Origin of the sequence: Agrococcus phoenicis (assembly GCF_047302415.1) — a bacterium.
GTDB lineage: Bacteria > Actinomycetota > Actinomycetes > Actinomycetales > Microbacteriaceae > Agrococcus.
In genome coordinates this window covers 2,746,244-2,802,148 of the sequence record NZ_CP154854.1, presented here as the reverse complement: position 1 = coordinate 2,802,148, position 55,905 = coordinate 2,746,244, and the positions used below count along the sequence as shown (strand labels likewise).

The window sequence follows — 55,905 nt, the reverse complement described above, 5'->3', positions numbered from 1 at the left end:
GCCAGCCGAGCAGCCAGTGGAAGACGGCCACGACGGCCTTGACCACGCTGCTGCCGGCGTTGCCGTGGTGGTGCTGGTCGACATCCACCGTCACCGTCGCGGTGTCGGTGACGTCGCCCGAGCCGACGACGTACTGGATCGACGTCTCGCCCTTCTGGCGCGAGTGCGCGTCGAAGTGGATGCGGCCGTCGACGACCGTCCAGGTGCCGGCGCGCGTCGTCAGCCGCTCGACGAGCTCGCCGCCCTCGCCGACGATGCGCAGCGTGCTCGCGTCGAGCTCGCCGCCCTCGACGCGGTCGTTCGCGAGCACGTCGATCGTCACCTCGCCCTTCCGCGGGATCTCGACCGCGTCGTCCTGGGCGTCGACCGCGACCTCGACGGCACGCGTCACGTTCGCCGCGACCACCGCTGCGCCGTCGAAGCCGACGTTGTTCTCGAACCGGTAGTAGACCGAGGCCATGCCCTCGAAGCCCGCCGCGGGGGTGAACTCCACCTGCTGGTCGACGACGCGCCACGTGCCCTCGGCGGTCGTGCGCTCGGCCACCGGCCGCCCGTCGTGGTCCGAGATCGCGAGCGTCGACGGCACGATGACCGAGTTCCCCTCGGTGCTGTCGTTCGCGAGCACGTCGATGCGCACACTCGGCGACTGGCTGCTGAACTCGTGATCGATGAGCTCGCCGCGCGAGAGCACGCGCGGCGTCTGCACGCGGATCGAGGCGGTCGAGGTCGCCGCGGCGCCCTCGGTCGTCGCCACCGAGTACGTCACCAGGTCGGTGCCGTACGCGCCCTCCTCCGGCGCGAAGGCCAGCTGGCCGTCGACGACGCTCCACGTGCCGCGCTCGGACGCGAGCTCCGTGACGAGCGCGCCGGAGGCATCCACGAGTCGCAGCGATGCCGCGTCGAGCTCGGTGCCGGATGCGGCCACGTCGTTCGCGAGCACGTCGACCGTCGTGTCGGTGAAGTAGGGCGTCTCTGCCGCGTCGGCCGTCAGCGTCGGCGCGACGGCGGGCGCCTCGACCGTGACCGTGATGGTCGCGGTGTCGCTGGCGTAGCGGGAGTTGATGGAGAGGTAGTCGACCGTCGCGGTGCCGGTGAAGCCGGCTGCGGGCGTGAAGACGGCGCGGCCCTCGGCATCGCGCGTCCAGACGCCGACCCCGGGCTGCTCGACCGTGGCGACGCGGATGCCGGGCGTCACGGTGAAGCCCCAGGTGTCGAAGGTGGTGCCCGCGGGCGTCGCGTCGTTCGCGAGCACGTCGATCGCCACCGCGGCGCCGGGCTCGGTGGTCGCGGCGTCGTCGACCGCGTCGGGCGTGGGCGAGACGACGAGGTTGAGCGCGGTGGCTCGGGTCGACTGCCGCACCGAGTCCTGCACGACGTAGCGGATCGGGCCGTTGCCCCAGGAGCCGGCTGTCGGCTGGAACGAGATCTGCCCGTCGACGACCGCGAAGGTGCCCATCTCGTTGACGACCTCGGTCTGCGGCGAGCCCGCGGCGTCGAGGATGCGCAGCGTCCCGGGCTGCAGCGGGAACCGCTCGCCGGTGGTGCGGGAGGAGCCGGAGAGGTCGTTGGCGAGCACGTCGACCGTGATGGGCTGGTCGAGCGCGACCGTGGCGAAGTCTTGGAACGCGAGCGGTGCGTTGATGGTGCTGACCTGCACGCGCAGCGTCGCGGTCGCGGTGTCGCCGTCGGGGTCGGTGATGCGGTAGCTGATCGTGCGGGGGCCCGCGCGGCCGTCCGGCGGCGTGTGCGTGACGACGGCGCCGTCGGTCGACCACGAGCCGGAGAGGTCGTCGAACGCGCTCGTCGGGCGGCCGTTGGCGTCGAGCAGCTCGACGACCGTGCCGGCGGGAGCGGTGTCGTTGGCGAGCACGTCGACCGTGATCGAGTGGTTGGCGTCGACGGTCGCCGTGTCGTCGACGGCGGCCGTCGACTCGGCGGCGCTCGCCGGCAGTGCCGTGGCGACGGACAGCGTCGCGGCGAGCGCGACGGCGGTGACGCCCGCCGGGATGGCGCGGGCAGGTCGGAAGGTCATGGTCTCTCCTGAGGTGGTGCTCGGGGACGGCGCGGGCGCAGAGCCGCGCCCTCTGCCACCGAACCGCGCAGCGGTGAACGGGGCGTGAACCCGACGTGTCGGTCGCCTGCCCGTGTGCTGGCGGTCCGAGGCGCCCTGCCCGGGTGACCGGCGCATCCGCCGCCTCGGTAGGATCGAGGGCATCGAGCAGAGCTCTGAGGAGAGTCGTGACCGCAACCCCCACGCCCCGCGACACCGTCGAGGTCGCCGCCGCCAGCCCGGAGCGGGAGCAGCCCTACGCCGCGCTCGGGCTGAAGACCGACGAGTACGAGCGGATCCGCGAGATCCTCGGCCGTCGGCCCACGAGCGCCGAGCTCGCGATGTACTCGGTGATGTGGAGCGAGCACTGCTCCTACAAGTCCTCGAAGCGGCACCTGCGACGGTTCGGCGAGAAGGTCACGCCCGAGATGCAGGAGCGCCTCATGGTGGGCATGGGCCAGAACGCGGGCGTCATCGACGCCGGCGAGGGCTGGGCCGTGACCTTCAAGATCGAGTCGCACAACCACCCCTCCTTCGTCGAGCCCTTCCAGGGCGCCGCCACCGGCGTCGGCGGCATCGTGCGCGACATCATCTCGATGGGCGCGCGCCCGGTCGCGGTGATGGATGCGCTGCGCTTCGGCGACATCGACCACCCCGACACCGCGCGGGTCGTGCACGGCGTCGTGGGCGGCATCTCGTTCTACGGCAACTGCCTCGGCCTGCCGAACATCGGCGGCGAGACCGTCTTCGACGCGGTCTACCAGGGCAACCCGCTCGTCAACGCGCTGGCCGTGGGCGTGCTGCGCCACGAGGACCTGCACCTCGCCAACGCCACGGGCGTCGGCAACAAGGTCGTGCTCTTCGGCGCCCGAACGGGCGGCGACGGCATCGGCGGCGCGTCGATCCTCGCCTCCGAGTCGTTCGACGACGAGGGCCCCGCCAAGCGGCCGGCCGTGCAGGTGGGCGACCCCTTCGCCGAGAAGGTGCTCATCGAGTGCTGCCTCGAGCTCTACGCCGCCGGCGTCGTCGAGGGCATCCAGGATCTCGGCGCTGCCGGCATCTCGTGCGCGACGAGCGAGCTGGCCGCGAACGGCGACTCGGGCATGCAGGTCGAGCTCGACCACGTGCTGCTGCGCGACCCGACGCTCACGGCGGAGGAGATCCTCATGTCGGAGTCGCAGGAGCGCATGATGGCCGTCGTGACGCCCGCGAAGCTCGACGAGTTCCTCGCCATCACCGAGAAGTGGGATGTCGAGACGAGCGTGCTCGGCGAGGTCACCGGCGACGGCCGGCTCGTGATCACGCACTCGGGCGAGACGATCGTCGACGTCGACCCGAAGACGGTCGCGATCGACTCCCCCGTCTACGACCGCCCGCTCGAGCGCCCCATGTGGCAGGACGCGCTGCAGGCCGACACGGCCACCGCGCTCCCCCGCGTCACCGGCGCCGCGCTCGGCGACCAGCTGCGCGCGCTCGTCGGCAGCCCCAACCTGGCCGACGCATCCTGGATCACCGAGCAGTACGACGACTACGTGCTCGGCAACACGGCGCTCTCGATGCCCGATGACGCGGGCATGGTGCGCATCGACGAGGAGTCGGGGCTCGGCTTCGCCGTCTCGGTCGACGCGAACGGCCGCTACTGCCAGCTCGACCCGCGCGAGGGCGCGAAGGCGGCGCTCGCCGAGTCGTACCGCAACGTCGCCGTCTCGGGCGCGACGCCGGTGGGCGTGAGCGACTGCCTCAACTTCGGCAACCCCGAGATCCCCGCCGTGATGTGGCAGTTCTCCGAGGCCGTGGACGGCATCGCCGACGGCTGCGCAGAGCTCGGCATCCCCGTCACCGGCGGCAACGTCTCGTTCTACAACCAGACCGGCGAGACGCAGATCCACCCGACGCCCGTCGTCGGCGTGCTCGGCATCATCGACGACGTCGACCGCCGACTGCCCTCCGGCTGGCAGGACGACGGCCAGGCGCTGTTCCTGCTGGGCACCACGCGCGACGAGCTGGACGGCTCGGCGTGGGCAGGCGCCATCCACGACCACCTCGGCGGCCGCCCGCCGCTCGTCGACCTCGCAGCCGAGAAGCGGCTCGGCGGCCTCATGCAGGGCATCGCCTTCGAGGGGCTCGCCACCGCGGCGCACGACCTCTCCGAGGGCGGTCTCGCGATGGCCGTCGTGGAGGGTTCGCTGCGCTTCGGCATCGGCGCGCGCCTGTGGCTCTCGGGCCTGATGGAGCGCGACGGCATCGACGAGACGGCGGCGCTGTTCTCCGAGTCCGGGGCGCGCGCGCTCGTCGCGGTCGCCCGTGAGGACGAGGTGAAGTTCACCGGCATGTGCGAGGCGCGCGGCGTGCCCGTGCTGCGCATCGGCGTCACCGACGCGACGAGCGGCACCATCGAGGTGCAGGACGTCACGACGCTGGCGCTCGACGAGCTGCGCGCCACGAACCGTGCGACCCTCCGCTCGCGCTTCGCCTGACCCCGCCCCTGCGTCGACGCGCTCGACGCTCAACCGGCCTCACGGTCGCCCGACCGCCCACGCGGCTCGGCTGACCGAGGGGCCGGTTGAGAACGGGCGGCGCGAGCCTATGCTGCAGGCATGGATGTCCCTGCGATCAATCTCTGGGCCGTGCTGCTCGCGACCTTCGCCGCGATGGTGATCGGCTTCGTCTACTACCACCCGAAGGTGCTCGGCGCCTCGTGGATGCGCGCCATCGGCCACACGACCGAGTCGGTCGCCCGCGGCCCGAAGCCCTGGGTCTACCCGCTGATCGTCGTCTGCGCGTTCGTCACCGCGTGGGTGCTGGCGGGTGCCGCGTGGCTCTCGCACGAGTTCTACGGCGGCAGCTTCCTGCTCAACGCGCTCATCACGGCCTGGATCCTCTTCGTCGGCTTCACGCTCTCGCGCGTGGTCGTGCACGACGCGTTCGACCCGCGCGGGTTCCGCGTCACCCCGCACACCGGTCTCAACGAGCTGCTCATCATCACCGCGATGGCGCTCATCATCGGCGTCTGGCCGCCCGCGTGAGCGACCTGGTGCTGACGCTCGAGCGGCACGTCGATGCGTCGACGGATGCGGTGTGGCGCGTGCTCACGGATGTCGAGGGCAGCGCGGCGGTGCTGTCGGGGGTCACGCGCATCGAGCGGCTCGCGGGCGTCGGCTACGCGATCGGCGCCCGCTGGCGCGAGACCCGCAGGGCGATGGGCCGGGAGGCGACGGAGGAGATGGAGGTCGTCGGCATCGACGAGGGTCGGTCGACGATGATCGCCGCCGAAGCGCACGGCATGCGCTATCGCACCGAGTTCACGCTCGAGCCCGACGGCGACGGCACGCTGCTGCGCATGCGCTTCAGCGGCGACCTCGTCTCGCCCTCGTGGCTGCAGCGGGCGGTGGCGAAGCTGACCGCGGGCATCGGCATGCGGATGACGCGCACGATGATGCAGCAGGATCTCGACGACATTGCCGCGGCCGCCGAGCGCGCCTGAGCGCGCGCATCCGCCCACCGACGCTCGTAGAGTTGAGGGCGTGACCGACGAGCAGCCTGCAGCCCCCGGCTGGCGCGACGATCCGGACGGCAGGCGCCGCTGGTGGGATGGGCAGCGCTGGGGTGCGTACGCACCCTGGGACGCGCCGGACGACGGTTCGACGCCCGAGTCGCGCGCCTCGCTCGCGCGACTCGATCCCTCGCTGACGTTCGACCCGACCGCGACGGGTCGGGCGCAGCGCGCCGCGCACGGCGACGAGCGGGATGCGCCCCTGCAGGTGTCGCGCGCGTTCCTCGGCAACGGCCCCGGCGAGCCGCTCGACGCGGCCACGCCCGCACCGCGCGGTGCCGCGCCGTCGAGGCGCCTGCGCATCGCCTACGCGCTGCTGCTGACGCTCGGGCTGCTCGGCGGCCACCGGTTCTTCCTCGGCCGCGTCCGATCCGCGACGGCGCAGATGCTGCTGTCGTTCGCGGCCGCCGGGACGGTCGTGGTGGTGCAGGGCAGCGACGAGCCGCTGCTGCTCGCGCTCGTCGTGCCGGCCGCCGCGCTGATCTGGTGGATCGCCGACCTCTTCCGCACCGCGGGCATGGCGCGCGAGGCTGAGCGCCGCGACCCCGGTCAGCGCTGACCAGCGCTGACCGCAGCCGCTACTCGGCGCCGGCGATCCGCTCGTGGTGGTGGATCACCTCGGCGATCACGAAGGTGATGAACTTCTCGGCGAACTCGGGATCGAGCTCCGCATCCTCGGCGAGGCGCCGCAGCCGCGCGATCTGCCGCTGCTCGCGGCCCGGGTCGCTCGGCGGCATGCCGTGCTCGGCCTTCAGCTCGCCCACCGACTGCGTGAGCTTGAAGCGCTCGGCGAGCGTGTGGATCAGGATCGCGTCGACGTTGTCGATGGAGCGCCGGTAGCGCTGCAGCTGCTCCTCGGGCGTGCTCATGGACCCAGCCTAATTCTCGCCGGATGCTGCCCGCGCCCGCGCATCCAGCCGGGCCACGAGGCCGGCGCGCACGTCGGGCCACTCGGCCGCGAGGATCGAGGAGACGACGGTGTCGCGCAGCACCCCGCGGTGCAGCACGTGGCTGCGGAGGATCCCGTCCTGGTGCGCGCCCAGCCGCTCGATCGCCGCGCGCGACTGCTCGTTGCGGGCGTGCGTGCGCAGCTCGACCGCGACGCATCCGAGCCTGTCGAAGGCGCGCTCCAGCAGCAGCAGCTTCATGGCGGCGTTGACCCCCGTGCCCTGGTGCGCGATCGCGATCCACGTCGAGCCGATCTCGAGCCGCGGGGTCGCCGCGTCGATGTGCATGTAGGTCGTCATGCCGACCGCGCGACCGCCGACGACGACCGCCCACGGCACCATCGAGGCGGCAGCGTGCAGCCCGCGGCGCCGATCGATCTCGGCGCGCATCGCCGCGACCTCGGGGGGCGGCACGGTGGTGAATCGAGCGCGCTGCCAGAGCTCGCCCTCGGCGGCCGCCTGCACGAGGGCATCGGCGTGCGCGTGCCCGAGCGGCTCGAGGGTGACGAGCGGATGCGCGAGCACGGGCACGTCGAGGATCTCGGGTCGGTCGCTGCTCACCACGGCACCCATCCTGCCCGCCGCGGCCGGCAGCGCTGCGCGCGCACCGCTCGACGACACCGCCCGCGATACGCTCGACAGGTTGTCTGACACCCCCGAGGAGCCACCGCGATGACGCCGCTGCACCCCCACCTCGAGCCCGTCTTCGACGACGTGCTGCGGCGCAACCCCGGCGACGCGGAGTTCCACCAGGCCGTCCGCGAGGTCTTCGAGAGCCTGGGGCCGGTCGTCGCGAAGCGGCCCGACTACGTCGACGCGCAGATCCTGCACCGCATCGTCGAGCCCGAGCGGCAGATCATCTTCCGGGTGCCGTGGGTCGACGACAGCGGCGTCGTGCGGATCAACCGCGGGTTCCGGGTGCAGTTCAACTCGGCGCTCGGCCCCTACAAGGGCGGCCTGCGGTTCCACCCGAGCGTCTCCCTCGGCATCATCGCGTTCCTCGGCTTCGAGCAGGTCTTCAAGAACTCCCTCACCGGCCTGCCCCTCGGCGGCGGCAAGGGCGGCAGCGACTTCGACCCCAAGGGGCGCTCGGATGCCGAGGTCATGCGCTTCTGCCAGTCGTTCATGACCGAGCTCTCGAGCCACATCGGCCAGTTCACCGACGTGCCCGCCGGTGACATCGGCGTGGGCGCGCGCGAGCTCGGCTACATGTTCGGGCAGTACAAGCGGCTGACGAACGCCTACGAGTCGGGTGCGCTGACCGGCAAGGGGCTCACCTGGGGCGGCTCGCAGGTGCGCAAGGAGGCGACCGGCTACGGCACGATCTACTTCCTCGATCAGGTGCTGCACTCGAGGGGCGAGAGCCTCGAGGGCAAGCGGGTCGTCGTGTCGGGCTCCGGCAACGTGGCGATCTACGCGATCGAGAAGGTGCAGCAGCTCGGCGGAACGGTGGTCGCCGCCAGCGACTCCGGCGGCTTCGTCGTCGACGATCGCGGCATCGACCTCGAGCTGCTCAAGGAGGTCAAGGAGGTGCGTCGCGGCCGCATCTCGGAGTACGTCGACGCGCGCCCGCACGCCTCCTTCTCCTCGAAGGGCAGCGTCTGGTCCGTGCCGTGCGACATCGCCGTGCCCTGCGCGACGCAGAACGAGCTCGACGAGCAGGATGCGGTGACGCTCGTCGAGCACGGCGTGACCGTCGTCGGCGAGGGCGCGAACATGCCCGCGACGCAGGCAGCAGCGCGCGTCTTCGCGAGCGCGGGCGTGGCCTTCGTGCCCGGCAAGGCCGCCAACGCCGGCGGCGTCGCCACGAGCGCGCTCGAGATGCAGCAGAACGCCTCGCGCGACAGCTGGTCGTTCGAGCACACGGATGCGCGACTGCACGAGATCATGCAGGGCATCCACGACCGCTGCGCCGAGACGGCGGAGGAGTACGGGCGACCCGGCGACTACGTGGCGGGCGCGAACATCGCCGGCTTCAACCGCGTCGCCGACGCGATGCTCGCGCTCGGCGTCATCTGAGTCGCCTCCCCGGTCCGCTCGGCAGGATCGCGGCCTCGGCGTGACGCGGGGTGGCGCTGCGATGTGCACGGTGTCAACATGGTGCCGTGCTGCGCGCCGACGCGATGCTCGTCGGGGCGTTCTCGCAGCGCCACCGACCGCATCCCCACCGCCGGCGCCCGCGCCGGTCGACGAGAGGCACGACCATGACCGACATGGCCATCTACATCTGGTTCCCCGGCAACGCACGAGAGGCGCTCACGTTCTACCAGGGCGTCTTCGGCGGCGAGCTCGCGCTCCACACCCTCGCCGACATGGGGCGCACCGACGGCCCGGCGGATGCGATCGGGCACGGCATGCTGGTCGGCCCGGTCACCTTCTACGGCACCGACGCGGTCGGTGACGACGAGACGCTCGACATGCGCGGCGCGAGCGTCGCGCTGCTGGGCACCGCAGACCCCGCGACGCTCACGCGGTGGTACGAGGCACTCGCCGAGGAGGGCACGGTGCTGGATGCGCTGCAGGAGCGCCCGTGGGGAGCCAGCGACGGGCAGGTGGTCGACCGGTTCGGCCTCCGCTGGCTCATCGGCTTCGAGCACGCGGCATCCTGACACCCGCCCACGCCGGGGTACAACGCTCAGTCTCGCGCAGTAGCGTGCCAGCATGCGGTCCATGCCGGCGACGTGCGAGAGGACACCGCGATGACGACGAGAGACCCGATCGACGCGACGCTCGACGCTGCCGACGCGCCAGCACCCGACCACGGAGCGAAGCCGGACGACCCGCCCAAGCTGGAGGGCGCCAGCTGGAAGTACGCGTTCAAGCGCGCCATCAAGGAGTTCAGCAGCGACGGCGGCACCGATCTCGCCGCCATGCTGACCTACTACATGGTGCTGTCGCTCGCGCCCGGCCTGCTCGCCGTCTTCTCGATCATCACGCTGGTGTTCGCGAACAACGCGCAGACGGTCACGACGCTCGTCGATGACGTGGTGCAGCAGGTGCCCGAGGACTCCCGCGACCTCGTCGCCAACCTCGTCGAGACGATGACGAACTCGGCCACCGGCGGTGTCATCGCCCTCATCATCGGCATCGCGACAGCCGTGTGGTCGGCATCCGCCTACGTCAAGGCCTTCTCGCGCTGCATGAACATCGTGTACGGCATCGAGGAGGGCCGCGGCTTCATCAAGCAGACCGCCACGATGCTGCTGATCACCGTCTCGGTGCTCGTCGGGATCGTGCTGATCCTGGTGTCGATCGCGGTCAACGACGCGCTGGTGACCGGCATCCTCGGCCCCATCGCCGAGCCGCTGGGGCTCGGCGACTTCCTCGCCTTCATGACGCAGACCTTCCTGCCCGTCTGGGCGTGGGTGAAGTGGCCCGTCATCCTCGGCCTCGTCATCGTCATGATCGCGCTGCTCTACTACCTGGCCCCCAACCTGCAGCAGCCGAAGTTCACCTGGGTGAGCATCGGCTCGGTCGTCGCGATCGTGGGCATCGCGATCGCCGCGGTGGCCCTGACGATCTACTTCGCGCTCTCCTCCGGCTACGGGGCGTACGGCGCGATCGGCGGCGTCATGGCGCTGCTGTTCGCCCTGTGGGTCTTCAACATCGTCCTGCTGCTGGGCGCCGAGGTCGACGCCGAGGTCGAGCGCGCCCGCGAGCTGCAGGCCGGCATCGCCGCGGAGTCCGCGATCCAGCTGCCGCCGCGCGGCACGAAGAAGGTCGAGAAGATGGCCGAGGCACGCGACCAGCTCGAGGCCGAGGGTCGCGCGCTGCGCGAGCAGCACGCAGGGGACGAGCCGGCGCAGGGTGCAGACGAGCGCGGCCGCGATCGTGACGGCGGCCGCCGGCGGAGCGCCAGCGGTGACGAGCGCGCGTCGCGCCGCTCGAAGGCCGACCGCAAGGCGGCCGATCTCGCCGTCCGCGCGCAGCGCCTCAACGTCACCGCGGCTGCGCGCCAGCACGCCGACCTCAGTGCCGCCACCCAGCCCGCGAAGCGCTCCCGCCGCTGGCCCTGGCAGCGCAGGCGGGGCTGAGCCGCATCCGGCACATGCCCGCGCTGCGCGGGCGACGGGCTGAGGCGGACCGCGGCGGACCGCGGCGGCGTCAGCCGATCAGGTCGTGCACCTGCACGATGGCCTCGCGGTCGGCCCCCACGCCGATCGCCGAGATGCGTGAGCCCGAGCGCTCCTCGAGGAAGCGCACGTAGGCCTGCGCGTTCGCCGGCAGGTCGGAGAGCTCGCGGGCGCCCGTGATGTCCTCGCTCCAGCCCGGCAGCGTCTCGTAGATCGGCGTCGCGTGGTGGAAGTCGGACTGCGAGATCGGCATCTCGTCGAAGCGCTGGCCGTCGACCTCGTAGGCGACGCAGACCGGGATCTGCTCGATGCCCGTCAGCACGTCGAGCTTCGTCAGCACGATGTCGGTGAGTCCGTTGATGCGCGAGGCGTAGCGCGTGATGACGGTGTCGTTCCAGCCGCAGCGGCGCGGCCGGCCGGTGGTGGTGCCGAACTCGAAGCCGTTCTTGCGCAGCAGCTCGCCCCACTCGTCGAACAGCTCGGTCGGGAACGGGCCGGCGCCGACGCGCGTCGTGTAGGCCTTCACGATGCCGATGACCCGGTCGAGGCGGCCCGGCGCGACGCCCGAGCCGAGCGCCGCCCCCGCAGCCGTGGCCGTCGAGGACGTCACGAACGGGTAGGTGCCGTGGTCGATGTCGAGCATGGTGGCCTGGCCGGCCTCGAACACGACGGTCTTGCCCGCATCCATCGCCTGCGACAGCTCGAGCCCCGTGTCGGCGACCATCGGCCGGAGCCGGTCGACGTAGGAGACGAGGTCGTCGAAGATCTCCTCGCACGTGACGGCGCGACGGTTGTAGACCTTCGAGAGCATGTGGTTCTTGACGTCGAGCGCGCCGTCGATCTTCTGGCGGAGGATCGACTCGTCGAACAGATCCTGCACCCGGATGCCGACGCGATTGATCTTGTCGGCGTACGTCGGGCCGATGCCACGGCCGGTGGTGCCGATCGAGCGCTTGCCGAGGAAGCGCTCCGTCACCTTGTCGAGGGTGCGGTGGTAGTCGGTGATGATGTGCGCGTTCGCCGAGACGCGCAGCTTCGAGACGTCGACGCCGCGCGCGGAGAGCGCCTCGAGCTCGTCGAAGAGCACCTCGAGGTCGATGACGACGCCGTTGCCGATCACGGGCGTGACGCCCGGCGTCAGGATGCCGGAGGGCAGCAAGTGCAGCGCGTACTTCTCATCGCCGACCACGACGGTGTGGCCCGCGTTGTTGCCGCCGTTGAACTTGACGACGTAATCGGTGCGGCTGCCGAGCAGATCGGTGGCCTTGCCCTTGCCCTCGTCGCCCCACTGGGCTCCAACGATGACGATTCCTGGCATGGGAGCTTCCCTTCGACGGGTTCGCGTACACCCCACCCTATCGAGCCGAGCCCGTGCCGAGCTCGCGACCGGGGGCGTACGATGGCGCCGTGAGCTTCGCAGCAGCGACGCCCTCGAGGCGTGAGGAGGTCGTCGGCGGCACCCCCGCCGGCGGCAGGTAGTCGCCGCGCCCGGTCAGCCCGCGCGGCAGACCGGCACGCGGCACCGCGGCGGCCCGATCGGGCCCGCATCGCCGTGCCCTCATCCATCGACCGTCACCGGCCGAGCCTCGGCCGGCTCTCGAGAGGCGATCCCTCATGCTGCCCATCACTACCACCGACCTCCGCGCTGCCTTCGTGAACGCGAGCCGCAAGGAGGTGTCCTCCATCACCCTGCCCGACTGGTTCGACGACGCCGACTGGGACGCGCTCGACTACCTGGGATGGCGCGACCCGAAGATCGCGCGACGCGCCTATGTCGTCGCCCCCACCCTCGACGGCGAGCCCGTCGGCATCCTGCTGCGTCGCGCCGACGCCGCACCGCGCGCCAGGGCCCAGTGCTCCTGGTGCCAGGACGTGCGGCTGCCGAACGATGTCGCGTTCTACAGCGCGAAGCTCGCAGGCGCTGCGGGTCGCAACGGGAACACCGTCGGCACGCTCCTGTGCGAGGAGTTCGAGTGCTCGCGCAACGTGCGCACGCTGCCGCCCCTCGCCTACGAGGGCTACGACCGAGAGGCAGCGCGGCTGCGCCGCATCGATGAGCTGCGCATGCGTGCGGCGGGCTTCGCGGACGCGGTCGTGCGGCCGCGCTGACGCCTGCGGACGCCGCTCCGCTCGCACCGGCGGCGCACGGGTCGCTGACCCTCGTGCGCGCTGCACCCTCGGCACCGAGCGGCGCCTCCCGCGTTCCAGTGGCGCCTCCCGGGATTGAGTGGCGCCTCTCAGCGTCCAGTGGCGCAGTCGCAGGCCAGAACGCCAGTCGACGCTGGTGGGCGCCACTCGAATGCGGGAGGCGCCACTCGACGGCGGGAGGCGCCACTCGACGGCGGGAGGCGTCACTCGACGGCGGGAGGCGCCACTCGACGGCGGGAGGCGCCACTCAGCGGCGGGAGGCGCCACTCAGCGGCGGGAGGCGCCACTCAGCGGCGGGAGGCGCCACTCAGCGGCGGGAGGCGCCACTCAGCGGCGGGAGGCGCCACTCAGCGGCGGGAGGCGCCACTCAGCGGCGGGAGGCGCCACTCAACGTCGGGAGGCGCCACTCAGCGGGGGGAGGCGCGGCTCAGCGGGGGGAAGCGCGGCTCGACGTTGCGGGGGAGCGTTGCTGGATGGCGGAGGGGGGTGACCGAGGCGTGGGGGCGGGGGAGGCGGGTCAGCGCTGGACGGGGTCGCCGCCGTCGAGCAGCCGCGCGATCGCCTCGCGGTCGGGCGCAGCCTCCCAGTCGCCCGGCGCCGTGCAGGCGATGGCGCCGCACGCGGCCGCCGTGCGCAAGCGCTCGGCGAGGCCGGCCCCTGTCAGCAGCTCTGCGAGGTATCCGGCCACGAACGCGTCTCCGGCGCCGACCGAGTCGACCGCGTCGACCGCGAAGGCGAGCCGCTCGACCCGCTCGCCGCCCTCGAAGCCGATCGCGCCATCGGCGCCCAGCTTGATGACCACCTGGTCCGGGCCGAGCGCCGCGATCGCGTCGGCCTGCCGCTGCGGCTCGCGCTCACCGGTGAGCAGCTCGGCCTCGTCGCCGCCGGCGAAGAGCACATCGGCGCGCGCCGCGATCGAGCGATAGGCGGCAGCGGCCTCCTCCGCGCCCCAGAGCCGCGAGCGGTGGTTGACGTCGAAGGACACCGCGACGCCTGCGGTGCGCGCGGTGTCGATCGCCGCATCCAGCGCCGCGCGCGAGGAGTCGCTGAGCGCCGCGCTGATGCCCGTGACGTGCAGCAGACGGGCCCCGCGGATGCGCTCGAGGTCGAGGTGCTCCGGCGCCAGCCGCGAACCGGCGCTGCCCGCCCGGTAGTAGCTCACCGAGCTCGCGCCCGCCGCTGGCCGCTCCTTGAGCATCAGCGCGGTCGGCGCGTGCGCATCGATCGTGACCGAGGGCGTCACGCCCTCTGCTCGCAGCTGGCGCACGATGAGCCTGCCGAGCGCGTCGTCGCCCAGCCGGCCCATCCACGTGACGGGGGTGCCGAGCCGGGCGAGGCCGACGGCGACGTTGCTCTCGGCGCCGCCGAAGCCGAGATCCATGCTCGGCACCAGCTCGAGCCTGCCGATGCGACTGGCGACGAGCAGCCCGAGGGACTCCCCGATGGTGACGACGCTCACTGCGAGCCCTCCACGATCGCGACCGCCTCGCGGGCCGCTGCGGCGACTGCCGCGGGCCCCGCGGCGACGCGGTCGGCCGAGGCGATCCACGAGCCGCTGGCCGCGAAGACCGACGGATGCGCGAGGTAGTCGGCCAGGTTGGCCGGCTTGACGCCACCGGAGGGCATGAAGCGCACCCCCGGGAACACGGGGGCGAAGGCGTCGATCAGGCTGAGGCCGCCGACGGCTGCAGCGGGGAAGAGCTTCAGCCGGTCGAGGCCGAGCCGCAGGCCGCGCTGCACCTCGCTCGCCGTCTGCACGCCCGGCAGCACGGGCACGCCCGCGGCGAGCGCGGCCTCGACGACCTCCTCGTCGAGGCCCGGCGAGACGATGAAGCGCGCCCCGGCGTCGAGGCTGCGCTGCAGCTGCTCGAGCGTCAGCACGGTGCCCGCGCCGACCACGACGTCGCCTCGGGCCGCGATCCGGGCGATGCCCGCCAGCCCGAACTCGTTGCGCAGCGCCACCTCGATGACGGGCAGGCCGCCGTCGACGAGGCCCTGGGCGATCACGTCGGCGGCCGCCTCGTCCTCGACGGTCGCGAGCGGCACGACACCGCTCAGGTGGATGGCCTCGGCGCTCATCGCGCCATCCAACCACCGTCGACCGGCAGCGTCACGCCCGTGACGTAGGCCGCAGCGGGGCTCGCGAGGAACACCGTGGCGCCCTGCAGGTCCTCGGGTCGGCCCCAGCGCCCTGCAGGGATGCGCTCGAGGATCGCCCTCGATCGGCCCTCGTCCTCGCGCAGCGCCGCGGTGTTGTCGGTGGCGATGTAGCCGGGCGCGATGGCGTTGACCGTGACGCCCCGCGCTGACCACTCGTTGCTGAGCGCCTTGACCAGCCCCGCGATGCCGGACTTCGCAGCGGTGTAGCCGGGCACGTTGATGCCGCCTTGGAAGCTCAGCAGGCTGGCGGTGAAGATGACGCGGCCGTGACCGCGCTCGAGCATGCCGGCGCCGACGGCCTGCGTCAGCACGAACTGGTTGCGCAGGTTGACGTCGAGCACCTCGTCCCACCACTCGAGCGGATGCTCGGCGGCCGGCGAGCGGCGGATGGTCCCGGCGTTGTTCACGAGGATGTCGGCGCGATCTCGCACCGCCGCGCCGAAGGCGAGCACGGCGTCGCGGTCGGTGAAGTCGACGCGGTGGCCCTCGAACGCGCTACCGAGCTCGCGCACGCGCGCGCCGATGGCCCCGCCGTCGGCTTCCTGGCTCGCGGACGCGGCGATGATGTCGGCGCCTGCCGCCGCGAGGCCCTCGGCCATCGCGAAGCCGATGCCCCGGCGGGCGCCGGTCACGACGGCGGTGAGGCCGGCGAGGTCGAAGGTGGTGGTCATCGGTCTGCTCCCTGCACGTCGACGAGGATCTTCATGGCTGCCGCCGAGAGCAGCGCGTCGAACGCCGCCATCGTGTCGTCGAGCTGCACGACGCGGCTGATGAGGGCGGCCGCAGGCACGGCGCCCTGGTCGAGCAGCGCGATCGCGCGCTCGAAGTCCTCCCGCTCGTAGACGCGCGCCCCCAGCACCTCGAGCTCGCGCCAGAAGATGCGGTGGAGGTCGACGGGCACGGGCTCCGGATGGATCGCGACGAAGACGACGCGGCCTCGGGTGCGGGCGTGCCGGGTGGCGTCGAGCGCGGTGCCCTTCGTGCCCGCGACCTCGAAGACGACGTCGGCGCCGGCCCCGGCGGTGCGCGCCTCGACGACCGCGGCGAGATCCTCGGTGATCGGGTCGACGGCGATGGAGCCCTGCGCTGCGGCGAAGGCACGGCGCTCGGCGTCGGGCTCGGCGACGATGACGGTCGCCCCTGCAGCGCGCGCGACCACGGCGATCAGCTGGCCGATGGGGCCGCCGCCGATCACCACGGCCGTCTCGCCGGCCGCCAGTCGCGAGCGCCGCACGTCGTGCACGGCGACGGCGAGCGGTTCGACGAGCGCGGCGTGCTGGAGGGAGAGGCCCTCCGGCAGCGGCACGACGATCGAGGCGGGCACCGTCCACCGCTCCTGCAGCGCGCCGGGCGAGTCGATGCCGACGAAGTCGAGGCGCTGGCAGATGTGGGTGTGCCCGGCGGCGCACGAGGCGCACTCGCCGCACCAGCGCAGCGGCATCACCGTGACCGGCTGGCCGATCGAGAGCCGATCGACGCCATCGCCGACCGCGTCGATCACGCCGCTCATCTCGTGGCCGATGACGGCGGGCACGGCGACCCGCGCATCCATGTGGCCCTGCACGATGTGCAGGTCGGTGCCGCAGATGCCGTTGTAGGCGACGCGGATGGTCACCTCGTCCTGCGCGGGGGTGCGGGGCTCGGCGACGCCGACCTCCATGCGCCCGCTGCCGGTGTATCTCGCTGCTCGCAACGCCATCTCCTCTTCGAGCTCGTGCAGTCGGCTGATGAAACTTGCTTCCATTTGAAGTTCCATCTGGCGCAACTGAGTTCTATCTGGTTAGAGTAGCCCCCGACCCCGCCACGGGCGCAAGCCCGAATGCCACATGGCTCTCAACGAGGAGGAACTCATGCAGGGACGACGAATGCTGGGCGCGATGAGCGCCGCAGCGGTCATGACGATCGGCTTGGCCTCGTGCTCGGCCGGTGGCGCAGGCGGCGACGGCGAGCAGCCGGCGACGACCTTCCGCGTCGCGTTCAACCAGGACGCGAACCACCCCCAGGCGCAGGCGCTCGCGCAGCTCTCGGAAGAGCTCGAGGCCCGCACCGACGGCCAGTACTCGCTGGAGCTCTACACCGACGAGACGCTCGGCGACCAGGCCGAGACGATCGAGCAGGTGCAGTCGGGCACGATCGACTTCGCGATCGTCGCCGGCAGCCTGCTCGAGAACTTCGAGGCTGACATGTCGGTCGTGAACCTGCCGTACCTGTACGAGTCGCCCGAGCACCAGATGAGCGTGCTCAACGACCGGGAGATCGTCGGCGAGCTCTACGACGCGCTGCTCGACGACAACATCCAGGTCATGACCGCCTACCACGGCGGCGTGCGCAACGTGTACTCGAGCGTGGGCCCCGTGCAGACGCCCGCCGACCTCAGCGGCCAGAAGATCCGCGTCATCGGCTCCGACACGAACGTCCGGATGATGGAGCTCATGGGCGGCGTCGGCACGCCGATGGCGCAGGGCGAGGTCTACACCGCCATCCAGTCGGGCGTGCTCGACGGCGCGGAGAACAACGAGCTGATCTTCTCGACGCTGACGCACGACGAGATCGCGCCCTACTACTCGCGCACCCAGCACCTCATGATGCCCGACTACCTGATCGCGAGCCCCGCCGTCTGGAGCGGCCTCGACGAGGAGGCGCAGGGCATCTTCGAGGAGCTGCTCGCCGCATCCACCGAGACCGAGCTCGAGCTCTTCAGCGCCGCGGTCGACGAGGCCGTCACCGCCGCGGAGGAGGCCGGTGCCGAGTTCAACGACGTCGACATCGAGGCGTTCCGCGAGGCCGTGCTGCCGCTCCACGAGGAGCGCGTCACGACCGACGTGACGCAGGCGGTCTACGACGCCATCGAGGCGGCGCGCGGCTGATGGCTGCCGGGAAGCTCATGACGACGGCCAGGAGCTGGTTGGACACGACGCTGCGCGCGCTGTGCGTCGGCCTGTTCGCCCTGCTGGTGGTGCTGGTCGCCTGGCAGGTCTTCACCCGCCTCGTGCTCGGTGCGCCGAGCGCGTGGTCGGAGGAGGCCGCGCGGTTCACCTTCGTGTGGGTCAGCCTGATCGGGATCGCGATCGCGGTCGGCGAGAAGGCCGACGTCGTCATGGACTTCCTCGTCGAGAAGCTCCCCCTCCCCCTGCAGCGGGTCGCCGACATCCTCGCCTCCCTCGCGACGCTCGCGTTCGTGCAGTACGTGATGGTGTTCGGCGGCCTGCAGCAGGTGGCACTGGCATGGACCCAGCGGAACCCGCTGCTGCCGCTGACGCAGGGGCAGCTGTACCTCGCGCTCCCGATCTCCGGGGCGCTGCTCACCATCTACCTGCTCATCCACATCGTCACGACGCTCTCGAGCCGCTACACCGGCCACCTGGGCACCCCTGACGAGGACCTCGAGGCGGCTGCGCTGTGATCGACCCCGGCATGATCAGCGCCATCCTCATCGGCGGGCTCGTCCTGCTGCTGGCGATCGGCGCGCCCGTCTCGATCTCGATCGGCCTGCCGAGCGCGCTCTGCATGCTGCTGATCGTCGACTTCGACAGGGGCGCCATCACCACGGCCCAGCAGATGCTCGGAGGAGCGAACTCCTTCGCGCTGCTCGCCATCCCCTTCTTCATCCTCGCCGGCGTCATCATGAACAGCGGCGGCATCGCGCAGCGGCTCATCGACCTCGCGCGCGTGCTGGTCGGGCGCACCCCGGCCCCCCTCATCCAGACGAACGTCATGGCCAACACGATCTTCGGCGCCGTCTCGGGATCGGCCGTCGCGACCGCCGCCGCGATGGGCACCACCATGGCGCCGATGCAGCGCAAGGCCGGCTACGACAAGGCCTTCAGCACGGCCGCCAACGTGGCGTCGGCCCCTGCCGGCATGCTGATCCCGCCGAGCAACACCCTCATCGTCTACTCGCTCGCCGCCGGCGGCACCTCGGTCGGAGCGCTCTTCGTCGCCGGCTACGTCCCCGGCATCCTCTGGGCCCTCGCCTGCGCGGCGGTCGTCTTCGTCTACGCCCGCCGGCACCCCGAGCTCAAGGGCGAGCCGTGGCCCGCCGCCTCGGTGATGCTGCGCACCCTGTGGCGAGCCGTGCCGTCGCTCGGTCTCATCGTCGTCGCCATCGGCGGCATCGTCGCGGGCTTCTTCACCCCCACCGAGGGCTCGGCCGTCGCCGTGCTGTACGCGCTCGCGCTCTCCTTCATCTACCGGACCATCGCGATCAAGGACCTGCCTCGGATCCTCTTCGACGCCTGCCGCACGAGCGCGATCGTCATCTTCCTGATCGCCGTGGCGACGATCATGAGCTACGTCATGACCTATGCGCGACTGCCGCAGCTCATCGCGGAGTCGCTCTTCGGCTGGACCGACTCGAAGGTGGTGGTGCTGCTGATCATGATGGTGGTGCTGCTGCTCATCGGCATCCCGCTCGACCCGACGCCGGCCATCCTCATCTTCACGCCGATCTTCCTCCCCATCGCCGTCTCCTTCGGCATCGACCCCGTGCACTTCGGCATCATGATGGTGTTCAACCTGTCGATCGGCGTCATCTCGCCGCCGTCCGCACCCGTGCTGTTCGTGGGCGCGCAGGTGGCGAAGGCCCGCCTGGAGCCCGTGATCGTGAAGCTGCTGCCCTTCATGGCGGTGCTGATCCTGATGCTGCTGATCGTCGCCTTCGTCCCCGAGCTCTCGCTGACGCTGCCGCGCCTGCTCGGCCTCCTCTGACCCACCACCGGAAGGAAGCACCATGACCGCCATCTTCGGACCCACCTCGCCCGAGCAGGTTCCCGGCGCCACCCAGCAGCAGCTGCGCGACCGCTACCTCGTCGAGGACCTCTTCACGCCGGGCGCCGTGCGCACCGTCGTCACCCACTACGACCGGGTGGTGGCCGTCGGTGCCGTGCCGACGGAGGCGCCGCTCGCGCTCGAGGCGGTGCCGGAGATCCGCTCGGAGCGGTTCCTCGACCACCGCGAGATCGGCATCGTCAACATCGGGGCGGCCGGCACCGTGGTCGCCGACGGGGAGCGGTTCGCGATGGCGAGCGGCGCGTGCCTCTACCTCGGCCGGGGTGTCGGCGACGTGACCTTCGAGAGCGACGACGCCGCGAACCCGGCCCGGTTCTACGGCTTCTCGGCGCCCGCGCACACCACCTACCCGACCGCGCTCGTCGAGCCGGGGCAGGGGACGGTGCGGGAGCTCGGCGATCCGCTGACCTCGAACCGCCGCACGCTCAACCAGTACATCCACGAGAACGGCGTGCGCTCCTGCCAGGTCGTCATGGGCGTCACGCAGCTGCACCCGGGCAGCATGTGGAACACGATGCCGGCGCACACGCACGACCGTCGGACCGAGCTCTACGTCTACTTCGACGTCGCTGAGGACGCGCGCGTCGTGCACCTGATGGGCGAGCCGAAGGAGACGCGGCACCTGCTCGTCGGCGACGGCGGCCTCGTGCTCTCGCCCTCATGGTCGATCCACTCGGGCGTGGGAACATCGAACTACTCGTTCGTGTGGGCGATGGCCGGTGAGAACCAGTCCTTCGACGACATGGACGGTGTCGCGATCGTCGACATGAGATGAGGCAGACCATGACTGCTGAGGCGAGGGTGCTCGACACGAGCGCCGCCCCCTCGGGGGGTGCGAGCGAGAAGACGCTGCGCGTGCTCGAGGCCGCGATCCTGCACGATCGGTTCACCGACATCGTGGCGGAGTCGGGGCTCGCGAAGGCCACTGTGCACCGGATCCTCGCGACCCTCGTCGAGCAGGAGTTCATCACCGGCGACGCCGAGCGCGGCTACCAGCCCGGGGCTCGCTTCCTGCGGGTCGCCGGGCGAGCCGTCTCGACCATCGACATCTCGGCGATCGCCGGGCCGATCGTCGATCGCCTCGTGGCCGAGGTCGACTGCACCATCCACGTCGGCATCGCCAACGGGTTCGAGATGGTCTACGTGGTGCGCAAGGACTCCACGAAGCCCTACCGGATGGCGTCGCGCGTCGGCCTCTCCATGCCGATGCACTGCTCGGGCATGGGCAAGGCGGTGCTCGCCGGCTGGTCGGCCGAGCGCGTCGACGCGCTGATCGACGCGGTCGGCCTGCCCGCCCGCACCGAGGCCACGATCACCGACCCTGCCCTGCTGCACGAAGAGCTCGCGCGCGTTCGCGAGCGCGGCTACGCCCTCGACCTCGGGGAGAACGAGCGCGGCACCGTCTGCGTGTCGGCGCCGATCCGCGACCACCTGGGTCGCACGACCTACGGCATCTCGATCTCCTCGATCGCGCTCGAGCACCCCGGCTCCAGCATCGAGCAGCTCGCGCCGCAGGCGATCGCGGCAGCGGACGCGATCTCTCGAGCGCTCGGGGCGCCGAGCGACTGAGCGCCCCGCGGCACCGCGCGGCGGCGCGCTACCTGCCGGCTTCGCGCTGCCGGCCCAGCTGGTGCCGCAGGGCATCCTCCAGCCTCGGCCGACGGAAGCGGTGGCCGAGGCTCGCCAGTGCCGCCGGCACGACGTGCTGGTTGGCGAGCGCGAGCTCCTGCATGCCCTGCTGCCCGAGCAGGATGCGGGGCCCGATCGCGGGCGTCGGCAGCAGTGCCGGGCGGTGCAGGACGGATGCGAGCACCGACGCGAACTCCTCCTGCCGCACCGCCTCCGGCGCGACGCCGTTGACGGGGCCGTCGATGTGGTCGTCCACGATCGCGCGCACGTAGATGTCGACCAGGTCGTCGAGGTCGATCCACGACTGCCAGTGGGATCCGCCGGCGAGCGGACCCCCGAGGCCCGCCTGGTAGATCGGGCGCAGCACCTGCAGGATGCCGCCGCGCGGCGAGAGCACGAGCCCGGTGCGCACCTGCACGCTGCGCATGCCGTGCCCCGCGCGCGACTCCGCCTCCCAGTCGGCGACGACCTCGGCGAGGAACCCTCGGCCCCCGCCGCTCGTCTCGGCGAGCGTCGACTCGCCGCGATCGCTGCCGTACCAACCGATCCCGGAGGCGCTGACGAAGGCCTCCACGCCGCTGGAAGCGGCGAGCTCCGCGAGGCGACGGGTGGGCCCCACGCGACTGCTGCGGATGCTGTGCCGGTGCCCGGCGTCGAAGCGGCCGAAGATCGACGCGCCGGCCAGGTGCACGACCGCGTCGACGCCGTCGAGCAGGTCGGCGGCCGGCGCCGCGGGATCCCAGCGGCGCTCGCCCGGCCCGGCGTCCCGGCGCACCAGGCGGATGACCGTGTGGCCGCCCGTCGTGAGGAACGCGCGGAGCGCGGTGCCGATGAGCCCCCCGCCGCCCGTGACGGCCACGGTGAGCGGCGCGGCGCCGAGCTCGCGATGGCGGCGGATGTCGTCGGCGAGCTGGCGATGGCGGTAGACGAACATGGGGCGCAGCGCCTGCGAGCCGACCGGGGTGTCGACGATGTCGTGCACGCGGGTACCCGTGCCCGTCGGCAGGCCGACCGGCTCGAAGCGGTGCTCGTGTTGCCAGCGCACGGGTGCGAGCGCGAGCGAGCTCACGCCGTCGTCGACGCGCTCGTCGACGAACGCGCGACCGGCGACGTAGCCCTCGGGGTCGTGCTGGGCCGCCCAGATCTGCCCGCCGGGCAGCGCGAGCTCCGCGCGGCCGTCGACGAGCGAGGTCGCCTCACGACGGACCCGCCCCGGCAGCCACGGCGGCATCAGCCGCTGCAGCGCACCGGGGCGGGTGTGCCAGTCGAAGACCTCGTCGAGCGGTGCCGCTATCGTGCTCCAGTGCTGGATCCCCATGGCGGCACCGTACTCTCTGCGCCTCTGCGCTCGCCCGGTCGGCGAGGCGTCGGTGCGATCAGTGGCCGGTGCTGTCGGCAGGGCGATCGATGTCGCCCTCCCAGCCGGAGTTCGCAGCGTGCTCGGCGGGCGCCTGCTCGGCGATCTCCTTGAAGGTCCGCAGGTCCTTGCCGATCTGCAGGTCGTCGATCTGCAGGAGCGCGCCGGCCTGCTCGATGATGCCCTGCGGCTTCCAGTCGAGCTGCAGCGAGACGCGCGTCTGGTCGTCGTCGAGGCGGTGGAACGTCACGACGCCGGCGTGGGTCTCCCCGTCGGTCGACGTCCAGGCGACCCGCTCATCCAGGTGCTGCTCGGTGATCTCGGCGTCGAACTCGCGCTCGACCCCCGCGATCGAGACGACCCAGTGGAGGCGCTTGTCGTCCAGCTGGGTGATGGACTCCACGCCACCCATGAACTTCGGGAAGTCCTCGAACTGCGTCCACAGCGCGTAGACGGCGCTGATGGGGGCGTTGACATCGATGGAGTCGGTGAGCTTCGGCATGTCTGCATTCCTCTCGGTCGGACGGTGGGTCTGGTGCGGGCAGCGCGATCGGGGGCGACCGCTCCGCCTGGGTCTCAGGCTGCCTCGGCGGGCACTGCTGCCGCCGCGCGCGCCTCGGCGAGCGCGCGGAAGCGCTGCAGGTCGCAGCGGATGGTGAGCTCGTCGAGCTCCGGCGCTCCGGCGGGCGCGCGGTCGTCGCCGCGGGGCGACCAGATGACCCGGACGGTCACGGCAGTGCTGCCCTGGCCGGCATCGGCGAGCTCGACCCACCACCCCATGGTGGACTGGTCGACGCTCTGCCAGGCGATGCGCTCGTCGGGGACGTGCTCGGTGATCACGGCGTAGAACGACGGCTCGACGCCCGCGACAGAGACTCGCCAGCGCAGGCGCACTGCGGTCTCGGCGAAGACCGACTCGACGCCGGTCATGAAGCGCGGGAACGCGTCGAACGCGCTCCAGAGGCGGAACACCTCCGCTCTCGGGGCCGCCACCACGAACCGCTCGTCGACCTGCATCGCCCGTCTCCCCTTGCGCCTTGCCTCTGCCGCCGGGCTCGCGCCCCGCATCCGAGGTGCGAAATTTGTACCCCGTTACCTCAGCGTGACAGACCGCTCCGCGCGCATCACTGGGCTGGCTCCCAGGTTGCCCGCAGGCCGCTCCGCTCGCCGACGTCGGCAGCGCGCATCCCGAATAGGATTGGGGCATGTCCAAGGTCCTCTCCTCACTCCCCGTCGGCGAGCGCGTCGGCATCGCCTTCTCGGGCGGGCTCGACACCTCGTGCGCCGTCGCGTGGATGCGGCACAACGGCGCCGTGCCCTTCACCTACACCGCCGACATCGGGCAGTACGACGAGCCCGACATCGACGCGGTGCCGGGGCGCGCCACCGAGTACGGCGCCGAGGGCTCGCGCCTCGTGGACGCCAAGTCGGCGCTCGTCGAGGAGGGCCTCGTGGCGCTGGCGACCGGAGCCTTCCACATCCGCTCCGGGGGCCGCACGTACTTCAACACCACGCCGCTCGGGCGGGCCGTGACCGGCATGCTGCTCGTGCGCGCCATGAAGGAGGACGGCGTCGAGATCTGGGGCGACGGCTCCACCTACAAGGGCAACGACATCGAGCGGTTCTACCGCTACGGCCTGATGGCGAACCCCGGCCTGCGCATCTACAAGCCCTGGCTCGACGCGCGCTTCGTGAGCGAGCTCGGCGGGCGCAAGGAGATGTCGGAGTGGCTCGTCGAGCACGGCTACCCCTACCGCGACGCGACGGAGAAGGCCTACTCCACCGACGCCAACATCTGGGGCGCGACGCACGAGGCGAAGACGCTCGAGCACCTGGACGAGTCGATGGAGGTCGTCGAGCCCATCATGGGCGTGAAGTTCTGGGACGAGTCGGTCGCGATCCCGACGGAGGACGTCGCGATCCGGTTCGAGGCCGGTCGCCCCGTGGCGATCAACGGCACCGAGATGCCGGATGCGGTGGCGCTGGTCATGGAGGCGAACACGATCGGCGGTCGCCACGGCCTGGGCATGAGCGACCAGATCGAGAACCGGATCATCGAGGCGAAGAGCCGCGGCATCTACGAGGCGCCGGGCATGGCGCTGCTGCACATCGCCTACGAGCGCCTGCTGAACGCGATCCACAACGAGGACACCATCGCGACGTACCACGAGCAGGGCCGCCGACTCGGGCGGCTGATGTACGAGGGCCGCTGGCTCGACCCGCAGTCGCTCATGCTGCGCGAGTCGATCCAGCGCTGGGTGGGTTCGTCGGTCAGCGGCGAGGTCGTGCTGCGACTGCGCCGCGGCGAGGACTACTCGATCATCGACACCCGCGGCGAGGGCTTCTCGTACCACCCCGACAAGCTCTCGATGGAGCGCGTCGGCGACGCCGCCTTCGGGCCGGAGGATCGCATCGGGCAGCTCACGATGCGCAACCTCGACATCGCCGACTCGCGCTCGCGCCTGGAGGGCTACGCGGCCGCCGGGCTCGTCGAGGGCGAGACGGCGAAGCTGCTCGGCGCGCTCGAGGCGGGTCGCGCGGCCGAGATCATGGTCTCGCCCGACGCCGACCCCGAGGCGCTCGAGCAGTGGAACGACCGCGCGGCGATGGATCTCGGCACCGACTGAGCGGGCGGAGCCCGGGCTCATGAGGCTGCTGCTCGCCACGGCAGGCTCGCGCGGCGACGTCGAGCCCTTCGTCGCGCTCGCCACTGCTGCCGTCGCTCGCGGACACGAGGTGCTGCTCGTCGGGCCCGCGGGCACCGCGGCGCTGGCAGCAGCCTCGGCCGGCGTCGAGGTGCGCGAGCTCGGGGTCGACTACCGGCGCCTGCTCGAGGAGCAGGGAGGTTCGCCGCTGCGCGCGATGCGATCCTTCGGCCGCGTCGTGCGCCCCGCGATGCGCGAGGTGATCGTGGAGAGCGCGCGGATCGCGCTCGAGCACGCGCCCGACGCGCTCGTGCACCACCCGAAGGTGCTCTCGGCGGCGATGGCCGCGAGCCGGGTGGGTGCCGCGAGCGTGCTCGCAGAGCTGGTGCCGACGGTCACCCCGACCGCAGCGTTCCCCGCCGCGGGGACCATCCCGGCGGGACCGGGGCTGCTGAACCGGGCCAGCTACCGGCTGGGCGGGGCCGCTGCGGCGATGTTCCGCAGGGAGCTCGGCGAGGCGGCGACGCTGCTCGGCCACCCCGCGCCCGCCGCCACCGCCGCCGCGCTCATCCCCGTCAGCCCGACGCTGCTGCAGCGGCCCGGCGACTGGCCCGCATCCGCCCGCCTCACCGGCGCCTGGAGCGCCGCGGGGCAGGCCGAGCGCCTGGATCCCGAGCTCGAGCGCTTCCTGCAGCGCGGCGACGTGCTCGCAGTGGGGTTCGGCTCGATGTCCTCCGGCGATCCCCTGCGGCGTGGAGCCGCCTTCGTGGAGGCGGCCCGCGCGCTCGGGCTCCGCACGCTGGTCATCCGCGGCTGGGGCGGCGCGGACGTGCCCGAGCGCCTGCGCGGCGACGATGTGCTGGTGGTGGATGCCGCGCCGCACGCGACGGTGCTGCCGCGCGTGCTCGTCGCGGCGCATCACGGCGGCGCCGGCACCGCGCACGCCGCGGTGCGGGCGGGCGTCCCGTCGGTCGTCATGCCGTTCCTCGCCGACCAGCCCTTCTGGGCCGCTGCCCTGCGTCGCCGCGGGCTCGCCCCGGCACCGCTCCGACGCGGCGCGGGTGCGCGGAGCATCGGCGCCGCCGTCGAGCAGGCGCTGCGCTGCGGCGCACGCGCCCGGGTCGCTGCCGAGCGCATGGCTCGGGAGGACGGCACCGGCACCGCGCTCGACGTGCTCGAGTCGCTCAGCGGCTGAGCCGCTGCGCGACTAGGAGGCGCTGAGCGCCGCGAGGTAGGAGGCGAAGCCGCCCTCCACTCGGCCGCGCAGGCGCGCCGAGGTGCGCACGGGCGGCCGCAGCCGGTCGTCGACGACCGCACCGGATGCGCGCAGCCGCGCGACCACGTCGACGTCCTCGTGCAGGCGCATCGGCGCGATCCCGCCCACGGCCTCGAGCGCCGAGGCGCGCACCCCGAGGTTGGCGCCGTGCACCGAGGCGCCGGGCGGGAGCCGCTCGTGCGCAGCGTGCCACGCCGCGAGGATGGGCGCGGGCAGCGGGCCATCCGGCACCACGCGCCCGACGTGCAGATCGCATCCGTCGTCCGCCGCAGCCAGGTGGTCGAGCAGCCACGAGGCTGGCACCACGCTGTCGCCGTCGGTGGTCGCCACCCAGGTCGTCGCGAGCGTGCCGGCCGCCCGGCGTGCAGCGAGGCCCTCCGCGATGCCCGCGCGCCGGGCCGCGCCCACCGATGCGGCCTCGATCTCGAGCACCTCCGCACCCGCGCGGCGCGCGACCCTCGCCGTGTCGTCGATGCAGGCGTCCGCGACGACCAGCAGGCGCGCCTGCACGTGCGGGGAGCGCGCAGCGAGCCGCGCGAGCGCTGCGGTGACGCTCTCGACGCACGCGCCGACGCTCGCCGCCTCGTCGCGGGCAGGCACGACCACGAGCAGCTGGGCGATCGGCATCCGGCTGCCGTCGGCTGCGCTCATGCCGGCACCAGCACATCGAGCAGGAAGTCCTGATCCCGGTGCTCGACGACGCGGCGCATCCCCCGGGTGCCGGCCGCGAGCGCATGCACCTGCTCGGCGGAGGCGCGCAGATCCTCGCCATCGCCGCGCCAGTGGCACAGCACGACCTGCGCACCCGCGTCGCGCGCCTCGTGCAGGATCCCGCGGAGCGCATCGGCCTCGACGTAGGAGCCGATCTCGCTGAGCACGAGCAGGTCGACGTCGGCTCGCGGGAGGCCGTCGTCGATGGCGCGATGCTCGGCCCAGGCGTTCGCGTGCTCGGCGAGCGTTCGCCGCGCCTCGTCGAGCGCCGGCACCGAGGCGTCGACGCCGAGCGCGGCGTCGCAGCGCGAGGCGAGCTCGGCCGTGAGCATCGCGGTGCCGCAGCCCACCTCGACCGCCAGCCGGTAGCGCTGCTCGGGCAGGGCGGCGAGCACGAGCGCGCGCTTGCGACGCTCGTACCAGGTGGTGCGGGTCGCCCACGGATCGCCCTCGAGGGCGTAGCGCTCGTCGAAGGGCATCGGCCGAGCGGGCGGCGCGAGCAGCAGCCACTCGTCGCCGGAGAAGCGCGCGAGCATCGACGGCGTGAGCACCGCGCGATCGGCGGGATGCGGCGACAGCGCAGCGACCTGCGAGCGGTGCGCGGCGATCGCGCGCGCCTTCGCCCGGCGGGCATCCGCGTCCAGCGGCACGCGGCGCAGGGAGCCGCCGTCGAGCAGGCCGGGCTCGCCCCAGAGCCACGCCCAGATCGGTGCCCAGGCGCACTCGCGGCGAGCCTCGCGCGCGAGTGCGGCCACCGCGTCGCCGACGGCCTCGTGATCGGGGTGCCCGTCGAGCGCCCAGGGCGCGATGACGCGCGCATCGCCCGGCAGCGCCCGGATGAGCGGTCCGACCGCCGCCACCAGCTCGCGGCGGTGGTGCCGCAGCGCCCCGTCGGGCAGCCCGAGCCGGATGATGCGCGCACCCGTGCCCGCGAGCGCCGCCTCCTGCTCGGCGCGACGCCGCTCGGCCAGCATCGCCGGCGACAGCGTGGGCGAGCCGACGTGCGAGCCCTCCCCGTCGCTCGCGACCACCACGGTGACGGGGGTGCCGCGCCTCGCGGCCGCGTGGATCGAGCCGAAGGCGCCGAGCACCTCGTCGTCGGGATGCGCGGCGACGACGAGCAGCGCGCTCGGAGCACGGCCGAGCACCGGCGCATCGCGCAGCGCCGAGCTCGCGAGCCAGGCCTCGTGCGGCGTGCCCTCATCGGCGCCCTCGAAGCGGGGAGCGCTCACCACGACGGGGCGCCTGCCGCCGCTCGCGCGGCCATCGCGGCACCGAGGGAGGCCTGGTCGCGCTCGGCGTGGTGCTGGCGCACGTAGAGCTGCAGGTCGGCGACGCGGCGAGCGTGCGCTGCCTCGAGCGCGAGCGGCGCGGGTCCGAGCGCTCGGCCGACGCGCTCGATCACCTCGTCCACCGCGCGGGCGACGATGCCGCGCGTGCGCAGGGCGAGGGTGGCGGACTCCACGGAGGCGTCGCCCGCGTCGATGCGCCGGGCGGCGTCCGCGAGCGCGAGGCGCGAGGCGGTGAGCGCCTCGTCGATCGCACCCAGGTGCGCCAAACGCAGCGGCGCATCCGCCGTCGCGCGCAGCAGCCGTCGCGCGACCGAGACGGCACCGCCGTGCCAGCAGGCCGCGACGCCGACGCCGCCCCACGCGAAGCCGGGGCGGCGCAGGTACCAGCCGGCCTCGCCGACCGGGTCTGCCGCGACGCCGTCGAAGCGCACCGGGCCGGACGGGATGCCTGCGAGGCCGCGGGCGTGCCAGGCATCCGTCGCCACCTCGACGCCCGGGCGGCGCAGGTCGACATCGACGAGCACGCGCTGCTCGCCCGACCAGGCGGAGACGAGCGCGCGGTCGAGCCGATCCGCGAGCGAGCACCACGGCTTCTCCCCCACCAGCCGTCCCGCGCGCAGCTCGAGTCGGGCGCCAGGCCCCTCTGCGGCGAAGACGCCGTAGGCGCCGGCGCCGGGCGGGAGCGCCGCCTCGGACAGGATCGCCATCGCATCGAGATGCGGCTCGATCGCCCGCGCGACCTCGAGGTCGTGCGCACCGAGGGACGCGAGCGCCTCGAGCCGCGCTGCGGTGCGCCCGCCGGCCGGGAGGGGCACGGCCGCGGCGATCGCGGGGGCCGCGACGAGCGCATCCTCCACCGTCTCGGGCAGCGCACCGAGCGCCTGCAGCAGCACCCGCGCGCCGTCGCCGCCCTCGATGGTCACGGTCGGGGGCGGGGTCGCAGGCATCGCACCATTCTCCACCGGCTGTCCCCCAAGTCTGCTGTGCTGTACTGAGCGGGTGAGCGACGCGCTCGAGCAGTTCTCCCCCGCGACCCGAGCGTGGTTCGCGGGAGCCTTCCCTGCCCCGACGACCGCGCAGGCCCAGGCGTGGGCAGCGATCTCGCGAGGCGAGCACACGCTCGTGGTGGCGCCGACGGGCTCCGGCAAGACCCTCGCGGCGTTCCTCTGGTCCCTGGACAAGCTGCAGCGCGAGGATGCGCAGCCGCACGCGGAGCGCGAGCCCGGCGTGCGCGTGCTGTACGTGTCGCCGCTCAAGGCGCTCGCCGTCGACGTCGACCGCAACCTGCGAGCGCCGCTCGCCGGGATCGCCGCCCGCGGCCGCGCCGACGGAGCCGAGCCGCCGCAGATCAGGATCGGGCTGCGCACCGGCGACACGCCCCAGGAGGAGCGGCGCGCGCAGGCGAAGCACCCGCCGGACATCCTCATCACGACCCCCGAATCGCTGTTCCTGCTGCTGACGAGCAAGGCGCGGGAGACGCTGCGCACGGTCGAGACGGTCATCGTGGACGAGGTGCACGCGGTCGTCCCCACGAAGCGCGGCTCGCACCTGGCCCTCAGCCTCGAGCGGCTCGACGCGCAGCTGCCGCGCCCTGCCCAGCGCATCGGGCTGTCGGCCACGGTGCGGCCGGCGGAGGAGGTCGCGGCGTTCCTCGGCGGGCCGGCGCCCGTGACCGTGGTGGCGCCGCCGAGCGAGAAGCGCATCGAGCTGACGATCACCGTGCCGGTCGACGACATGACCGACCTGCGCGGGCCCGCGCGCGAGGAGGCCGCGCCGACCGGCAGCGCGTTCGGGTCGACGAAGCCCGAGCAGCCGTCGATCTGGCCGCACATCGAGCGCGAGCTGCTCGAGCTCGTCGATCGGCATCGCTCGACCATCGTGTTCGTGAACGCGAGGCGGGCGGCCGAGCGGCTCACGGCGCGCCTCAACGAGCTCGATCAGGAGCGGTTGGATGCGCTGGAGGGGTCTCGTGACGCGAGCGCCTCCGGCAGCAGCAGCGACAGCGGCGGCCGCGTGATCCTGCGCGACGTGTCGGAGCACATCCGCCTGCGCCTCGCGGAGCGCGCCGCGGCGCGGGACGCGGCGGGCAGCGACGATGCCGAGGCGCCGCCGCTGGCGCGCACGCACCACGGCTCGGTGTCGAAGGAGCAGCGCGCCGAGATCGAGGACCAGCTGAAGTCGGGCCGGCTGCGCTGCGTGGTCGCGACCTCGAGCCTGGAGCTCGGCATCGACATGGGCGAGGTCGACCTGGTCGTGCAGGTCGAGGCGCCGCCGAGCACCGCGAGCGGCCTGCAGCGCGTGGGTCGCGCCGGCCACTCGGTCGGCGACGCATCGCGCGGCGTCATCATCCCGAAGCACCGCGCCGACCTGCTGCACGCGACAGTGGTCGCCGATCGCATGGCGCGCGGCGAGCTCGAGCCGATCCGGATGCCCAGGCATCCCCTCGACGTGCTCGCCCAGCAGACCGTCGCGGCGGCGGCGATGGACGAGCTGGTCGTCGACGACTGGTTCCAGACGGTGCGACGCGCCGCGCCCTTCGCGCAGCTCTCCCGCGGCGCGTTCGACGCCACCCTCGACCTCGTCGCCGGCGTCTACCCGAGCGACGAGTTCGCCGAGCTGCGGCCCCGCGTCATCTGGGATCGGGACGCCGGCACCATCGCCGGGCGCCCGAGCGCGCAGCGCATCGCGGTCTCGAGCGGCGGCACGATCCCCGACCGCGGGCTGTTCGGCGTCTTCCTCTCCGGCCAGGAGGGCAAGCCCGGCGCCCGGGTCGGCGAGCTCGACGAGGAGATGGTCTACGAGACGCGCAACGGCGACGTCTTCGCGCTCGGAGCCACCAGCTGGCGCGTGGTCGACATCACCCACGACCGCGTGCTCGTCGTGCCCGCCTTCGGCGAGGTGGGCAAGCTGCCCTTCTGGCACGGGGACAACGAGGGCCGGCCCGCCGACCTCGGCGCCTCGATCGGCCGCGCGACGGCCGCGCTCGCGGCCGGGCTCGGCAACGGGAAGGGCGTCGACCTCCCGCACTCCGACGAGCGGGCCCGGCGCAACCTCGAGGCCTACGTGCGCGATCAGCTGACCGCCACGGGGGCCGTGCCCACCGATCAGCAGCTGGTCGTCGAGCGCTCGCGCGACGAGCTCGGCGACTGGCGCCTCATCGTCCACTCCCCCTTCGGCCGGCGCGTGCACGCGCCCTGGGCGCTCGCCATCGACCGGCGGCTGCGCGAGGACAAGGACATGGGCGCCGCCGCGATGGCCTCCGACGACGGCATCGTCATCCGCATCCCCGACTCCGACGCGGACCCGCCCGGCGCCGACCTCATCCGCTTCGAGCCCGAGGAGCTCGAGCGCATCGTCGAGACCGAGGCGGGAGGCACCGCGCTGTTCGCGAGCAGGTTCCGCGAGTGCGCCGCGCGCGCCCTGCTGCTGCCCAAGCGCGACCCCGCCCGGCGCGCGCCGCTCTGGCAGCAGCGCCAGCGCGCCGCGCAGCTGCTCGACGTCGCGAAGCGCTACCCCGACTTCCCGATCGTGCTCGAGGCGCTGCGCGAGGTGCTGCAGGATGCCTACGACCTCCCGGCGCTGCGCTCCATCGCCGAGCGGCTGCAGCACGGCGACATCCGCGTCGTCGAGGTCGAGACGCCGAGCCCCTCGCCCTTCGCCCACCACCTGCTCTTCGGCTACGTCGGCGCCTTCCTCTACGAGGGCGATGCCCCGCTCGCCGAGCGACGGGCCGCGGCGCTCACGCTCGATCCGACGCTCCTCGCCGAGGTGCTCGGCACGACGGCGCTGCGCGAGCTGCTCGACCCGCTCATCGTCGATCGGATCGAGCTGGAGCTGCAGCGGCTCGCGCCGGATCGTCGCGCCCGCGGCGTCGAGGGCGCCGCCGACCTGCTGCGCCTGCTGGGGCCGCTGACGGTCGACGAGCTGGCCGCCCGCATCGAGGGCGCCGACGACGCGCCGCTCGATCACGACGGCGCAGCCGCGATCGCCGCCTCGCTCGTCGATGCCCGGCGCGCGGTGCGGGTGCGCGTCGCCGACGAGGAGCGGATCGCCGCGATCGAGGACGTCGCCCGGCTGCGCGATGCGCTCGGCGTGCCCCCGCCGCCCGGCGTGCCGTCGGCGCTGCTCGACACCGTGCTCGACCCGATCGGCGACGTGGTCGCCCGGCACGCCAGGACCCACGGGCCCTTCACCGTCGACGATGTCGGCACGCGCTTGGGGCTCGCGCCGGCGGTGGCGCGCTCGGCGCTGCGCGCCCTCGAAGCGCAGGGGCGGGTGCTCTCCGGCGCCTACCGCCCGGGCGGCTCGGGCGAGGAGTGGATCGACGCGCAGGTGCTGACGAAGCTCAAGCGCCGCAGTCTGCAGGCGCTGCGCAGCGACGTCGAGCCGGTGGACCACGCGGTCTTCGCCGATCACCTGCTCGCCCACCAGCACGTCACCAGGCCGCTGACCGGCGTCGACGGCCTGCTCGAGGCGCTCGACGGCCTCGACGGGCTGCCGCTGCCGCTCAGCGCGCTCGAGACGCTCATCCTGCCCTCGCGCGTGCAGGGCTACCGCCCCGCGATGCTCGACGAGCTCACGGCGAGCGGCCTGATCACCTGGGTCGGAGCCGGTGCGCTCGCCGGGAAGGACGGCCGCATCGTGCTGCGCGCGGCAGACACCGTCGCGCAGCGGCGCGACCTCGAGCACGACGACCCGGAGGCGGCGGCGATCCTCGCCGCGCTCGGCGAGGGCGGCGCGCTCTTCGCCCGGCAGCTGGGCGACATGGTCGCGCTCGATCCCGCTCGGCTCGCGGATGTGCTGTGGCCGCTGGTCTGGGCCGGTCGCGTCACGAACGACACCATCGCGCCGATGCGCGCCCACCTGCTGGGCGTGCGGGCGCGCTCCGCGCCGACGCCGAGCAGGCGATCCGCGCCGGCGAGCCGCCGTCGCATCGGCCTCGCGCGGCCGTCGCGCACCGACGCGATGCCGCTGCTCGCCGGGCGCTGGCTGCTCGCGTCGAGGCCGGCGGGCGCGCCGACCGAGCTCGCTGCCGCCACCGCCGATGCCCTGCTGGCCCGCTACGGCGTCGTGACGCGCGGGAGCGTCGTCGCCGAGGACGTGCCGGGCGGGTTCCACGGCGTCTACCAGGTGCTGAAGGCCTTCGAGGAGGCCGGGCACACCCGCCGCGGCTACTTCGTCGACGGGCTGGGCGCCGCCCAGTTCGCGGACGCGCCGGTGGTGGACGCCCTGCGCGCCAGGCAGTCGAGCGGACCCAGCGACGCGATCGCCACCGTCGCGGCGGTCGACCCCGCGAACCCCTTCGGGGCGGCGCTGCCGTGGCCCGAGGCGCGCGGCGACCAGCGGCCGACGCGGCGGGTCGGTTCCCTGACGACGATCGCGGCCGGGCGGCCGGTGCTGCACCTCGAGCGCGGCGGCAAGTCGCTGCTGACCTTCGTCGAGGACGACGAGCTGCTCGTGCGCGCGCTCGAGAGCCTGGCTGACGCGGTCGCGCGGCTCGGCGGGCGCCGACGGGTGCTCGAGCAGGTCGACGGGCACTCGTCGCTCGAGGCCGAGCTGACGCCGGTGTTCGAGCGGGCCGGCCTGCGCCGCACGCCCCGCGGCTACCGGATCGGGCCATGACGGGCCGCACGCCCCGGCCCGGGGCACGGGTCCCGGGGAGCGTCGGCTGATGCCCGAGGGCGACACGATCTTCCGCGCCGCAGTGCGGCTGGGCGCCGCCATGGCCGGGCACGAGCTGCTGCGGAGCGACTTCCGGGTGCCGTCGCTCGCCACCGTCGACCTCGCGGGCGAGCGCATCGAGGAGGTCAGGGCTGTCGGGAAGCACCTGCTCATGCGCGGCGAGCGCTTCACCATCCACTCGCACGCGGGCATGGACGGCCTCTGGCACGTGCTCGAGCCGGGTCGCCGCGCGCCCGTCGCGACCCACACCATCCGCGTCGTGCTCGCCACCGAGCAGCACGAGATCGTCGGCTCGAGCCTGCCGGTGCTTGAGCTGCTGCCGCGCGCGGGCGATCTCGAGGCGCTCGCCTACCTCGGCCCCGATCTGCTCGACGAGGGCTGGGACGACGCGATGGCGGCGGAGGCCGCGCGCAGGCTGCGGGCGACCGGCGCGCCGGTGGGCGTCGCGCTGCTGGATCAGCACGCCGTGGCCGGGCTCGGCAACGTCTACCGGGGCGAGCTGTGCTTCCTGCGCGGCGTGCATCCCGCGACGCCGATCGGCGAGGTCGACGTCGAGCGGCTGGTCGCGCTCGGGCGGCGGCTGATGGTGGCCAACAAGGAACGCACCGAGCGCACCTTCACTGGCGACACGCGCAGCGGTCGTCGCACGTGGGTCTACGGCCGCGGCGGGCAGCCGTGCCGCCGCTGCGGCACGCGCATCCGGGATGCGCAGCTCGGCCTCGAGGACGGGATGCTGCGGCAGGTGCAGTGGTGCCCGAGGTGCCAGCCGGAGCCAGCCCCCGAGTAGCGGCGCGCCGCCGCGCCCTCCGACGGCCCGTGCGCACAACGCAAGCCCGGCGACCAGGAACAGCGGTCTGCGCGTGCCAGCAGCAGCGTTCGCCCCGAGGTCGGGCCGTGGGGCTCGCGTTGTGCGCCGAGGGGGGCGGAGAGGGGCGGGGGCGGGGGTGCTCAGCCGGCGGGAGGGGCGGCGGGGGCGTGGGCGCGGATCCACTCGTGCATGACGATGGCGGCGGCCGCCGCGGCGTTGATCGAGCGGGTCGAGCCGAACTGGCGGATCGCCACGTGCGCATCCGCCGCCGCGATCGCCGCGTCCGTCAGGCCCGGCCCCTCCTGCCCGAAGAGCAGCACGCAGCGCTCGGGCAGCGGCGCAGCATCGACGGGCACGCTGCCCTCCGTGTTGTCGACGGCCACGACCACGAGGCCCGCCTCGCGCGCCCACGCGGTGAACGCATCCGTCGTCTCGTGGTGGAGCACGTGCTGGTAGCGGTCGGTGACCATCGCGCCCCTGCGGTTCCAGCGGCGCTTGCCGATGATGTGCACGGCGGATGCGCCGAAGGCGTTGGCGGTGCGCACGATCGACCCGATGTTGAGGTCGTGCTGCCAGTTCTCGATCGCCACGTGGAAGGCGTGGCGCCGCGCGTCGAGGTCGGCGACGATCGCCTCGTGCCGCCAGTAGCGGTAGCGGTCGACGACGTTGCGGCGATCGCCGTGCTCGAGCAGCTCGGGGTCGTAGCGCTCCTCGCTCGGCCACTCGCCCGGGAACGGCCCGACGCCGACGGCCAGCTGGGGCTCGTCGGCGTCGGGGCCGGTCACCGGTGGCTGCATGCCTCCAGGCTAGGGGCGCCGCACCGCGCTGCGCGTGCGATCGCGCGTCACACTTCGGTCACGCGCGCGCAACCCCGACGCCGTAGCCTCAGAGCATGCGAACGCGCGCGGACATCGAATGCTGGCTCACCGACATGGACGGCGTGCTCGTCCACGAGAACAGCCCGCTCCCGGGCGCCAAGGAGCTGCTGCGGCAGTGGCAGGATGCGGGCACCGAGTTCCTCGTGCTCACGAACAACTCGATCTTCACACCCCGCGACCTCGCAGCGCGGCTGCGCGCATCCGGCCTCGACGTGCCGGAGCAGCGCATCTGGACGAGCGCGCTCGCCACCGCCGACTTCCTGCACGATCAGGCACCGGGAGGCTCTGCCTACGTGATCGGCGAGGCCGGCATCATCACGGCGCTGCACGAGATCGGCTTCACGATGACGGATTCGGATCCGGACTTCGTGGTCATCGGCGAGACGCGCTCCTATTCCTTCGAGGCGATCACCAAGGCGATCCGGCTGATCGCCGGCGGCGCCCGCTTCATCTCTACCAACCCAGACGCGACGGGGCCGAGCGCCGACGGCATCCTGCCCGCCACCGGCGCCATCAACGCCCTGATCACGACGGCGACCGGCCGCACGCCCTACATCGTGGGGAAGCCGAACCCGATGATGTTCCGCTCGGCGCTCAACAAGATCGGCGCCCACAGCGAGGTCACCGGCATGATCGGCGACCGCATGGACACTGACATCATCGCGGGCATGGAGGCCGGCCTCCACACGGTGCTCGTGATGACGGGCATCTCGAGCCGGACGCTCGTCGACACCTACCCGTTCCGGCCCGACGAGATCCTCGAGGGCGTCTTCGAGCTGGTCGAGGATGCGCCCGTCGAGTCGGAGGTCGAGGCGCCGCGCGACGACGTCTAGCGAGCACGGGGCCGGTACATGGCCGGCCTGCCCTGACGGCGACCGGCGGAGAACGTGACGGCCTGAACCGCAGATTCTCCTCAGGCGCACGGGGCCATGCTCAGCAACGATCGAGCATCGCGCGCTCGATTTGCGCGATGTAACGACGTTCGCGCAGACTTGCGCAGGCCGCGCCGCCGCCGGCCTCCGCATGACCTGAGTGAGATCGATGTTCGCACCAGCAGCACCCTCCGAGCAGACCTCGGCGCAGAGCGGTCTTCGCGCTCGCAAGAAGCAGATGACCTACCGCACGATCGCCGACGCGGCCCTGACCCTGACCGCCGAGCGCGGTCTCTCCGGCGTCACGATCGAGCAGATCGCCGAGCGCTCGTTCGTCTCCCCGAGGACGGTCTCGAACTACTTCCCCTCCAAGGAGGCGGCGCTGCTGGCGGCGTTCGACACCGGGCCGGACTCACTGCTCGACGGTCTCGCGTCGAGGCCGACCGAGGAGCACCCGCTGCGCTCTGTGGCAGCGGTGCTGCTGGACGAGGTGCGCAGCTGGGATGCGAGCAGGCTGCAGCTGCTGCGCGACAAGGAGGCGATGCTCGAGCAGTATCCCGCGCTCGTGCCGCATCGGCTCGCGCAGCTGGAGCAGTTCGACGGCGCGATCCGCGCGATGATCGCCGCTCGCACCGACAGCGACCCCGCGACCGACCTGCAGGCGCAGCTCATCGCCGGCGCGGCCACCGCAGCCCTCAAGAGCTCCATCCGCCTCTGGTCGGTGTCCGGCGGCGATGCGGCCGACCTCGCGAGCCTGCTCGAGCGCTCGTTCGACGCGCTCTCCGAGGGTCTGCAGGCGACGGCGGCCTAGCGCAGCGCCGCGCCGGCCGACCGCCGTCAGCCCAGCCGACCGCGATCGTCCAGGCGACGGCCGTTGGCGCGGATGCGCTGCTCGACGCCCCGGGGCGTGACACCCAGCAGGGCGGCGAGATCCTGCACCGCCATGCCCTCGTGCAGCAGGTCACGCAGCGCCGAGGATCGCTCCCGCATCGCGGCTTCCATCTGATCCATCGCCTCGCGGTAGCGGGCGCAGGCGTCGGCGATCCGCGGATCGCTGCCCGCCTCGTCGAGCGCAGGCGCCTCGCCGGCGTCCAGCAGGTCGGTGAGGCGCTTGGCCACCATGCGCTCGCCGCCGATGTCTCGACGCCATCGGCTGCCGTCGAAGCCGACCCTGACCGGCTGCGCCGAGCGTCGCACGGGCTGGCGCGGCTCCTCGATCGGCTGGCGCTCCGCGCCGATCGCCTCGACGACCTCCGCCTGCGGCACGCCCAGGGCGCTCGCGATGGCCGCGCTGCTGGCGAGGCTCGGCTGCGAGCGCCCGTTGAGCCAGCGACTGACCTGCGACTGCCCGATCGAGCCGTTCGAGGCGCGCGCGACGTCGATGCCTCGTAGCCCCTGCTCGCGCATCTGATCGCGCAGCCAGCGAGCGAACGGCGGTCGGTCGCCGGCGTGCGCAGCGCGGGCAGCGTCGGTCGGATCCAGCCTGGGATCGGGCATCGAGCGAGTCCCTTCCATCGGTGACAGCTGACGGCGTCGGGCCTCGAGCGACTGCGGGATGGCAGTGCTCGCAGGGCGGTTGAGGACGAAGGTCATGTCGTGCTCTCCAATCGGCGGTTCCTGATGATCGTGCGCGCCAGCAGCGCGAGTCCGAGGAGCAGCAGCAGCGCGGCCACGCCTGCGAGCACGCGCGGCAGCAGCAGCGCCTGCGCCATGGCGGCGTCGGCGGCGGCCTGCGGGGCGTCGACGGCGCCCGGCGCCGGTTCGATCGGATCGCCGACCGGAGCGCACTCGACGTGCTCGGACCCGCCCTCGCCGACGCGCTCGCAGACGACCGCTCCACCCCCGAACGCCACCTCGACCGACTCCCCGACGCCGAGGGCGCCGAGCGAGATGGGCTGGCCGGTCACCGGGTCGATGACGACGATGTCGCGCCCGTCCGCCGCGGCAGCCGTCACCACGAAGCGCCATCGCATCGAGGCAGCGACGGCCGTCGGTGCCTGCCCGGTCGGTGCCTGCGCGGCAGGCGACTCCACGCTGGGCGACTGCTCGGCGGGCGACCCGCCGGCGACGGGCGCGGGCGCGGGCGCGACGACGGCTGGCGGCACCGCCACCGGCGGCTCGGCGGGCACCGGGGCACCGATGGGGGTGCGGTCGCCGGGGAACGGGATCGGGCCGGTGGGGATCCTCGGCGGGCTCGGAGCCGGATCGACCACGACGGGCGGGCGCGCGGGATCCGGCGGCGCGGGCTGCTGGCCGGCGCTGGGGGCTGCCTCGCCGAAGTACCACGACGCATCCGTCGCCTCGCTCGGGCGCACCGCGAGCGGCTGACCCTGCGGGTCGAACGCCGTGGCGCGCGCGGTCGCGATGCCCTCGTAGGCACCCTCGACGATCGTCGCGCTGGAGACGAAGCGGCGCGACTCCCCCGGCTCGAGCGGGCCCGTCTCGGTGCTCGAGGCGGGGCGCACGCCCGGCCGGCCGTCGCCGGCGACGAAGCGCTCACGGACGTCGAAGGCGTCGAGCAGCGCGTTGCCGGTGTTGGTGACCACGTGGCTCCAGCGCACGACGTCGCCCGCGCGCAGGGTCGGACCGGGAGCGGCGTGCGCGGTCGTCCCGTCGATGGCGCTCTCGACCCGCAGCGAGGGCTCGGCCACCGGCGTCACACTGGCACGGGTGGACGTGAAGGATGCCGCGGCTCCGGCATAGGTGCCGGACGCCGTCGCATCGTTCGTCGCGACCGCACCGGCGAGTTCATCCCAGGGCATCGGTGTGGCGAGCTCGACGTCGACGGTCGCTCCCGCGGCGACCGAGCCGAGCTCGACGCGGAACGCGGTCGCGCCCTCGGCATCGGCCGACCAGCTGCCGGTGTCGGCCGAGGTCGCGTCGCGCGAGTACTCCACGGTGGCGCCGCCGGGAACGTCGATCGGGCCGGCGAGCCGCAGCGGGAACGCGCTGCCGCGCCCGTCGCCGCGCGCGGGCAGCCGGTCGAAGAGCACGACGTCGTCGATCGCGCGCGGCAAGCGGTTGTGCAGCCGCAGCTGCCACTGCGCGAGCTCGCCGGCCCCCACCGTCGCCCTCCTCACCCACGCTCCGTCGTCGCCGACGTGCGCGGCGAGCACCAGCCCACCGCCGGCGGTCGCGACGCTCCGGTCCGACAGGTGCGCGATCGTCTCGCGCGTCGGGTCGAAGTCGTGCACGTCGGCGCGCAGGTGCGGCGCGTAGAACCCCAGCGGGACGCCGGCGAGGGAAGGATCGGTCGTGGAGGCCCACGCCTCGAACTCGACCGCGGCGCCAGCGTCGAGCGCCGAGGGGCGCGCGAGGACGGGGATCGTGTAGCGATAGCCGTCCAGGAGCTCGAAGCGGTGGCGGGCCTCACCGGCAGCGCGCACCGAGGCGACCTCGTCGAGCAGCAGCACCACCACCTGGCGGTCGCCGAGCATCTCGGTCGCGACGAGCACTCCCTCGCCGATGTCGGGCACCGCGCGGCCGGTCACCGTCTGGGCGGCAGCGCGGCTGACCCCCGTCGCAGCGTCGTACTCGACCCCGCGGGGCAGCACGACGCGCACGAAGGCGTCGGCGATCGAGCGGCCCGCCGGGTCGGTGTTGACGACGGTCGCGACGATCGGGGTGCTCGCCGCCGAGCCGAGCGTGCCGGGCGCATCCACGGTGGTCGTGAGGGTGACGCGGTCGGCGATCGTCGCGCGCACGGCGTCGTCGTCGCTCAGGGCCTCGCCTGCGACGGTGGTGCCCGCGGCGGTGACGGACGCCTCGAGCGCGCCTCCCGGCACCGCACCCGAGACGAACGACTGCAGGCTGGCGACCACATCGGCCTTCACGTGCACCTCGGAGCCGCCCGGCACGGTGGTCGACGCGTCGGGCGAGACCGTGACGCGCCAGCCCGTCAGCCGCTCGCCCTCGGCGAGCTCGAGCACCTGGTCGAACCCGCTCTCGAGCCAGCCCTCGGAGCCCGCCGGCTGCACCGAGATGCGCGCGTCCGTGGCCGTCGTGGCGTCGTTCGGCACCCAGCGCTGCCAGCCCGTGCCGGCATCCGTCGTGTACTCGAACACGTAGGGCACGGCGGCGCGCGCGAGCGCCGGCGAGAAGTTGATGCGCAGGCGGTAGACGTCGAGGTGGTCGGCGAGCGGCGATCGCTGGAGGTCGGCGTCCCGCATCGCCGCATCCGTCACCGTCAGCGACTCGAGCCCGTCGCCCGTGTAGGAGGTGATCGCGGAGAGCTGCTCGTGCCAGCGGCCGTGCTCGAAGGCCAAGGTCTCAGCACCGGTGTTGAGCACGGTCGAGAGGCGCTCGACCTCACCATCGCCGAGCGCTGGCGCTGGTGCGTCATCGCTGCCCTGGGCGTGCCAGGTGCCGGCGGCATCCATCGTCGACAGGGCTGCGCTGAGCAGCGGAGGCGACTGGCCGGCAGGGAACGACGCGGGCGCGTAGTCGACGGTGAGCCAGATCGCGCGGTCGCTGGGATCGACCGAGGGAGTCGGGTGCCCGAAGGTGCCGTCGCGCTGCCACTGCGCCGCCGCGCCGCCGTCTGCGTCGGGCGTCACCTGCCAGCCGGCCGACGAGCCGAGCACCTCGGCGCCCACGGGCAGCGCCGCGCTGAGGCGCTGCGCCCACGTCGTGAAGCTCCTCGCAGCGGTGTCGCCCTCGCGCACGTTGAAGCGGTAGGTGACGGCGCGCTGGTCGCTGCCTGCGACGGTCGAGGCCCAGGCGTCGGCCCGGTAGTCGTTCGAGCCGTCGATGGCGGTGCGCTCGACATCGGTGGGCGCAGGGCCGGTCGTCGGCGTGCCCGTGAGCGACGTCTCGAGCACGCTGGCGGGGTGGTTCGCGGCGGGATCGGTCTGGACGACGGTGAACGAGAAGGTCGCCAGCTGTTCGACGAGCGGCTCCAGCGTGAAGACGACGGTGCCGGATGCGTCGTCCACCGCGTACGAGGCGACGGGCGACGCGCCGCCCACCGGCACCGCGTCGATGCGCAGCCCGTCGTCCAGCTGCGCGGTGAGCGCGATGTCGTCGAGGGGGGTGGCCGAGCTCGCGTCGGATGCGACGGTCACCTGGTAGGCGAAGGCGTCGCGCACCCCCACCGATCCGGGCGCCTGCAGGTCGAGCGCGTAGGGCCGGGTTGTCGGGGCGGCGGCGGCAGCGTCGGGCAAAGTGAGCGCGGCGAGCATGACGGCAGGGACGAGCGCCAGCACGAGCGCTCCAGCGCCCCGGGGCACCGATGATCGCCCTGTCAATGCATTGCTTGCGTGCATTCCGTCCTCGACCTCGTTCCTGATGCGCGCAACTTCGCGCCTAACCGCAAGACGGGCTCAGCGCGAAATCGTGACAGCACGCAATCCGGCACGCCGCATCGCCGGGCCCGAGATACCCCGAGGCGCCTGCGCGCGGGCGGCAGCCCGACCTCTCGGCTCAAGCGGCACCCGTGGTGCTGGCCGCTGGCGCGCGAACGACCCGCGCGGTGCGGCCGCGCGGCGCTACTGCACCGAGATCGAGCCATCCGCAGTGCCGGTCACCGAGAGCGCATCGGACGCGGCGGACACCGACACCGAGTAGGCGCCGGACGCCGGGTTGCCGTCCAGCGTCTCCACCGAGAGCTGACCGGCGACAGCGCCCGCCGGCAGCTCGCAGGTGCTGCCCCCCGGCGCGTGCGAGCACGCCCAGTCAGCGGGAGCGCTCGCCACCTGCATGGAGTCCGGCAGCTCTACCGTCACGGTGACAGGTCCGCCCGCCCCTGCCCTGGGCTCGACGGCGACCGCGATGTCGGTCGTGCCGGCGCGCTCGGTCGTCGAGACCTGCATCGCGATCGGGCTCTCCACCACTGCCGGCTCGCGCTGCGCGAGCCAGATGCCGCCGGCAGCGACCGCGGCGACCGCGCTGCTGCTGAGCAGCAGTGCCGTGGTGCGTCCCACCTCGCCCGCGAAGACCCCTTTGGCGGGCGCAGCCTGCGCGGCCCCGACGGCCGCGGTACCGGCCGCGACTGCAGCCGCGCCCTTGGCCGTCGCATTCGCCATCGCTCCGCCCCCGGCGACGACGAGCGGCAGCGCCGCGAGCACCGCCGGGATCGCCTTGAAGCTCTCGAGCGCCCGCGCGCAGCGGCGGCAGCCCTCGAGGTGCGCGATCGCCTCGGGCGTCTTGGCGGCACCGTCGCGGGAGAGCTCCTCGCGGAACGGCAGGCAGCCCTCGGCGCCGAGGCGGGCGAGCATGACCGCACGCAGCTCGATCGTCAGCGCGGCGCGCGCCCTCGAGGCCTTCGCCGAGATCGTGTTGGCGCTCTGCCCGCGCTCGCCGGCGATGTCCGCCGGCTTGCGGCCGTCGACCGCCGTCTCGTGCAGCACCTTGCGCTGCTCGGGCTTCAGCCGCGCGAACGCCGCGCGCACGGCGGAGCGCTCGATGAGCAGCTCCACCGAGGGGTGGTCCTGCGGCGAGAACTCGAGGCGACGCTCCCCCACCGAGGCGTCGAGCGAGACGTTCGCCGTCTCGCGCAGCTTCCCGTGGTCGATCGCCAGGTTCCGGATGGACGTGGTGAGGTAGGCGCCGGGGTTGCTCGTCGGCCCGCCGCCCTTCGCGAGCGACTCGATGAACCGCAGCGTCGCGGTCGCGACGAGGTCGTCCGCCGGCATCGTGGGTGTCGCGCGCTGGTGGGCGACGTGGAACATGAGCGGGCGCAGGGCCTGCAGCAGCTCGCCGACGGCGAGGTTGTCACCCCGACGCGCGCGGCGGAGCAGCGTCTCGAGGTGCGCCGCGGTGGCGCGCTCGGTCCCCTCCGCTGCTCGGGGAGCCTTCATCTGCATCCAGTGCCCTTCGGTCTGTGCGGCGAAGTATACGTCGCGGTGGAGTGGCGCGCTCGGCGTCGCGCATGGCCGTCCCCGTCGCCGTTGCCGTCGCGGTCGCCGTCGCGGTGGGCCACCCGGAGGTGGAGAGCCGCCGGCGGCGTCGGCGCCCCGGCACCTACCACGAGCGCTCGATGAGCCCCGCGTCCACGAGCCGCGGCCGCCCGAACACCTCCTCGATGAGGAGGCCCACCAGTTCGGGCGCCTCCCCGGAGCTCGCGCCGAACCGGGCGTCGACCCCGAGCACCACGGGCGTGCCGTCCTCCGTGCGCCGGATGTCCAGGTCGATCGGGCCGAGCAGGCCGAGCGCCTCGACGGCGCGAGCAGCCAGGTGCTCCACATCGCGCACCTCGCCGCGCGCGCAGCGCCGGATGCCGCTGGGGTCCTCGATGCGACCCTTGCGCAGCTCGATCTCGAGCACCACGACCTCGAGCCTGCCCGTCTCCCAGGAGCGGAACGCCTGCGGTCGGTACGCAGCGCCCGGCGCGAACGACTGCACGATCGTGCCGGTGGGAAGCGACGCCCAGTCGAGCAGATCGCTCGAGTCGACCACCTGCGCGCGGCGGCCGGCGTGCGAGACTCTCGGCTTCACGACGATGGGGCCCCGGAAGCGCTCGAGCGCGGCGTTCGCGGTCGCGAGCTGCTCTGCGGGCGCGTAGTCGGGCACGCTCACGCCCGCGCGGTCGAGCGCCCACATCGTGTGCAGCGCGTCAGCGGCGACCGCGGTGGGGCCTGGCGGCGAGACGGCGAAGGGCGGCGACACCCACGGGGCGATCTGCGCCACGTTCGACCACTGGCCGTCAGCGCCGGCCATCGGGCCGAGGTCTGCGCCGAGGAGGTCGCAGAGCGCCGCGACGACGGGGAGCTCCGCAGCCACCGTCGGGATGATCAGGTCGGCGCGCACGACGCCGATGAGGTGCTGCAGGGCCGGCGTGTACGCGGGGTCGAGCGCAGCGGGCAGGCGAGCGCTCAAGCTGAGTCGCGGATCGTCGATCGCCACGGTGTCGGCGCCGATCAGCACGACCTCTTCGCCGTCGATGCGCATGCCGTGCAGCTGCGCGATGAGGGCTCGGCCCGCGGGGCCGCCGGCGCCGGTGATGAGGATGTTCTTCATCGTTCCACCTCCAGGGGGTCGAATGAGATGCGCGCGGCGACGGAGCGCTCGCTCGCAGCGAGCCGCGCCTGGCAGACGCGGCAGCCCTCGTCGGCGCAGGCACCGCAGATCGCTCGCGCGCGGGAGGGCATCGCGTCGGTCGCTGTCGTGCGTTGCATGCGGTGCGTGCTCTCCGGGATGGCTGCAGGCGGACGCATGCCGACTGCGTGACGGGTGATGGGCTGCGACGGACGAAGCGGTGGATGCACGGTCGTTTCCGGTCAGCATTCGACAGTGTGACTGCTTTTCTCTCGGAATGCCTCTATTGCATATATGCAATGCATACTCGTGACTACACAGGAACAGTTGCATGCTCACAATGCGCCCTGATCGAAATTGCAGATTTCGTCCTGGTCGTGCTGGGCTCGGTGCGACGGGTGCGCGGGGAGGCGCACCCGTCGCTCCAGCGTCAGTGGTGCTCGAGGGTCGCCGATCGGCGACGGAGCACCAGGACCGCGCCCGCCACCAGCAGCGCGACGCCCGCGACAGGCGCGACGAGCGCAGGCTCCGCGCCCGTGCGCGGCAGCTCGTGCGCGCCCGGGCCGGGGTCCGTGCCATGGCCGGGCGTCGGGTGAGCGGTCGGCGACGGCGTGGGATCCGCGCTCGGCTCGGGGCTCGGCTCCGGCGTGGGCTCAGGACTCGGCTCCGAGGTCGGCTCCGGGCTGGCGTCCGGCGTCGTGCCGTGCCACCGATCCTCGTCGTCGACGGGTGCCCCGGTCTGCACGCCGGTCGCGGCCACGGTGGCGAGGTCGGCGTGCACCGCGCCGTCTCCGAGCGCCGGCAGCGAGCCCCTGCAGTCGAAGGCTGCGCCAGGAGCCAGCACGAGCTCGCCCATGTCGACGACACCGTCCACGGAACGCACGAGCGCGCCGCCCAGGTCGGTCGCATCGCACTGGAATCCGTCGATCGCGATGCCGGTCACGACGCGGTCCGTGACCACGATGCGTGCGAGCGGCTCGATGCCCGTGTTCGTGATCGTGAACGTGATGGGCGTCGCAGCCCGGGGGTCGAGCGCGGCTCCTGGCGCGTCGTCGAAGTCGCCGGCCGGCAGCACGGCCGGCTGGAGGTCGGGACCGTCGCCCATGACGGGCGCGCCGCCCTCGAAGACGATGCCCTCCCACGAACCGGAGTACTTCTCGATGTCGATCGCGGGGCCCGAGATGCCGGTGCCGCTGCCCTCGGAGCCGAGCACGATGACCGACGCGGGGCTCTCCTCGACCTCGGTCAGGTCGTAGACCTTCTGCGCGTGGTTGACGAAGCGCTCGGGGAATCCGATCTCCCCGCCCTCGCCGTGGATCGGGCGGCCCTGCGCGTCGGTGCGGAACCTCGACTCGTACACCACGCGGAGCTGGACCTCGGTGAGCGACGTCGGCTTCTCGATCACGACGGTGAAGGAGCTGTCGGAGTCGCACTGCAGCGAGGCAGACACGCTCTCGGGCACCTCGATGTCGCCCCAGCCGGTGCCGACCGCCGAGTCGCGGGCCTCGAGCCGCCAGTCGAGCCCATCGGCGACCTGCCCGCCCTCGCAGAGGACGAGGTCGGGCGTCATGGTGTCCTGCAGCACGACGCGCGCCCAGTCGCCCGAGTGCAGCAGCACCGCCCAGACCACGTGGGGCCCGGCGGGGTCGACGAGCGAACCATCCGGGTGCTGCGCGGTCGCTGCGGCCTGATCGCCCTGGAACCAGCCGTACTTGCCGGGCGCTTCATCGCCCGGTGCGTCGACGTCGCCGTTCACGAGCACGACGGTGCCGAAGATGTCGACGGCGACCTGCTCCTGGCCGGGCGGCACGACGTCGCCGCGGAAGTCGACCCAGAAGCGGAGGTCGCCCTCGACGTCGTCGCGCCCGAGCACGAAGTCCGTGAGCGTGAGGGTGACGAGCCGGTCCGCGTCGATCTCGGCGCGCGCGATCCGCGCGCCCGACGGATCGGTCACCCAGAACGCGTCGAAGGTCTGCGCGTCGAGGGGAGCCGGCAGCTGCAGCTGCAGGGTGTCGCCCGGCTGCGCGTCATCCGGCACGCGGAAGTCGGCGCGCACCTCGACGCGCATCCAGTCCTCGTACTCGCCGCGGTCGACTCGCGGGTCGAGGATGCCGTACTCGCCGTCGTTCTCGATCAGCGCGGCGCTCGCGACGGTCGGCGCGGCGAACAGCGCGCCGACCGCCAGCAGCAGCGCGGCGACGAGCGCCGCGACCCGGGTGAAGCAGTGCACAGAAGACCCCTGTCCCTTTTCTGTCGACTCGAACTCGCGCCTGGGTGCGCATCGGTCATAGAAGCGCCAGGAAGAAGAGGAGGTCAAATGCATGTCGGCGAGTGCATTTCGGACGCAACGGCCATCCCCCCGCTCCGATGAATTCGCATTGCTGCAGAGCAATTGCCTCGTCATGGAAGCCGCGCTCAGTCGTCCCGTAGGGTCGGGAGCGTGATCCCCGACGACTGGATGCCGCACCGCCGCGCCGACGGCGAGGTCGTGGGCTTCGTGCGCGCACGCGGCGACGCGTTCCAACCGATGGACCTCTTCGGGCGACCGCTCGCGGCGGCCGGCGACTGGCTGGCCGCTGAGGAGGCGCTCGACGCGCACTCGATCGCGTGGATCGATGAGCCCTGGCTGCTCGACGAGGGCGGCGAGCAGGTGCGGGTGCGCGTCGTCGAGGTGACGCCCTCGCGCATCCGCGTGAAGCTCGAGGACTTCGGCGACCTCAGGGCGAGCGCGCGCTCGTGGGAGGTGCCGGTGCCCGAGACGGGTCGCCTGCGGCCCGCACCGCCGATGACGGAGTGGCCAGCGCGCGAGTAGCCCGCTGCTCGCACGAGCGGCCTCGCCGCGCGGCTACCCCGGCTTCAGCAACCAGGCGATCAGCAGCATCACCGGCAGCGACGCGATCGTCGTCAGCAGCACGATGTCGCGCGTGATGACGGTCGCGCGGTCGTAGCGCAGCGCGTACTGGTACATGTTCTGCGCGCTCGGCAGCGCCGCCATGACGGTGCACGCGTACACCAGCTGCTCGTCCATGCCGAAGACGAGCTTCGCCAGCAGGAACGCGGCGACCGGCATCGCGATGTTCTTGAGCACCACCGCGAGCGCCACCTCACGGCGCCCGGAGCCCGGCTGCAGCGGCCGGTCGCCGCCGAGCGAGATGCCGAAGGCGAGCAGCATGAGCGGCACCGCCGCCCCGCCGAGGATCTCCAGCGGCGCGAGCACGGGCGCCGGCAGCTGGATGTCGAGCGCCGCGACGACGGCGCCGAGCATCGCGCCGACGAGCATCGGGTTGCGCAGCGGCTGCGTGACGATGCCGATGAGCGAGGCGCGCCCAGCCGTGAGGATGTCGAGGGTCGCGAGCAGGAGGGGAGCGATGAGCAGCAGCTGCAGCAGCAGCATCGGGCCGACGAAGCCCGCATCACCGATCACGTAGATCGCGACGGGCAGCCCGATGTTGTTGACGTTGCTGTAGCCGGACGCGGTGGCGCCGAGGGCGATGCGGCTCGGATCCTTCGTGAACCACACTCGTGCGACGACCGCGTAGACGAGCGCGACGGCGACGAACGCCATCAGCGCGACGGCCAGCACGCCCGAGAAGAGCAGTCCGACGTCTGCCTCGGCGAGCACGGTGAACAGCAGCGCCGGGCTCGCGGCGAAGAACGAGGTGCGGTTGAGCACCAGCCGCCCCTCCTGCGAGACGATGCCGAAGCGAGCGAGGAGCCAGCCGACGAGGATGACGAAGCCGATGATCGCGAAGCCGATCAGCACGCCGCCCACGTGACCTCCCGCATCCGCTTGTCAGACATCCAGTCTGGCACCTGCGGCGTCGGCCAGAGCGCGCGTCGCGCGCGAGCTTCGCTACTGCGCCGCGAGGCCGAGGTCGTCGAGCGTGATGGCCGCGCGGTACTCGACGCCCGCCGCCTCGATGGCAGCCTGAGCGCCGGTCGCCCGGTCGACGATCACCGCGACCGCGACCACCTCGGCGCCCACCGCGCGCAGCGCCTCGATGGCCGCGATGGGGCTGCCGCCGGTCGTCGAGGTGTCCTCCAGCACGACGACGCGCTTGCCCTCGAGCTCCGGTCCCTCGACCTGGCGCCCGCGGCCGTGGTCCTTCGGCTGCTTGCGCACGACGAACGCGTCGATCGCGAGGTCGCGCGCGAGGCCGCGGTGCAGCACCGCGTTCGCCAGCGGATCGGCACCCATGGTGAGCCCGCCGACCGCCGCGACGTCGGGGATGTCGGCGATGAGGTCGAGCAGCACGTCGCCGATGAGCGGCGCCGCCCGGTGGTCGAGCGAGAGCTTGCGCAGGTCGATGTAGTAGCTCGCGCGCTTGCCGCTCGTGAGCACGAAGTCGCCGTGGAAGACGGCCTCGTCACGGATGAGCTGGATGAGCTGGTCGCGCGCGGTCACGCCCCCAGGCTACTTCGATCCGGCTCAGGTCGCGTCGGTCGGCGCGCTGGCGGCGCTGGCCGCGCTGACGCCGCTGGCCGCGCTCGCGCCGCTCGGGGTGGCGGGGTGCTCGGGCAGCGGCACGTAGGCGACGCGCGGCACCCGGCCCGACCAGGCCGCGAAGCGCTCGGAGCGGGTCGCATCGGCCGGCGGCTCGACCGCGGGCTGGAAGATGCCGGGCCCACGGATCGAGCCCTCGTCGGCGCGATCCCGGTACTCTTCCATCCACTCGAGCCACTCCGCGGGGAACTCGAGGTTCGAGGCGAGGCCGACGCGCACGGCGCCCCAGCGGATGTCCCACGCGTGCATCACCATGTCGAGGCCGGCGAGGGAGAGCGACGAGAAGTCGGCGTCGGCGGCCGCGTGCGCGGCGGCCCGCAATCGCGCCGAGAGCTGCTCCCACGCCTCCACCGCCTCCCAATCGCTCGAGCCCGTCGTGATCGACTGGTGGTCGGCGCTGCGGTCGTGGACCCCGAGCGCGCGGCCGAGGAGCGCCGCGCCGCCGTGCTCGGCCTGCACACCGGTGACGTGGCGCACGACGTCGGCGATCGACCACTCGCTGCATGCCGAAGGGAGCCCGAGGCGATCCGCTGCGGCCCGCGTCTCTGCGGAGAAGAGGTCGAGGGCCTGGAGGTAGCGTTCGCGCGCATTGCTCATGGTGCAATAGTGCATCAGTGTGCATCGCCGTCACGCAAGCGTGCGCGGCTCGCCCGGCCAATAGGCTCGATGCATGCGCATCGCCACCTGGAACGTGAACTCCGTGCGCGCCCGTGCGCCTCGCATCGTCGACTGGCTCGAGCGCAGCGACGTCGACGTGCTGGCCATGCAGGAGATCAAGTGCAAGACCGAGCAGTTCCCCTACGCCGCCTTCGAGGCCGCCGGGTATGAGGTGCAGGCGCACGGCCACAACCAGTGGAACGGCGTCGCCATCGCTTCGCGGCTGCCGATGACCGAGGTCGAGCGCGACTTCCCCGGCCAGCCGGGCTACGCCAACACGGGCGACCCGGTCGTGGAGGCGCGCGCCATGGCGGCGACCGTCGAGGGCGTGCGACTCTGGAGCCTGTACGTGCCCAACGGCCGCGAGCTCGCCCACGCGCACTACGGCTACAAGCTCGAGTGGCTGCGGGTGCTGACGGGACTGCTGGACGAGTGGCAGGGCCAGCCGCTCGCGCTCATGGGCGACTTCAACATCGCCCCGCTCGACACCGACGTGTGGGACGTGGGCTTCTTCGAGGGCGCGACGCACGTCTCGAAGCCTGAGCGGGAGGCGTTCGCCGCGCTGCTCGAGGCCGGGCTCGTCGACGTCGTGCGCGACCGGGCACCGGGCTACACCTACTGGGACTACAAGGCCGGCCGCTGGAACAAGGACGAGGGCATGCGGATCGACTTCGTGCTCGGCTCGCCCGAGCTCGCCGAGCTCGTCGCCCGCGCATCCATCGACCGCGACGAGCGCTCCGGCGACGCTCCGAGCGACCACGTGCCCGTCGTCGTCGACCTCGATCTCGACACCGAGCTCGACGACGACCGGCCGATGATCTTCTGATGGCGGATGCGACGGGCGCGCCAGGAGGAGCACCCCACGAGGAGTGGGAGGAGCTCGAGCCGCAGCGCGAGTGGAGCGCTGCCGATCGCTGGCGCATCGCGGCGTGGGCGCTCGTGTTCGCGAACGTGCTGGGGCTGCTGATGCTCGCTCCGGTCGGCGACGCCGCCGTGGTCGAGGCGGCGGAGGCCGCAGGCACCGATCCCGAGCCGGCCAGGCTGACCTACTGGGTCGCCGTCCTGGGCTGCGCGCTGGTCGGCTGCGCCGTGGGTGCTGCCGCCGCCGCGACGAAGCGCCGCTGGGCGATCGCCGCGCCGCTGCTCGCGGCAGCCGGCTGCTGGGCCGGCTTCGGCATCGCCCTGCTGCTGGTCTAGGCGCCGGTCGCGACTCCCCTGCCAGGAGCCGCTCCACCGCCGGCCTGCCGATCGGCGTCGGCGGATCGCGCCCGTCGCTCCCGCGCGGCGCTCGCCGCGACAGCGACGACGCCCGCGCAGCCCGCGAGCAGCCAGGCGGACATCGCGATGCCCGTCGCCTGCACGGGCACCTGCAGGACGATCAGCGGCACGGCCGCGGCGAGCGCCACGATCGCGACGACGATCGCTGCCATCGCGAAGGCGGTGCCCTCGGCGCGACGACGCGAGGCGGCGCGCACGAGCACGAGGACGCCCCAGACGAGCGCTGGCGCGATCGCCGTCTGCACCCACAGCAGCCCGAACTGGCTGACGAAGGCGGCGCTCGGCCAGCCCCACGTGCCCGTCTCGCCGATCACCGGATCGATGGCCCAGAGGAGCAGGGCGAGCAGCGTCGCGTGCAGGGCGACGGCCGCGAGCACGCGGCCTGCCGAGACGAGGACGGGCCGGCCCGGGGCCGCTCCCGGCGGCTGCGGGGCGGCGGATGCGCGCGCGAGAGGAGCGGTCATGGGGCAGACGCTACGGCTCGTCCGGGCGTCGCGCCAGGGGCATCTCCACGCATGACGGACCGCGCTCGCGCAAGGGACTTGCGGGCGACGAGCGCATCGCGCGCTGCACCGAGAACGGGCGCGAGACGCGGGTCGGGGCGCAACAAACGTGCGCGAGCGCTTCCGTACGCTGGAAACACGCGCTCCCGCCACGCAGGACCACCGTCCCGCCCGCGCTGCGCGCCCCTGCTCCCTCGACGCCATCACCGCATCCGGCACCGCGCCGGCAGACCCGCCAGGAGGCCCCCATGACGATGACCCAGGCCACCGCCGCCGACCTCCGCCAGCACCCGGCATGGCTCAGCATCAAGGCGGCCGCGACCGCCCTGCAGCCGCTGCAGTCGAAGAGCGGCGCCATCGACGACGCCGCGCACCACGAGGCCGCCCGCGGTCACGTGCACGCGCTCACCCAGGGCATCCGCGAGCTCGCTCCCGCGTTCCCCCACGACGCCGCCTACCTCGAGCAGGCCGCGATCGACTTCGAGCGCTGGGCCGAGGCCGGCTTCGGCGAGCCCGACTTCTTCGACGCCCTCGTGCGCTTCCAGCCGCAGGAGCACCGCGTGGACGGCCTGCAGCACCTCGTCGTCTTCCCCATGGTCACGCAGAACGGCTCGTCGAGCCGCCTCGTCGAGGCCGTGCTCGTGGAGGTCATCTGGCCTGAGTTCATCGCCGAGCTCGAGGCCGGGGACTACTCCAACGCGCTGTTCGTGCCGCTGCGCTTCATCGACTTCACCGCCGGCTACGACACCAACTCGGCGGTGCTGTTCCCCGAGACGGTCGCGATGCGCGAGCTGCCGACCTTCACGTGGGGCGCGATCTTCCAGGATCGGGAGGCTGCCCGCTTCCGCCGCGTCGTCGAGGCCGCCTGCGAGGTGACGAAGCTCGAGCTGCCGGCCGATGCGGCCGAGATGCTGCACGACCAGCGCCTGGCCGAGGAGACCTTCGTCATGTGGGATCTCATCCATGACCGCACCCACATGCGCGGCGACCTCCCCTTCGACCCGTTCATGATCAAGCAGCGCATGCCCTTCTTCCTCTACTCGCTGGAGGAGCTGCGCTGCGACCTGACGGCGTTCCGCGAGTCGGTCGCGATCGAGCGCCGCATCGTCGCCGACGACCGGGCGACGGATGCGGACCTCGCGCTCGCGAAGCACGCCAAGCTGGTGCAGTACGCGGTGATCTTCGACCGCATCTTCCGCTTCGCGATCACCGGCTCGCGCACCCGCAACTACGACGGGCTCGGCGGCCAGCTGCTGTTCGCGTGGCTGCACCAGCACCGCGTGCTGCACTGGACCGACACGCAGCTCGCCTTCGACTGGGACGAGGTGCCGGATGTCGTGAACGCGCTCGGCGCCGCGATCGAGGAGCTCTACTGGCGCTCGATCGACCGACCGAAGGTCGCGCACTGGCTGGCGGCCTACGATCTCGTCTCGTCGGTCGTCGAGCCGCACCCGGCATCGAAGTGGAAGGCCCGCGAGCTGCCGCTCGACGGAGCCCCGCGTCAGCTGACCGACCTGGTGATGGACGACGAGTTCCCGCTGTCGATGTTCTACGAGGCGTTCGAGAAGAAGATGCGCGACGTCATCGCCTCGACCGCAGGGATCACGGGCGAGTCGGCCTGAGCCCCGGCTGCGCCGCCGGGCGCGGGCGCGGATCCACGAGGTCCGCGCCCGCGATCGCGTAGGAGAGCCCGCGACGCTCGCGCGTCCAGAGCACCGACAGCGCTGAGAGCACCACCACGAGCGTGGCGAGGGCGAAGACCGCGCCGAGCGCGAGCACGAGGCGCTGGTCGGTCACCGCGTCCGACAAGGCGTCGGCCGCCTGGCCGACGGCGAAGGCACCCATGCCGGTGAGCGCGCGCACCAGGCGGCGCGCCGCGGTGCCACGCACGCCGACGGCGACGCCCTCGCTCGCCTCGTCGGGAGCTCCCGCGGCGCCGGCCGCGCCGCGCCACCGCGGCTCCAGCCACATGGCGCGCTGGCCCGGGGAGGCGCCGGAGCCCTGCAGCGCCGCCACCACGAAGACCACGAGCGGCGCGAGGCCGACCAGGAGCGCCTCCGGGACGCTCGGTGCTGCGATCGTCGCGCGGTCGCCGCTCAGCAGCAGCTGCGCGACCCGCACGGCGATGCCGAGCAGCGTCGAGATGGCGCCGTACAGCACGACGTCGATGAGCATCGCGAGCCAGCGGCGCCAGACCGTCACCGGTCGCGCGAAGCCGCGCTCCCGCTCGAGGCGCGCTGCGCTCGGCATCCACCACAGCAGCAGCGGCGCGATCAGGGCGCCGATGAGCGCGCCGAGCGTGTTGGCGAGCAGGTCGTCGACGTCGGCGACGCGGAACGCGCACGGGTAGATCCCGAAGATGCCGGTGAGCTGCGTCGTCTCGATCAGCAGCGAGACGGCCGCGCCGATGAGCGTGGAGACGACGATGCCGCGATGCCAGTAGCGGCGCGCGATGACGCCGAGCGGCACGAACAGCGCCACGTTGTAGACCACCTGCAGCGTCGCGCGCGACGTCAGCACGCCGGTGATGCTCAGCCCCTCGGTCTCGCGGGCGATGTCGTCGAACGAGTGCAGCGGCACCCACTGCGCCGGCGAGCACTGCTCGATCACCTGCGGCAGCGGCAGGAACGTGTAGGCCGCGAGCGCCACGGCGTAGACGCTCACCGCCGCTGCGCCGAGGGTGCGGGCGACGCTGACGCGCCCGTAGCGGCGCGACTGCACCACCACGATCGGCACGAGCACGGCGAAGAACAGCAGGCCGCCGCCGAGGAGGCCGACGAAGGCGGGGAAGGTCCATCCAGTCACCTGCTCGACGCTAGTGCTGCGCGAGCGGGGCGATCGTCGATCGCGCGGATGCATCGTCTCCGTCGAAAGGATGACGCGACGGTCTCGAGCGCCCGGTTACAGTGACCGCAAGGGCACAGGCGCAGCGGTGCGGCCCCCGTCAGGAGTCACGCCATGGCGACGATCGCGGCCTACACGAGCCCCGCACTGGGCCACGTGCTGCCCTTCGCCGGCGTGCTCCGGGAGCTGCGGCGGCGCGGCCACAGCATCCGGCTGCGCACCATGACGAGCCAGGCCGGGCGGATGCGCGACCTCGGCTTCGACGCGGACGGCGTCGACGAGCGGGTCGAGGCGATCGCGCTGGACGACGGCGACGGCCGGCGCGTGCGCGAGACCGTGCAGCGGACGAGCCAGGCGCACTGCCGGCGCGCGCGCCACGAGGCGATCGACCTGCAGGCCGTGCTCGACGAGGCGCGGCCCGATCTGCTGCTCACCGACATCAGCGCATGGGGCGCGGCGGCGGTCGCCGAGCGCAGCGGGCTGCCGTGGGTGTCGCTCGCGACGCACCCGCCCTCGGTGCGCTCGCGGGGCTGCCCGCCCTACGGCTCGGGGCTGCGGCCGGCTCGGGGCATCGGCGGCCGACTGCGCGACGCTGCCCTCACCGCCGCGGTGCACGAGCCCGCGATGCGCGCGATGATGCCGCACCTGAACGCGATGCGGCGCGAGGTCGCGGGGCTGCCGCCGGTGCGCTCGTACGACGCGATGGTGCGCAAGGCGCCGCTCACCCTCGTGACGACCGCCGAGCCGCTCGAGTACCCGCACACCGATTGGGGCCCGCAGCTGCGGCTGGTGGGGCCGACCGCGTGGGAGCCCGCGGCACCGGCGCCGGCGTGGCTCGCGCGCCTCGCGCATCCGATCGTGCTCGTGGCGACGGCCACCGCCTATCGCGGCGACACCGAGCTCGTGCGCACGGCCCTGGCCGCGCTCGCCGGCGAGCCGGTGACGGTGGTCGTGACGATGGGCGAGGGCGCGGCCGCGGAGCTCCCTGTGCCGCGCAACGCCCGCATCGAGCGGTTCTTGCCGCACGGGCTGCTGCTCGAGCGCGCGAGCGTCGCGATCACCCACGGTGGGCTCGGCGTGACGCAGAAGGCGCTCGCGCACCGCGTGCCGGTGGTCGCCGTGCCGGCCGGGCGCGACCAGGTGGAGGTGGCGGCGCGCGTGCGGCACGCGGGCGCCGGCGTGCGGCTCGACCCCGAGCGGCTGACGCCGGCGCGCCTGCGCGATGCGGTGCGGAAGGCCAGGGGCATGCGCGAGGGCGTCGATGCGGTCGCTGCCG

49 protein-coding genes (2 of these 49 only partly in view) are annotated in these 55,905 nt (G+C 73.1%); 24 read left to right on the top strand and 25 right to left on the bottom strand.

Annotation, left to right across the window (positions count from 1 at the left end):
* Nucleotides 1-2,032, bottom strand: the 5' portion of a protein-coding gene (locus AA0Z99_RS13490) for an Ig-like domain-containing protein (RefSeq protein ID WP_413318209.1). The gene continues 11 nt to the left of window position 1, outside the view; only the first 2,032 of its 2,043 coding nucleotides appear in the window; its start codon is at nucleotides 2,030-2,032; its stop codon lies off the left edge, out of view.
* A gap of 206 nt (nucleotides 2,033-2,238) precedes the next feature.
* Between AA0Z99_RS13490 and purL the strand changes: the two genes are divergently transcribed.
* The 4 genes from purL to AA0Z99_RS13470 all read left to right on the top strand — a co-directional run bounded on the left by purL (nucleotide 2,239) and on the right by AA0Z99_RS13470 (nucleotide 6,162).
* Entirely contained in the window at nucleotides 2,239-4,527 is a 2,289-nt protein-coding gene (gene purL, locus AA0Z99_RS13485) for a phosphoribosylformylglycinamidine synthase subunit PurL (protein WP_413318208.1), read from the top strand.
* Nucleotides 4,528-4,647: 120 nt separating this feature from the next.
* A complete protein-coding gene (locus AA0Z99_RS13480; protein ID WP_413318206.1) occupies nucleotides 4,648-5,076 on the top strand; it encodes a DUF1761 domain-containing protein in 429 nt (142 codons plus the stop codon).
* Complete coding sequence (locus tag AA0Z99_RS13475) at nucleotides 5,073-5,534, top strand: SRPBCC family protein (protein WP_413318204.1); 462 nt, start codon at nucleotides 5,073-5,075, stop codon at nucleotides 5,532-5,534. The genes AA0Z99_RS13480 and AA0Z99_RS13475 overlap by 4 nt, the downstream gene beginning before the upstream one ends.
* Before the next feature lie 40 nt (nucleotides 5,535-5,574).
* The gene (locus tag AA0Z99_RS13470) at nucleotides 5,575-6,162 is read left to right on the top strand and encodes an NINE protein (RefSeq protein ID WP_413318202.1); all 588 of its coding nucleotides are present in this window, start codon (nucleotides 5,575-5,577) and stop codon (nucleotides 6,160-6,162) included.
* Nucleotides 6,163-6,181: 19 nt separating this feature from the next.
* Here AA0Z99_RS13470 and AA0Z99_RS13465 read toward each other — a convergent pair whose 3' ends face one another.
* Together AA0Z99_RS13465 and AA0Z99_RS13460 are read right to left on the bottom strand one after the other, a co-directional pair.
* The gene (locus AA0Z99_RS13465) at nucleotides 6,182-6,472 is read right to left on the bottom strand and encodes a chorismate mutase (protein WP_413318200.1); all 291 of its coding nucleotides are present in this window, start codon (nucleotides 6,470-6,472) and stop codon (nucleotides 6,182-6,184) included.
* Nucleotides 6,473-6,481: 9 nt separating this feature from the next.
* Complete coding sequence (locus tag AA0Z99_RS13460) at nucleotides 6,482-7,123, bottom strand: GNAT family N-acetyltransferase (RefSeq protein ID WP_413320879.1); 642 nt, start codon at nucleotides 7,121-7,123, stop codon at nucleotides 6,482-6,484.
* A gap of 99 nt (nucleotides 7,124-7,222) precedes the next feature.
* Here AA0Z99_RS13460 and gdhA point away from each other — a divergent pair, with 99 nt between their 5' ends.
* From gdhA to AA0Z99_RS13445, 3 genes are all read left to right on the top strand, one after another.
* Nucleotides 7,223-8,569 (top strand): NADP-specific glutamate dehydrogenase, encoded by a 1,347-nt coding sequence (gene gdhA, locus AA0Z99_RS13455; protein ID WP_413318198.1) that lies wholly within the window; start codon nucleotides 7,223-7,225, stop codon nucleotides 8,567-8,569.
* Between the two features lie 185 nt (nucleotides 8,570-8,754).
* Nucleotides 8,755-9,159, top strand: coding sequence for a VOC family protein (locus AA0Z99_RS13450; protein WP_413318196.1), 405 nt, complete (start codon nucleotides 8,755-8,757; stop codon nucleotides 9,157-9,159).
* 90 nt (nucleotides 9,160-9,249) lie between these two features.
* Complete coding sequence (locus AA0Z99_RS13445) at nucleotides 9,250-10,584, top strand: YihY/virulence factor BrkB family protein (protein ID WP_413318194.1); 1,335 nt, start codon at nucleotides 9,250-9,252, stop codon at nucleotides 10,582-10,584.
* A 70-nt stretch (nucleotides 10,585-10,654) separates the two neighbouring features.
* Here AA0Z99_RS13445 and AA0Z99_RS13440 read toward each other — a convergent pair whose 3' ends face one another.
* Nucleotides 10,655-11,941, bottom strand: a complete 1,287-nt coding sequence (locus tag AA0Z99_RS13440) for an adenylosuccinate synthase (RefSeq protein ID WP_413318192.1) — start codon at nucleotides 11,939-11,941, stop codon at nucleotides 10,655-10,657.
* Between the two features lie 296 nt (nucleotides 11,942-12,237).
* Here AA0Z99_RS13440 and AA0Z99_RS13435 point away from each other — a divergent pair, with 296 nt between their 5' ends.
* Nucleotides 12,238-12,732 (top strand): FBP domain-containing protein, encoded by a 495-nt coding sequence (locus AA0Z99_RS13435; RefSeq protein WP_413318190.1) that lies wholly within the window; start codon nucleotides 12,238-12,240, stop codon nucleotides 12,730-12,732.
* A gap of 556 nt (nucleotides 12,733-13,288) precedes the next feature.
* Here the strand turns inward: AA0Z99_RS13435 and AA0Z99_RS13430 are convergent.
* From AA0Z99_RS13430 to AA0Z99_RS13415, 4 genes are read right to left on the bottom strand one after another with little or no spacing between them, the layout of a single operon-like run.
* A complete protein-coding gene (locus AA0Z99_RS13430; RefSeq protein ID WP_413318188.1) occupies nucleotides 13,289-14,230 on the bottom strand; it encodes a sugar kinase in 942 nt (313 codons plus the stop codon).
* The gene (gene eda, locus AA0Z99_RS13425; protein ID WP_413318186.1) at nucleotides 14,227-14,850 is read right to left on the bottom strand and encodes a bifunctional 4-hydroxy-2-oxoglutarate aldolase/2-dehydro-3-deoxy-phosphogluconate aldolase; all 624 of its coding nucleotides are present in this window, start codon (nucleotides 14,848-14,850) and stop codon (nucleotides 14,227-14,229) included. The genes AA0Z99_RS13430 and eda overlap by 4 nt, the downstream gene beginning before the upstream one ends.
* A complete protein-coding gene (locus AA0Z99_RS13420; protein WP_413318184.1) occupies nucleotides 14,847-15,602 on the bottom strand; it encodes an SDR family oxidoreductase in 756 nt (251 codons plus the stop codon). The genes eda and AA0Z99_RS13420 overlap by 4 nt, the downstream gene beginning before the upstream one ends.
* Complete coding sequence (locus AA0Z99_RS13415) at nucleotides 15,599-16,624, bottom strand: zinc-dependent alcohol dehydrogenase (RefSeq protein ID WP_413318182.1); 1,026 nt, start codon at nucleotides 16,622-16,624, stop codon at nucleotides 15,599-15,601. Before AA0Z99_RS13415 ends, AA0Z99_RS13420 begins: the two co-directional genes overlap by 4 nt.
* 157 nt (nucleotides 16,625-16,781) lie before the next feature.
* Here AA0Z99_RS13415 and dctP point away from each other — a divergent pair, with 157 nt between their 5' ends.
* The 5 genes from dctP to AA0Z99_RS13390 are packed head-to-tail and all read left to right on the top strand — an operon-like array spanning nucleotide 16,782 to nucleotide 21,288.
* Nucleotides 16,782-17,798, top strand: coding sequence for a TRAP transporter substrate-binding protein DctP (gene dctP / locus AA0Z99_RS13410; RefSeq protein WP_413318180.1), 1,017 nt, complete (start codon nucleotides 16,782-16,784; stop codon nucleotides 17,796-17,798).
* Nucleotides 17,798-18,334, top strand: coding sequence for a TRAP transporter small permease (locus AA0Z99_RS13405; protein ID WP_413318178.1), 537 nt, complete (start codon nucleotides 17,798-17,800; stop codon nucleotides 18,332-18,334). Before dctP ends, AA0Z99_RS13405 begins: the two co-directional genes overlap by 1 nt.
* Entirely contained in the window at nucleotides 18,331-19,638 is a 1,308-nt protein-coding gene (locus AA0Z99_RS13400) for a TRAP transporter large permease (protein WP_413318176.1), read from the top strand. The genes AA0Z99_RS13405 and AA0Z99_RS13400 overlap by 4 nt, the downstream gene beginning before the upstream one ends.
* A 22-nt stretch (nucleotides 19,639-19,660) precedes the next feature.
* Nucleotides 19,661-20,494 carry a 5-dehydro-4-deoxy-D-glucuronate isomerase gene (gene kduI / locus AA0Z99_RS13395; protein ID WP_413318174.1) on the top strand — a complete coding sequence of 278 codons (834 nt, stop codon included), beginning with the start codon at nucleotides 19,661-19,663 and terminating at the stop codon, nucleotides 20,492-20,494.
* A gap of 8 nt (nucleotides 20,495-20,502) precedes the next feature.
* Nucleotides 20,503-21,288, top strand: a complete 786-nt coding sequence (locus tag AA0Z99_RS13390; RefSeq protein WP_413318172.1) for an IclR family transcriptional regulator — start codon at nucleotides 20,503-20,505, stop codon at nucleotides 21,286-21,288.
* Between the two features lie 28 nt (nucleotides 21,289-21,316).
* On the opposite strand, the gene AA0Z99_RS13385 is transcribed toward AA0Z99_RS13390, so the two are convergent.
* From AA0Z99_RS13385 to AA0Z99_RS13375, 3 genes are all read right to left on the bottom strand, one after another.
* On the bottom strand, nucleotides 21,317-22,666 hold the full coding sequence (locus AA0Z99_RS13385; RefSeq protein ID WP_413318170.1) for a TIGR01777 family oxidoreductase: 1,350 nt from the start codon (nucleotides 22,664-22,666) through the stop codon (nucleotides 21,317-21,319).
* 58 nt (nucleotides 22,667-22,724) lie between these two features.
* A complete protein-coding gene (locus AA0Z99_RS13380) occupies nucleotides 22,725-23,207 on the bottom strand; it encodes an SRPBCC family protein (protein WP_413318168.1) in 483 nt (160 codons plus the stop codon).
* Between the two features lie 74 nt (nucleotides 23,208-23,281).
* Complete coding sequence (locus AA0Z99_RS13375) at nucleotides 23,282-23,722, bottom strand: SRPBCC family protein (RefSeq protein ID WP_413318166.1); 441 nt, start codon at nucleotides 23,720-23,722, stop codon at nucleotides 23,282-23,284.
* Between the two features lie 188 nt (nucleotides 23,723-23,910).
* Here AA0Z99_RS13375 and argG point away from each other — a divergent pair, with 188 nt between their 5' ends.
* The gene (gene argG, locus AA0Z99_RS13370; RefSeq protein ID WP_413318164.1) at nucleotides 23,911-25,332 is read left to right on the top strand and encodes an argininosuccinate synthase; all 1,422 of its coding nucleotides are present in this window, start codon (nucleotides 23,911-23,913) and stop codon (nucleotides 25,330-25,332) included.
* A gap of 19 nt (nucleotides 25,333-25,351) precedes the next feature.
* Entirely contained in the window at nucleotides 25,352-26,545 is a 1,194-nt protein-coding gene (locus tag AA0Z99_RS13365; RefSeq protein WP_413318162.1) for a glycosyltransferase, read from the top strand.
* Between the two features lie 12 nt (nucleotides 26,546-26,557).
* Here the strand turns inward: AA0Z99_RS13365 and AA0Z99_RS13360 are convergent, their stop codons facing one another.
* The 3 genes from AA0Z99_RS13360 to AA0Z99_RS13350 are packed head-to-tail and all read right to left on the bottom strand — an operon-like array spanning nucleotide 26,558 to nucleotide 29,576.
* On the bottom strand, nucleotides 26,558-27,277 hold the full coding sequence (locus AA0Z99_RS13360) for a glycosyltransferase (protein WP_413318160.1): 720 nt from the start codon (nucleotides 27,275-27,277) through the stop codon (nucleotides 26,558-26,560).
* Entirely contained in the window at nucleotides 27,274-28,572 is a 1,299-nt protein-coding gene (locus AA0Z99_RS13355; RefSeq protein WP_413318158.1) for a PIG-L family deacetylase, read from the bottom strand. The genes AA0Z99_RS13360 and AA0Z99_RS13355 overlap by 4 nt, the downstream gene beginning before the upstream one ends.
* Nucleotides 28,566-29,576 (bottom strand): acyl-CoA dehydrogenase, encoded by a 1,011-nt coding sequence (locus tag AA0Z99_RS13350; protein ID WP_413318156.1) that lies wholly within the window; start codon nucleotides 29,574-29,576, stop codon nucleotides 28,566-28,568. Before AA0Z99_RS13350 ends, AA0Z99_RS13355 begins: the two co-directional genes overlap by 7 nt.
* Nucleotides 29,577-29,628: 52 nt before the next feature.
* Between AA0Z99_RS13350 and AA0Z99_RS13345 the strand changes: the two genes are divergently transcribed.
* The gene (locus AA0Z99_RS13345) at nucleotides 29,629-34,251 is read left to right on the top strand and encodes an ATP-dependent helicase (RefSeq protein WP_413318154.1); all 4,623 of its coding nucleotides are present in this window, start codon (nucleotides 29,629-29,631) and stop codon (nucleotides 34,249-34,251) included.
* 49 nt (nucleotides 34,252-34,300) lie between these two features.
* Nucleotides 34,301-35,098 carry a DNA-formamidopyrimidine glycosylase family protein gene (locus AA0Z99_RS13340; RefSeq protein WP_413318152.1) on the top strand — a complete coding sequence of 266 codons (798 nt, stop codon included), beginning with the start codon at nucleotides 34,301-34,303 and terminating at the stop codon, nucleotides 35,096-35,098.
* Between the two features lie 161 nt (nucleotides 35,099-35,259).
* Here the strand turns inward: AA0Z99_RS13340 and AA0Z99_RS13335 are convergent, their stop codons facing one another.
* The gene (locus tag AA0Z99_RS13335) at nucleotides 35,260-35,916 is read right to left on the bottom strand and encodes a TrmH family RNA methyltransferase (RefSeq protein ID WP_413318150.1); all 657 of its coding nucleotides are present in this window, start codon (nucleotides 35,914-35,916) and stop codon (nucleotides 35,260-35,262) included.
* A gap of 95 nt (nucleotides 35,917-36,011) precedes the next feature.
* On the opposite strand from AA0Z99_RS13335, the gene AA0Z99_RS13330 reads away from it, so the two are divergent.
* Both AA0Z99_RS13330 and AA0Z99_RS13325 read left to right on the top strand, forming a co-directional pair.
* Nucleotides 36,012-36,830: an HAD-IIA family hydrolase gene (locus tag AA0Z99_RS13330; RefSeq protein ID WP_413318148.1), complete on the top strand. Its 819-nt coding sequence runs from the start codon at nucleotides 36,012-36,014 to the stop codon at nucleotides 36,828-36,830.
* Nucleotides 36,831-37,107: 277 nt separating this feature from the next.
* Nucleotides 37,108-37,680: a TetR/AcrR family transcriptional regulator gene (locus tag AA0Z99_RS13325; protein ID WP_413318146.1), complete on the top strand. Its 573-nt coding sequence runs from the start codon at nucleotides 37,108-37,110 to the stop codon at nucleotides 37,678-37,680.
* Nucleotides 37,681-37,706: 26 nt separating this feature from the next.
* On the opposite strand, the gene AA0Z99_RS13320 is transcribed toward AA0Z99_RS13325, so the two are convergent.
* The 5 genes from AA0Z99_RS13320 to AA0Z99_RS13300 all read right to left on the bottom strand — a co-directional run bounded on the left by AA0Z99_RS13320 (nucleotide 37,707) and on the right by AA0Z99_RS13300 (nucleotide 47,073).
* A complete protein-coding gene (locus tag AA0Z99_RS13320) occupies nucleotides 37,707-38,366 on the bottom strand; it encodes a helix-turn-helix domain-containing protein (RefSeq protein ID WP_413318144.1) in 660 nt (219 codons plus the stop codon).
* Nucleotides 38,367-38,458: 92 nt separating this feature from the next.
* The gene (locus tag AA0Z99_RS13315) at nucleotides 38,459-42,097 is read right to left on the bottom strand and encodes a hypothetical protein (RefSeq protein WP_413318142.1); all 3,639 of its coding nucleotides are present in this window, start codon (nucleotides 42,095-42,097) and stop codon (nucleotides 38,459-38,461) included.
* A 258-nt stretch (nucleotides 42,098-42,355) separates the two neighbouring features.
* Entirely contained in the window at nucleotides 42,356-43,666 is a 1,311-nt protein-coding gene (locus tag AA0Z99_RS13310) for a sigma-70 family RNA polymerase sigma factor (protein WP_413318140.1), read from the bottom strand.
* A 163-nt stretch (nucleotides 43,667-43,829) separates the two neighbouring features.
* Nucleotides 43,830-44,825: an ATP-grasp domain-containing protein gene (locus AA0Z99_RS13305; RefSeq protein ID WP_413318138.1), complete on the bottom strand. Its 996-nt coding sequence runs from the start codon at nucleotides 44,823-44,825 to the stop codon at nucleotides 43,830-43,832.
* 448 nt (nucleotides 44,826-45,273) lie between these two features.
* On the bottom strand, nucleotides 45,274-47,073 hold the full coding sequence (locus AA0Z99_RS13300; RefSeq protein WP_413318136.1) for an Ig-like domain-containing protein: 1,800 nt from the start codon (nucleotides 47,071-47,073) through the stop codon (nucleotides 45,274-45,276).
* Between the two features lie 210 nt (nucleotides 47,074-47,283).
* On the opposite strand from AA0Z99_RS13300, the gene AA0Z99_RS13295 reads away from it, so the two are divergent.
* On the top strand, nucleotides 47,284-47,655 hold the full coding sequence (locus AA0Z99_RS13295; RefSeq protein ID WP_413318133.1) for a hypothetical protein: 372 nt from the start codon (nucleotides 47,284-47,286) through the stop codon (nucleotides 47,653-47,655).
* 33 nt (nucleotides 47,656-47,688) lie between these two features.
* Here the strand turns inward: AA0Z99_RS13295 and AA0Z99_RS13290 are convergent, their stop codons facing one another.
* The 3 genes from AA0Z99_RS13290 to AA0Z99_RS13280 form a co-directional block, all read right to left on the bottom strand.
* On the bottom strand, nucleotides 47,689-48,615 hold the full coding sequence (locus AA0Z99_RS13290; protein ID WP_413318131.1) for an AEC family transporter: 927 nt from the start codon (nucleotides 48,613-48,615) through the stop codon (nucleotides 47,689-47,691).
* An 81-nt stretch (nucleotides 48,616-48,696) separates the two neighbouring features.
* On the bottom strand, nucleotides 48,697-49,248 hold the full coding sequence (gene pyrE / locus AA0Z99_RS13285) for an orotate phosphoribosyltransferase (protein ID WP_413318129.1): 552 nt from the start codon (nucleotides 49,246-49,248) through the stop codon (nucleotides 48,697-48,699).
* 24 nt (nucleotides 49,249-49,272) lie between these two features.
* Nucleotides 49,273-49,944: a hypothetical protein gene (locus AA0Z99_RS13280; protein ID WP_413318127.1), complete on the bottom strand. Its 672-nt coding sequence runs from the start codon at nucleotides 49,942-49,944 to the stop codon at nucleotides 49,273-49,275.
* A gap of 73 nt (nucleotides 49,945-50,017) precedes the next feature.
* Between AA0Z99_RS13280 and AA0Z99_RS13275 the strand changes: the two genes are divergently transcribed.
* Nucleotides 50,018-50,830, top strand: a complete 813-nt coding sequence (locus tag AA0Z99_RS13275; RefSeq protein WP_413318125.1) for an exodeoxyribonuclease III — start codon at nucleotides 50,018-50,020, stop codon at nucleotides 50,828-50,830.
* Nucleotides 50,830-51,201, top strand: coding sequence for a hypothetical protein (locus AA0Z99_RS13270; RefSeq protein WP_413318123.1), 372 nt, complete (start codon nucleotides 50,830-50,832; stop codon nucleotides 51,199-51,201). The genes AA0Z99_RS13275 and AA0Z99_RS13270 overlap by 1 nt, the downstream gene beginning before the upstream one ends.
* On the opposite strand, the gene AA0Z99_RS13265 is transcribed toward AA0Z99_RS13270, so the two are convergent.
* The gene (locus tag AA0Z99_RS13265; RefSeq protein ID WP_413318121.1) at nucleotides 51,198-51,746 is read right to left on the bottom strand and encodes a hypothetical protein; all 549 of its coding nucleotides are present in this window, start codon (nucleotides 51,744-51,746) and stop codon (nucleotides 51,198-51,200) included. The genes AA0Z99_RS13270 and AA0Z99_RS13265 overlap by 4 nt on opposite strands.
* Nucleotides 51,747-52,033: 287 nt before the next feature.
* On the opposite strand from AA0Z99_RS13265, the gene AA0Z99_RS13260 reads away from it, so the two are divergent.
* Nucleotides 52,034-53,407 carry a DUF6421 family protein gene (locus AA0Z99_RS13260; RefSeq protein ID WP_413318119.1) on the top strand — a complete coding sequence of 458 codons (1,374 nt, stop codon included), beginning with the start codon at nucleotides 52,034-52,036 and terminating at the stop codon, nucleotides 53,405-53,407.
* Here AA0Z99_RS13260 and AA0Z99_RS13255 read toward each other — a convergent pair.
* Nucleotides 53,388-54,590 (bottom strand): VanZ family protein, encoded by a 1,203-nt coding sequence (locus tag AA0Z99_RS13255; RefSeq protein WP_413318117.1) that lies wholly within the window; start codon nucleotides 54,588-54,590, stop codon nucleotides 53,388-53,390. The two genes, AA0Z99_RS13260 and AA0Z99_RS13255, sit on opposite strands and share 20 nt — an antisense overlap.
* A 153-nt stretch (nucleotides 54,591-54,743) precedes the next feature.
* Between AA0Z99_RS13255 and AA0Z99_RS13250 the strand changes: the two genes are divergently transcribed.
* A protein-coding gene (locus AA0Z99_RS13250) for a glycosyltransferase (RefSeq protein ID WP_413318115.1) crosses the window boundary here: on the top strand, nucleotides 54,744-55,905 show its 5' portion. Its footprint extends 74 nt past the window's final position; only the first 1,162 of its 1,236 coding nucleotides appear in the window; its start codon is at nucleotides 54,744-54,746; its stop codon lies beyond the right edge, outside the window.

What these genes read in the sequence shown, in the direction of transcription:
- AA0Z99_RS13390 (WP_413318172.1), top strand. Translation starts at nt 20,503, where the DNA reads ATGACTGCTGAGGCGAGGGTGCTCGACACGAGCGCCGCCCCCTCGGGG.
- AA0Z99_RS13450 (WP_413318196.1), top strand. Translation starts at nt 8,755, where the DNA reads ATGACCGACATGGCCATCTACATCTGGTTCCCCGGCAACGCACGAGAG.
- AA0Z99_RS13420 (WP_413318184.1), bottom strand. Translation starts at nt 15,602, where the DNA reads ATGACCACCACCTTCGACCTCGCCGGCCTCACCGCCGTCGTGACCGGC.
- AA0Z99_RS13260 (WP_413318119.1), top strand. Translation starts at nt 52,034, where the DNA reads ATGACGATGACCCAGGCCACCGCCGCCGACCTCCGCCAGCACCCGGCA.
- AA0Z99_RS13275 (WP_413318125.1), top strand. Translation starts at nt 50,018, where the DNA reads ATGCGCATCGCCACCTGGAACGTGAACTCCGTGCGCGCCCGTGCGCCT.
- AA0Z99_RS13365 (WP_413318162.1), top strand. Translation starts at nt 25,352, where the DNA reads ATGAGGCTGCTGCTCGCCACGGCAGGCTCGCGCGGCGACGTCGAGCCC.
- AA0Z99_RS13330 (WP_413318148.1), top strand. Translation starts at nt 36,012, where the DNA reads ATGCGAACGCGCGCGGACATCGAATGCTGGCTCACCGACATGGACGGC.
- AA0Z99_RS13340 (WP_413318152.1), top strand. Translation starts at nt 34,301, where the DNA reads ATGCCCGAGGGCGACACGATCTTCCGCGCCGCAGTGCGGCTGGGCGCC.
- AA0Z99_RS13405 (WP_413318178.1), top strand. Translation starts at nt 17,798, where the DNA reads ATGGCTGCCGGGAAGCTCATGACGACGGCCAGGAGCTGGTTGGACACG.
- AA0Z99_RS13325 (WP_413318146.1), top strand. Translation starts at nt 37,108, where the DNA reads ATGACCTACCGCACGATCGCCGACGCGGCCCTGACCCTGACCGCCGAG.
- argG (WP_413318164.1), top strand. Translation starts at nt 23,911, where the DNA reads ATGTCCAAGGTCCTCTCCTCACTCCCCGTCGGCGAGCGCGTCGGCATC.
- eda (WP_413318186.1), bottom strand. Translation starts at nt 14,850, where the DNA reads ATGAGCGCCGAGGCCATCCACCTGAGCGGTGTCGTGCCGCTCGCGACC.
- AA0Z99_RS13465 (WP_413318200.1), bottom strand. Translation starts at nt 6,472, where the DNA reads ATGAGCACGCCCGAGGAGCAGCTGCAGCGCTACCGGCGCTCCATCGAC.
- AA0Z99_RS13480 (WP_413318206.1), top strand. Translation starts at nt 4,648, where the DNA reads ATGGATGTCCCTGCGATCAATCTCTGGGCCGTGCTGCTCGCGACCTTC.
- AA0Z99_RS13350 (WP_413318156.1), bottom strand. Translation starts at nt 29,576, where the DNA reads ATGCCTGCGACCCCGCCCCCGACCGTGACCATCGAGGGCGGCGACGGC.
- kduI (WP_413318174.1), top strand. Translation starts at nt 19,661, where the DNA reads ATGACCGCCATCTTCGGACCCACCTCGCCCGAGCAGGTTCCCGGCGCC.
- AA0Z99_RS13460 (WP_413320879.1), bottom strand. Translation starts at nt 7,123, where the DNA reads ATGGGTGCCGTGGTGAGCAGCGACCGACCCGAGATCCTCGACGTGCCC.
- AA0Z99_RS13375 (WP_413318166.1), bottom strand. Translation starts at nt 23,722, where the DNA reads ATGCAGGTCGACGAGCGGTTCGTGGTGGCGGCCCCGAGAGCGGAGGTG.
- AA0Z99_RS13280 (WP_413318127.1), bottom strand. Translation starts at nt 49,944, where the DNA reads ATGAGCAATGCGCGCGAACGCTACCTCCAGGCCCTCGACCTCTTCTCC.
- dctP (WP_413318180.1), top strand. Translation starts at nt 16,782, where the DNA reads ATGCAGGGACGACGAATGCTGGGCGCGATGAGCGCCGCAGCGGTCATG.
- AA0Z99_RS13270 (WP_413318123.1), top strand. Translation starts at nt 50,830, where the DNA reads ATGGCGGATGCGACGGGCGCGCCAGGAGGAGCACCCCACGAGGAGTGG.
- AA0Z99_RS13310 (WP_413318140.1), bottom strand. Translation starts at nt 43,666, where the DNA reads ATGAAGGCTCCCCGAGCAGCGGAGGGGACCGAGCGCGCCACCGCGGCG.
- AA0Z99_RS13335 (WP_413318150.1), bottom strand. Translation starts at nt 35,916, where the DNA reads ATGCAGCCACCGGTGACCGGCCCCGACGCCGACGAGCCCCAGCTGGCC.
- AA0Z99_RS13305 (WP_413318138.1), bottom strand. Translation starts at nt 44,825, where the DNA reads ATGAAGAACATCCTCATCACCGGCGCCGGCGGCCCCGCGGGCCGAGCC.
- gdhA (WP_413318198.1), top strand. Translation starts at nt 7,223, where the DNA reads ATGACGCCGCTGCACCCCCACCTCGAGCCCGTCTTCGACGACGTGCTG.
- AA0Z99_RS13380 (WP_413318168.1), bottom strand. Translation starts at nt 23,207, where the DNA reads ATGCCGAAGCTCACCGACTCCATCGATGTCAACGCCCCCATCAGCGCC.
- AA0Z99_RS13445 (WP_413318194.1), top strand. Translation starts at nt 9,250, where the DNA reads ATGACGACGAGAGACCCGATCGACGCGACGCTCGACGCTGCCGACGCG.
- AA0Z99_RS13360 (WP_413318160.1), bottom strand. Translation starts at nt 27,277, where the DNA reads ATGAGCGCAGCCGACGGCAGCCGGATGCCGATCGCCCAGCTGCTCGTG.
- AA0Z99_RS13320 (WP_413318144.1), bottom strand. Translation starts at nt 38,366, where the DNA reads ATGCCCGATCCCAGGCTGGATCCGACCGACGCTGCCCGCGCTGCGCAC.
- AA0Z99_RS13385 (WP_413318170.1), bottom strand. Translation starts at nt 22,666, where the DNA reads ATGGGGATCCAGCACTGGAGCACGATAGCGGCACCGCTCGACGAGGTC.
- AA0Z99_RS13440 (WP_413318192.1), bottom strand. Translation starts at nt 11,941, where the DNA reads ATGCCAGGAATCGTCATCGTTGGAGCCCAGTGGGGCGACGAGGGCAAG.
- AA0Z99_RS13265 (WP_413318121.1), bottom strand. Translation starts at nt 51,746, where the DNA reads ATGACCGCTCCTCTCGCGCGCGCATCCGCCGCCCCGCAGCCGCCGGGA.
- AA0Z99_RS13435 (WP_413318190.1), top strand. Translation starts at nt 12,238, where the DNA reads ATGCTGCCCATCACTACCACCGACCTCCGCGCTGCCTTCGTGAACGCG.